We start from the raw sequence: 50689 nt of genomic DNA on the forward strand, positions 1-50689 counted from the left end.
GTCACCTCAGGCAACCAGAGCCTGACGATTACTAAAGATACCTCTGGGGCCTCATCTGCCATTACTAACTGGGTGAATGCCTATAACGATCTACAGGATCAGTTTTCCAATCTGACCAAATATACTGCGGTAGATGTGGGTTCTGATGCACAGGACACCAGCAACGGTGCGCTGGTGGGTGACAGCACGCTGCGCACCATCCAGTCACAGCTGAAAAGCCTGTTAACCAACGCCGCCAGTACCTCAACCTACAAATCGCTGTCACAGATTGGTATCACCAGCAACCCCTCTACAGGTGAACTGTCGGTGGACTCCACCACGCTCGACAGCGCACTGAGTTCTAACGCTGACGGGGTGAAAGCGATGATTATCGGCGATGGCAAAACCACCGGTATTTCAACCACTATCGCCAGCAGCCTGACCGGCTGGTTATCAAGCACCGGCATTTTGCAGGCCGCGACGGATGGTGTCAGTAAAACGCTGAACAATCTGACAGATCAGTACAACACTCAGAGTACCCGTATTGACGCGATGGTTGCACGCTACAAAACCCAGTTTACCGCGCTGGACGTCCTGATGAGTAAACTCAACAGCACCAGTAGCTATCTGACTACGCAGTTCGATACGTCAAGCAGTACTTCAAGTAGTTCATCCTCATAAGGAGACAACATGTATAGCGCACGCGGCACCAAAGCCTATGCAAAAATTGGGGTGGAAAGCGCGGTGATGAGCGCCAGCCCTGACCAACTGGTCACTTTACTGTTTGACGGGGCGCTCAGCGCCCTCGTACGTGCCCGGTTATTTTTGCTCGATGGCAATATCGCAGGCAAAGGAGAGTCGCTCTCCAAAGCCATCAATATTATTGAAAATGGTCTTAAAAAAGGTCTGGATGAAAACAGCGGCGACACGCTTGCTGATAATCTGGCCGCCTTGTATCGCTACATGGTGCAACGTCTGTTGCAGGCAAATCTGCACAATGACAGCGAAGCGATTCAGGAAGTCGAAACGTTGCTACGCAACATTGCCGACGCCTGGAAAGAAGTTTCAGGAACCACAGCTCTTCAGGATGCCGTTTAAATGAATATTGCGCCGCACATGCTCACGATTTACCAACAGCTGTTAGTACTTAGTCAGACGATGCTGCGTCTTGCCAGCGAAGGTAGCTGGGAAGAATTGATCGAAATGGAAGTCGTCTATGTCAGTGCGGTGGAAAAACTGGCGGAATGCACCAGGCAAACCCCCGTTCCGATACACGTTCAGGATCAGTTACGTCCTGTTCTGCAGCATATTCTGGATAATGAAGCTGAAGTGAAAAACCTGCTGCAAGCACGGATGACCGAACTCTCATCACTGATTGGTCAGGCAAGTCGGCAGAAATCCGTTAATAAAGCCTATACCCGGGTGCAGGGAGTGGTACTGTTTCCACAAGAACCGGGCGGCATCTGACAGATACCGTGGTATGAATCTTACCCATTACGTCCGACGGGCCAGCACAAGATAAAATATCCGCGCCGGTCCGCGCTTTTTTTACCGCCTGCATCATACTTCAGTCATCCCTGTTGATAACCGGAGTACGCCAATGCAAAACCCCACGCTGTTGCAATTCTTCCACTGGTATTACCCCGATGGCTGCAAACTCTGGCCTGAAGCCGCGGAACGTGCAACATGGCTGGCCGAAACCGGTATCACCGATGTCTGGCTTCCGCCCGCATACAAAGGTGAATCAGGTGGCTATTCGGTTGGCTATGACACCTATGATCTCTTTGACCTTGGCGAATTCGAGCAGAAAGGCTCGCGTGCCACCAAATATGGCGATAAAGAGCAGCTGCTTGCTGCGGTCAACGCGCTGCGCGCTGCTGGCGTTGGCGTCATCATGGATGTGGTGCTCAATCATAAAATGGGCGCTGACGAAAAAGAAAATGTGCAGGTGAATCGCGTCAATCCAGATGATCGCGAAGAAATTGCTCCCGAGGTGATCGACGCAGAAGCCTGGACCCGCTTTACCTTTCCGGTGCGCGCCGGTGCGTACTCAAAGTTTGTCTGGGATTTTAAATGCTTCAGCGGCGTTGACCATATAGAAAATCCTGATGAAAACGGCGTATTTAAAATCGTCAACGACTACACCGGCGAAGGCTGGAACGATCAGGTAGATGATGAACTGGGCAACTTCGACTATCTGATGGGAGCCAATATTGATTTCCGTAATCATGCGGTGACCGAAGAGCTGAAGTACTGGGCGCGCTGGATGCTGGAACAGATGCCCTGCACCGGTTTCCGCCTTGACGCGGTTAAGCACATTCCCGCCTGGTTCTATAAAGAGTGGATCGATCATATTCAGCAGGTGGCAGAGCAGCCGCTGTTTATTGTGGCGGAATACTGGTCCCATGAGGTCGATAAGTTGCAACAGTATATTGACCAGGTGGACGGTAAGACCATGCTGTTCGACGCACCGTTGCAGATGAAATTCCACAACGCCTCACGCGAGGGAGCAGATTATGACCTCAGCACAATTTTCAACGATACCCTGGTCGGGGCCGATCCCTGGCATGCGGTGACGCTCGTCGCCAACCATGACACTCAGCCACTACAGTCGCTGGAAGCACCGGTAGACCCCTGGTTCAAACCGCTGGCCTACGCGCTGATCCTGTTACGTGAACAGGGTGTACCGGCCGTGTTTTATCCCGATCTGTTTGGTGCCAGCTATGAAGATAAAGGTAACGACGGTGAAAATTATCAGATTGAAATGCCAGTTATCCCGGAGCTGGAGGCATTGATCCGCGCCCGTCAGCTGTACGCGCACGGCGTGCAGACGGAATGGTTCGATCATGCCAACTGCGTGGCCTTCGCCCGCCGCGGCACGGAGGAATATCCCGGCTGTGTGGTGATTATGTCCAATGGTGATGAGGGTGAAAAAAGCCTGCCGCTGGGAGAGGAATTTGCCGGTAAACGCTGGCGTGATTATCTCGGACACCGTGAAGAAACCGTGTGCGCGGATGAGGAAGGCAACGCCATCTTTCACTGTAATGCCGGCAGCGTCAGCGTGTGGGTGACAGAGGCGTAACGCAAAAGCCGTGCAGATCTTTGCTGCACGGCTTTACGCCGGTATCAAAACTTACTGTTTTTCAGCGTTGATTTATGGTGTGATTTGCCCCCGGTGGACGCCGCGTTGGCAGGTGACGCCACCGGCCTGTCGCCCAGATGCTTCAGCGCGTCCTGGCATTCCGCAGTGGGCTGGTTAACCTTTTGCATCACCAGTTTGTCGTAATACAGCGTTGCGCCTTCCGACTCCAGCGTCATTACCCGCGACTCATTATTCACATTGACCCAATCACCGCTGAACTGCGTGATTTTACCTGGCTTGGCGATCACCCGCTGCCACTGACGGCAATCCAGCGTGTCTCCGCTGGCATTGATTATCAGGCTGGCCACCGCCTCCTTACTCACCAGGCCTTTCTGTGGCCCGACCGTCTGCCAGTTTCCCTCCAGACTGGCGGGCGGCGGCGTTTTCACAGCGCTCTGGTAATTGGGTATCCGGGCACAGCCAGACAGAGCCACCGCAACGGCGGCAGCTAACATCCACTTTTTCATTTTCCGTTCCTGACTCGTCGACCAGGCGCTAACTTATAATGTCTTCAGAGCCACCGCAAGCAAGATGGTGGTACGGCCGCTTTTCACTTTGGCCTGGCTGGGGGTAAACTGACGGGTATCTTTCTGTGCAGGACCCGTTATGAAAACTATCGAAGCCTATTACGCCATCGCGAAACGTCTTTTCCTTGAGGCGCATCCTGAAATAAAAGCCGCCATCGCCGACCTGAGCGAGGAGGATGCAGCAACATCAGGTATGAGTCTGCCACAGTTGCAGGCAATGCAGACCGATCGCGCCTACTGCGCATTTACCCGTGAGAAAAAGCTGGATGGCATGCTGTTCGCCATTCAGCTGGCGGAACCTGATAAAGCGGTAGCGGCACAGGCCATTGAGACTTATTTACACCAACACGCTGCCGCCCTGGGAATGAGCTGGGAAGCGTTCTGCATCAAAAACGAACTCTAGACCACCCTGCTTCTGATTTGCCCCGGTCACCGCTGAAAACAGGCGGTGACGTACCTGCCATCACATCAGCGACAGATAACATCACAGAGCATTGCTTTATGTCATTTGGTCACGTATGTTAAGAAATTATTAATTTGTATCCCTGTACTGAGCCGTTAATCTGGCTGCCTTGCGCCGTTCAGAGTTAACTAACCACCCCCTTTATTTGCCCTGAAAGAACTCTGAGCAGCTAAATGCAACAACATAGATATAAGTTCGTTCAGGTAATATTGTTTTTTTTCCTGTCATTCGCCTTAACCATCCTGGGACACCTCTGTTACTCTGATAACTGTACCAGTCTTTTCTGGCCTGCTAACGCTGTACTCACCGGATTATTGATCCGTTTTCCACAGCTGGACTATCGGCTTATTTTACCGGCGATTTATCCCGGGCTGGTTGTGGGAAACATCCTTAACGGCGTCCCGTTACTGTCTTCCATACAATACGATGTCGCCAATATGGCTTTTATTGTTACGGCATACGCGGTGTTGCTGTCGACACATCTGACCCAGCCTTACCCGCGTCGCCTGCGCGCCTTAATCAGGGTTTTTCCTGCATCGTTGATTGCGGCAGCGGTCTGCGCTGGCATCGGCAGTAATATCAGCCAGGTGCCCCTTCACAGCGATCTCACCAGGATTTGGCTTATCTGGTTCTGCGAACAGCTTTCAACCGCTATTATGCTGCTACCGTTGGTCATCACCCTGCCACGCCGCCATGAACTGCCCCAGCTGTTTCACGATCTGAAAACTTCGCCGCTCTTACCGCTGGTGTTGTTGGTTATATGCACGGTGACAGGTATGCGAATTGGCGGAAGCAGTAACCTGTTGTTCCCGTTGCCCGCGCTGATGTGGTGTGCCATCAGCTATCCGATCTTCTTTACCTGTTTGCTGACGATGATCACAGGCATAAGTGAAATCGTGCTGGTTGCCAGTACTCTGCTGAATATTCAGGAAACGGATGGCATTTTCCGTATTGAGAGTCTTGCTCCTGTCCGGCTTGGGATGGCGGCGATGGCCATCAGTCCGCTGATTGTGGCACTGAGCACCACCGCAAACAAAAAGCTGGTAGCCCGGATCACCCGGCGTGCAGATTATGATTTCCTCACCGGGGCGCTGACCCGCAGTGGGCTGTCATCCCGGCTTGATGCGATAATGGCCCGCAGTGACAGACAGGGCGTGTTCTGTGGCGCCGTATTCATTATTGATATCGACCACTTCAAAAAAATCAATGATAACTGGGGCCATGCCGCCGGAGATTATGTCCTGGCGAAAACCGTAGAGCGTATCCGTCAGTCTCTGCAACCTGGTGCGATCATCAGCCGGATGGGCGGTGAAGAGTTCCTGGTGCTGATGAACGGTATTTCAAGACCACGCGCTTATCTGATCGCAGAGCGCCTGCGACTCAATATCGAGAAGCATTCACTGGCCCTTAACGGAGAAGATCTGAGTGTCACCATCAGTATTGGCACCAGCATGCTGAACAATACGCATGACGGCAGCCTGGATGCCTCGATCAACGAGGCGGATGAACAGCTTTACATTGCCAAAAGCAGCGGCAGAAACCGTGTCAGCCCTGAATTTGTGTTTTAAACCCTGCTAATCTGATACGCCCCGCCATCATGCCTTGTGTTGGCGGGCCATACCTGCTGACGAACAACTGCCGCTAATTTGCTCTGCATCAAGAAAAACGGAATGGCAACCTGATTCAAAAAGCGGTTGAGTATTTGTTTACCGTTCCCTCGTTATATTCACTTCAGAAAATAAAGCAGTGCCGGACCACTTTCTTTCAATGAGGTTTAATATCCCATGACTAACAGATTATCTGTACAGGAAAGCAATATCAGATTATATAGTAAAACACCCCGTAAAAACGTCAGACAACTGGCCTGGATAACCGTATTGACCTTCTCAGGCTGCGTGTGGTTTTTTGCGGCAACGGTACTGTTTTTATATTACTGCAACGGCTGAAAACGATCCCGCCGCATAATATAATGCCGAATGTCGTCAGGTCAGCCTTCCCTAATTTAAGCCGTTACTTGTTCTGATATGCTGTTACGCTGAGTGAAGCTGGTTTACTTTAACGGAGTAAGTTTTAATTAAATGTATTTAGTTACTGATTAATGTTATCAATCAGATTTATTCAAGACAGTTATATTCAGCGTGTTATTTGAATTTCCAAAACGGAGAGATATTTTCATCAGCCTTGCCGGGTCTGCAGATATTTTTCAGCCATTTTCTGTTGTGCTAACAGTGAAACTACCGGTTTCTGTCGCTGCCCTCACCTACAGAGACGTGGGCATACAGACAACAAACCCGCTATCCTCGGCGGACAGGACATTTTCAGCCAGCGGTTAACTCAACCGGCACGTTCATCAGATAACCAGACGCCGTTTTGTCAGTATGACAACCTTACCGATACCCTGTTGATCAACCGATGGCGGGTTCTGTTACCCCTACGACCTTAACGGTGCTAACCGGATATAACACCAGTGTACTTCACGAAGCGACTACTTATCTTGCAATCGTGTTAACCATGCCGGGAAGAGTATGCTGCTGTCTTTTTTTTACGCTATCGAGAAAATCCTCATCTGTACCATCTGAATATCTGGCACTGAGCAAAAGTTCTTCTGGCCTTTATTAAACAAAGCCATCAGCCTGCCAGGGACAACCTTGTCCGATAATTTGTACCATGTATTTATCGTGACCAGATTACTAACATAACGTTATCAAAAAACTTAACATACACATTCAGGTAATATCATCACAACATCGGCTCCACGTGCTGTTTTCGTTTGCCTCTGACATTGAAAAAATGCTATAAAACGCCATTGCTCAAACAGGATCCATGGCCATGCCCAGAGTTAAGTCCCTTTCAAAAAAACTGGCTGTAAAACTTTATCTGGATACTCACTTCACTGTCAGTTCGCTTGCTGAAACTTTCAGAACTAAACGTAAGTCCAACCTCATACATGAAAACAGACAGCCGGCAGAACTGGTTGTTGTTATGGCATTGTACGAGAAGGGTTTGTTACGTAAAGACGTTGAAAAATTTCTCACTGCATTGAAGAAAAAGGGAGCAATGATTATTGCTGCCAATACCTCTGCACTGGCTAAAGCGGAAACAGAAAGGGTATCTCATCTTATTGATGTCTACATTGAAAGAGATAATCTTGGCCGTGATTTTGGCAGCTATAAAGAATGTTTCGACTATTTTTATCAAAATAAAATAAATCAACACTGCAAACGTCTGATCATCTGCAACGACAGCGTATTTTACAGTACTGATGGTCTGGATGTTTTTATTGAAGAAATGGTTAAAACCGAAAAAAATGTACTGGGTGCAACTGAAAACCATGATATCGAAAGGCATCTCGGCTCTTTTTTTATCAGTGTCTCAGAAAAAGTTGTAAACAGTAAAAAGTTTATTGATTACTGGTCAAATTATAAGAAAACCAACGTTCGACCAAAAATAATAAAAAATGGTGAATTAGGTCTATCCAGAGTGCTTAAATCGCTTAGCTGTGGCGACGATGATTTTGTTTCACTTTACAACGCTCATAGTATTGAAAAGCAGACAACAAACATTCGCGATATTATCAAATTAATCAGTCTGATGAGAGATGGCGATGCTTTCTCTGGCTCATCGATAAGCCTTCAGGACAGGTTCTGCGAAAATATAGTGATTGATTCCTATTTCAAAAAATATATGAAAGGGATCCTGATTCTTAAACATAAAAATTATTACCTTAATGAAGATTACTATAACGACGAAATGGATAACGGTTCTCATTTCATCAGCTTTCTGGAATGGCTGGATCATTTAGCCGTACCGGGGTCAGAGCCGAGCAAAGATTTGGTTACTGCGTTAAAAAGCGTTTGCATTGAGTTAATTGTCCAGGGTTCGCAGATACATCTTAATGGACTGGTTTTCAGGAAAATGGGACTGCCTATTATAAAACTTGATCTGTTGTACAGATGCGCTTACAGCATGTTTGACATCATCAGGCTTAGTGAATTGATATCGGATGGGCAGGAAGCTGAAGAGTTCAAAAAGATTATCTTTGCAAGACCAGCCGGAAAGAACTTCCATTTTGGTTTTAAAAAACTCGCATTCAAACACGGTTATATTTAGCTGGTAGCAGCAAAACGCTGGTATCATCATGCGTTTTGCTTTTTAGCCATTCGCCACTGCAATTGAGATCGGCATCAAAACGATCGCCGATTACACCACTTATCGTCTTCCCCGCCATTGACCGTCACCCGCTTTAGCCACCGCCGTTAATCAGCGTCATCACCTTACCTTATTTGGACTTAACCCTGTTACAGCGGCAGGCTGCTACGCCATTGCCAGACCTCACCGTTTGTGATGCCACCTTCTCTCTTCAGAATGCTGTCTGACAGTGAATACCCCTGCCTCAGGGTAAGACAGAGGTGGGCGAATCCAACAATCGGGCCACTTATGAATGTATTTAATGTTCTGTATGTTAAATCTGTCTTAAGTTGATATAGTTACGTTACTCTCGTTTTTTTCAACTTTGTTATTGAGCCAAATTATGCCTGATAAACTGTGCACGAACACCACTGAAGAGACCATTGCTTCAGCGTCTGATCCCTTTGTTGATAAACTACACCAGCTAAGACCAGACATCCCTGCCTCTGATATCAAAAATATGATCCTTAACAGAGAGAAATATTATGCGAAAAACATTGATGTGGCTGAGTCAGGAATGTGTGCCGTTACACATTTCTTCGATTATGGTTTGAAAGAAGGTCGTGGGTTTTCAGTGCCTGAATTACGCCACAAGAAAACATATCCTGACAACCCTTACAGTACAACGATGATTCATTCAGGTTTTCCGAAGACCAGTGGGACAAATCTATATCGGGGGACATTTCCCTATGAGAACAAGAAAAATGTAATATTTAACCATATTGACCGCACACTAAAAGAAACCATAGTAAATATATTTTCTTCAGGCGCGATTATTTTAATTCGCCCCAATTACGATCCTGTTACCATATATATTATGATGCTGTGCAACAGATTAGGGGTGAAGGTTACGCTGGATATTGATGATTTGATGCTCCCGGAATATGTCAGTTTCCAGGGTGCGGTCAGATCAAGAGACTTTGATGAACTGGATTTAAAAAAAATACTGGACAGGGATTCCTCGTTACTTCTGCTTGCGGACAAAATACTCTGCTCAACGCCCGAACTTGTTGAGATATACAGCAAGTCCCACAGCAATGTTTCATTGCTAAGAAATAAACTTCCTGTCAGATTTTCTGCAAAATACCAGAATAAAAACACTGATAATACAGCACCTCTCAGGCTTCTGTATCTTTCAGGAACTAAAACACATGTCATGGATTTTAGCGTAATATCTGGTGTATTAATGAACCTCGCCCAGTCCCGCAGGAATAATATTGAAATTACGTTTCTTGGTACGATTGGAAACTATGCCAGAGCCTTTAAGGCGGTTGGTGCAACGGTAAATGAAAGCGGAGTGGTTGGTTTTGAAAAAATGCTGGAAATAATATCCCGACATGATGTTGTGTTAGTGCCTCTTGAAGAGACGGTTTTCAACAATTCGAAATCTAATATTAAATTCATTGAGGCTGCCGCAGCGCATGTCCCGGTGATAGCATCACCCGTTCGTGAATTCAGTCAATATATTGTGCATGGGGTGAATGGATGGCTTTGCAGGACAGCGGATGAATGGCACGATCTTATCTCAGAACTTATTGACAACAGGCACCTGTTGGCTGAAGCAGGCAAACAGGCTTTTCTGACCTTCAGAGCGGAGTTATCTTATGAATAATAATCAATACCCCGTGTTCAGCTTAATCATCCCACCGTCATTAACCGATGAGGTAACCCCCGAAATATTGCGGTGTTTTTTTTCCGATGTTTACCATCGTGCCAGAATGCAAAAGGAAGCATTATTCATCATCGCCAGGGGAAATAAAGGTGATGCAGTGGACTATATTGACTGCGCCCTTGAGTTGAGGCCTGACAATGTTTTAATTTATGGCTTAGAAGATGATATCTGGTTTTATGGCGTTGAAAGTCTGAACGATTTGGCAGCAATATCAGCGGCCACACTCAGGTTGCAGAAACAGACAATATTGCCGGCCGGTGCTTCCTGAAACGGATGTCATTACCCCGGTTCGGCAGGATATTGTCCTGGTGCAAGCGCCATCGTTGCCCTCTGCCAAAACGTCAATACCATTGATAAAACCCACCACGGTTTTATCGCCACATATAGGGCAAGAGCGGCATCACCGCCTCAGGTCTGGCGGAGAACCGTATCACTCCATATAAGCAGCGCTGTTTTCGTAGCAGCTGATCCCGATAGTATCGCCTGACAGCCGGAACACGGTGGTTACCGGATGGTTTACCCGGTTTACGATTGCTGGATGACGGAAAATGATGAGGCGTGGCCAAACATCATCATGGCCGAACTGAATGACGTTGCCCCCCCCTGGCGCAGGAAAAAACGCATAACGTGGATAGCGAGCTCAGGCCGCGGGAATTTCAGATTCATGTCGCAAATAACAGGCGCATCAGATCAACAGCGCGCCTACAGTCTGCTTGAATTACCAGATGCCATAAATGCTAATATAATGATATCGTTGAATAATTACAGATTATCGAATATGCATTCAGACTGTTCAGATTAAAAGGTAGTCAGTGAATTTTGCATAGAAACACAATAAAATATTTTTAGCGTGTTTATATAACAAGGAGAGACAAGCCGTGTTTGATCCGTCCACGCGCCGGTTTTTTGTACCTGCCATTAAGAGCCGGGCGTTGCCGGCCATGTGATGTCAGCTGTCATTGAGGTGTCAACACGCTTCAACAGAACGAGGTATTTCTTCCATTCCGTCAATTTAGCCGCTTCGTCATCTGTTGCAATATCGAGATCGACCGCATCCTGTCGTCACTCAATTTCAGCCCTGGCGCTATTCATTAACGCTGTTTTGTTGAGAAGCGAGCGATATCAGTTGCTTTTTGCTAAGAGCAGCCCGTTCGAACCAGACAGGACAACCATCAGCAGCATCCAGCCTCTGCTCTTACAATGGTGTCTGCTTGCGGTATCTGGCTGTTTATTCATCTGTCGCTAATACATTACGTTTCATCATTATATCTGCCATCATCTTTCCAGGCTTCAGAAATAAGGTAAGCAGTGATGGAAAAAAGAAGCCCTACCAGTCCAGGCATACTTATGCATGCTGGTCACTGTCAGCTGGTGCCAGGCCAGACCATGTTCCCAGTCAGACAGGGCACGCTGATGCACAAATAGTGTACCGGATATGGCACCTGGATGGAGGAGAACTGCACCCAGCAACTGACGTTGATGAACGCCAAATTAAACGAGTTTGTGCTACAGGCGTGCTACGACAAGGAGGCTATGCAGTTATATTTTATTTATTCAATAGGTTAACAAACTAGACCTGCATATTCATAATGTCGGTGTAGGCACTGACCAGCTTGTTACGCACCTGGATACCCATCTGCATCGACACGGATGATTTCTGCATATCCACCATCACGTCATTCAAATTGACACCTGTTTTGCCCATTTCGAAATCCTGCGCCTGAGTGCGCGCCTCATTCTGTGTGTCACTGATTTTATTCAGCGCCGCCTTCAGCTCATCGGCAAAGTCAGCCTGGCTGCTTGCGTCAGTGCTCTTGCCACTGGCCTGAGCAGCGGCGGTTTGCAGCTGCTGCATCACACTCTCAATACCCTGAATTGCCATCGTCTTCTCCGGTTGTTTTACAACGGTTATTTTCACTGCTGCAAAACTTAACACAGAGTCAACCGGACAAAGCCCCTAAATGAGAGCAAAAATTATGGCTTATCCACCCATCGAATTTCCTGTTTAAGAAAATAATGGCAGGTATCAGAAGTGAAAATTTTTTGTAAGTCGCCCAGGGAGTCAGTTTTGTTACGACACTACACGAAACAGTCCGGTCAACTGTCAGGCAGGAAAGAGTCATGAATGCAACTGTCACGCAGGATCAACCAGAGAAAAAAGGCCTGAACGACCTTTTCGCTCGCCTTCGCGCTAATCCTCGTATCCCGATGATCATTGCAGCGGCGGCGGCGATTGCTATCGTCATCGCCCTGGTATTGTGGGCAAGACAGCCAGACTACCGTGTGCTGTACAGCAACCTCAGCGATGAGGACGGCGGCGCGGTTATTACGCAACTGACCCAGATGAACATTCCCTACCAGTTTGACGAAAAGAGCGGCGCCATTACCGTACCCGCAGAAAAAGTCTACGAACTGCGCCTGCGCCTCGCCCAACAGGGGCTGCCAAAAGGTGGCGCGGTGGGCTTTGAACTGCTGGATCAGGAGAAGTTTGGTATCAGTCAGTTCAGTGAACAGGTGAATTATCAGCGTGCTCTGGAAGGTGAACTTTCACGTACCATCGAAACGTTAGGACCGGTAAAAAACGTTCGTGTACATCTCGCCATGCCGAAACCAACCCTGTTTGTACGCGAGCAGAAATCACCTACCGCTTCGGTCACGCTGAACCTGCAACCCGGCCGTGCCCTTGACCTGGGCCAGGTCAGTGCCATCGTGCACATGGTGTCCAGCAGCGTTGCCGGTTTGCCACCTGGAAATGTGACCATCGTTGACCAGGCCGGTCACCTGCTAACCCAGTCCGATAATGCCGGCCGCGACCTGAATGATGCACAGCTGAAATACGCTAACGATGTGGAAAGCCGCTATCAGCAACGTATTGAGGCGATCCTCAATCCCATCGTTGGCAACGGTAACGTTCATGCCCAGGTGACCGCACAGATCGACTTTAACAGCCGTGAACAGACTGACGAAAAATATCAGCCTAACAGCGATCCTGCGAATCAGGCTATCCGTTCACGTCAGACCAATAACAACGAACAGATTGGCGGCCAGTCTCAGGGTGGTGTTCCCGGAGCGCTCTCCAACCAGCCGGCACCGGCTAACAGTGCGCCCGTCACTACGCCAAATAACAACAATAACAATCAGGCGAATGGTAACACGGCGAATAACAACGCTAACCAGAATAACAATACCAAGAGCAATGTCCCGTCCAATACCAGTAACGCCAATACCACCAACTATGAAGTCGACCGCACCATTCTTCATACCAAAATGAATGTGGGAGAAGTCCAGCGTCTGTCGGTTGCCGTCGTGGTTAACTATAAAGCGGACGCGGCCGGAAAACCGATTGCACTGAGCGATGCCCAGATTAAACAGATTGAGAACCTGACACGCGAAGCAATGGGCTTTTCTGATAAACGCGGTGACAGCCTTAACGTGGTCAACTCGCCGTTTAACGACACAGCCGAAACCGGTGGCGACCTGCCTTTCTGGCAGCAGCAGTCGTTTATTGATGAGCTGATGCAGGCCGGACGCTGGCTGTTGGTGCTGATTGTCGCCTGGGTACTTTACCGCAAGCTGGTTCGTCCACAGCTGCGTCGTAAAGCAGAGCAGGATAAAGCGATCGCGGAAGCAATGACACTCTCCCAGCAGAGTCGTGACACAGAAAATGATGCGGTTTCCGTCAAGCTGTCAAAAGATGAGCAAGATCAGGAACGTAAATCTCAGCACCGCATGAGTGCTGAGGTAATGAGTCAACGTATTCGTGAGATGTCGGAAAACGACCCACGCGTGGTGGCTCTGGTCATTCGCCAGTGGATGAAGGATGAATAATGAGTATGAATGGTACTGAAAAAAGCGCCATCCTGATGATGACGATTGGCGAAGACCGCGCCGCGGAGGTATTCAAACACCTCAACACCCGTGAAGTGCAGCACCTGAGTGCTGCCATTTCTAATATGCGACAGGTTTCCCATAAGCAGCTGACTGAAGTGCTGCGTGAATTTGAAGTCGACGCCGAGCAGTTTGCCGCCCTGAGCGTCAATTCCAATGATTATCTCCGCAGCGTGCTGGTGAAAGCGCTGGGTGAAGAGCGCGCCTCCAGCCTGCTGGAAGACATTCTCGAAACCCGCGAAACCACCAGTGGCATGGAGACGCTGAACTTTATGGAACCGCAGGCAGCGGCCGATCTGATCCGCGACGAACATCCGCAGATCATCGCCACCATCCTGGTTCATCTCAAGCGTGCTCAGGCGGCGGATATTCTGGCTCAATTCGACGAGCGTCTGCGTCACGATGTCATGCTGCGTATTGCCACCTTCGGCGGCGTACAGCCTGCCGCGCTGGCAGAACTGACCGAGGTGCTCAACGGCCTGCTCGATGGTCAGAACCTCAAAAGGGCGAAGATGGGCGGCGTGAGAACCGCAGCGGAAATCATCAACCTGATGAAAACTCAGCAGGAAGAAGCGGTTATCGAAGCAGTACGCGAGTTCGACGGCGAACTGGCACAGAAAATTATCGACGAGATGTTCCTGTTCGAAAACCTGGTGGATGTCGACGACCGCAGTATTCAGCGTCTGTTGCAGGAAGTGGAGTCCGAATCGCTGCTGGTCGCCCTCAAAGGATCCGAGCAGCCGCTACGCGAGAAGTTCCTGCGCAACATGTCGCAGCGTGCGGCAGATATTCTGCGCGACGACCTCGCAAACCGTGGGCCAATGCGTATGTCTGCGGTAGAAAACGAGCAGAAAGCCATTCTGTTGATCGTCCGCCGTCTGGCCGAAAGCGGCGAGATGGTGATTGGCGGCGGCGAGGAACAGTATGTCTGATAATGCATCAATGCCCTGGCAACGCTGGCTGCCCAATGATCTGGGGCAGCTGAATAAGCCGCTGATCGAAATACCGGTCGAGCCAGATGAAGTGCCAGACGATCACATCAACCAGCAGCAGTTTGAGCTGGAACAGTTGCAGACGCAGGTGCGTAATGAAGCACAGGGCCTGGGCTATGCAGAAGGACAGCAGAAAGGATACGGTGAAGGTCAGAAAGCGGGTTATGAGGCCGGATTTCAGCAGGGGCTGGAAGATGCGCAACAGCAGCAGGCCCCCTTGCAGGCGCGGATGCAGCAGCTGGTTTCTGAATTTAACCAAACCCTGGAAGCGCTTGACAGCGTGATCGCCGCCCGCCTGATGCAAATGGCGCTGGAAGTCGCCCGCCAGATCATAGGCCAGGCACCGCACGTTGATGGCACCGCCCTGCTCCGGCAGATTCAGGGGATGATTCAGCAGGAGCCGATGTTCAGTGGTAAGCCTACGCTGCGCGTCCATCCCGACGATCTGCCCCGTGTTGAGCAAAACCTGGGGGCGACGCTCAGCCTGCATAACTGGCGGCTGGTTGCCGACAGCACTATCCATCCGGGTGGCTGTAAAGTCAGTGCAGAAGATGGCGATCTGGATGCCAGTATTGCCACCCGCTGGCATGAGCTTTGCCGCCTGGCGGCACCGGGAGAACTGTAATGACCACCCGCCTTTCACGCTGGCTGGGCGCGCTTGACGCCTTCGAACGCCGTCTTGGTCAGTTGCCGGAAGCGCGCCGCTATGGCCGACTGACGCGTGCGACCGGTCTGGTGCTGGAAGCAACCGGTCTGCAACTGCCGCTCGGTGCTACCTGTGTTATCGAACGTGCCGACGCCAACGGTGTTACCGAAGTGGAAAGTGAAGTGGTGGGCTTTAATGGTCAGAAACTGTTTCTGATGCCCCTGGAAGAAGTTGAAGGGATTTTACCCGGCGCACGCGTCTACGCGCGCGTCGTGGGTGACAATCAACAAAGTGGTAAACAGCTGATGCTTGGCCCGGAGTTGCTGGGTCGCGTACTGGATGGCAGCGGTCGCCCGCTGGACGGTCTGCCCTCACCGGAGACCGGCTATCGGGCACCACTGATTACCCCACCCTTCAATCCGCTACAGCGCACGCCCATCACCGATGTACTTGATACCGGCGTCAGGGCCATCAACGCTCTGCTGACCGTCGGGCGAGGCCAGCGTATGGGGCTGTTTGCCGGTTCCGGCGTTGGTAAAAGTGTGCTGCTGGGAATGATGGCCCGCTACACTAAAGCTGATGTCATTGTGGTCGGTCTGATCGGTGAACGTGGACGTGAAGTAAAAGACTTTATTGAAAATATTCTTGGCAGTGAAGGCCGTGCTCGCGCGGTGGTGATCGCAGCACCTGCCGATGTCTCGCCGCTGCTGCGTATGCAGGGTGCCGCTTACGCCACCCGTATTGCGGAAGATTTCCGCGATCGCGGTCAGCATGTGTTGCTTATTATGGATTCACTGACCCGCTACGCGATGGCACAACGTGAAATTGCACTGGCAATCGGTGAGCCACCGGCGACCAAAGGCTATCCACCGTCGGTTTTTGCCAAACTGCCCGCGCTGGTGGAACGTGCCGGAAACGGCATTGATGGTGGCGGTTCCATCACCGCCTTTTATACCGTTCTCACCGAGGGCGATGACCAGCAGGACCCGATTGCCGACTCCGCGCGCGCGATCCTCGATGGTCATATTGTGCTCTCGCGCCGTCTGGCTGAGTCGGGCCATTATCCGGCCATTGATATTGAAGCTTCGATCAGTCGCGTAATGGCACATCTGATCGATGAAAAACATTATGCACGGGTGCGCCAGTTCAAGCAGCTGCTGTCAAGCTATCAGCGCAACCGCGATCTGGTCAGCGTCGGAGCCTATGCCGCAGGCAGCGATCCGATGCTGGATAAAGCGATCAAGCTCTACCCTGAACTGGAGACTTTCCTGCAACAGGGCATGTTTGAACGCAGTACCTTCGATGATGCCTGCCTGCATTTACAGGCCATTTTCGGTTAACCGTGGGAGTTGAGCATGAGTAAGCAAGCCTCACCCATCACGACACTGTGCGATCTGGCACAGAAAGATTTGGACAAAGCCGCCCTTCAACTGGGGGAAGCCCGCAGGGCACAAAAGCAGGCTGACGAGCAACTGTCTATGCTGCTCAACTACCAGGATGAGTACCGCAAAACCCTCAATAACAATATGTCAGAGGGAATAAACAGTACCCGCTGGCACAATTATCATCAGTTTATTGCCACGCTGGAAACCGCCATTGAGCAGCACCGCCAGCAGCTGTCGCACTGGGACAGCCGGGTAGAGAAAGCGCTCAGTTACTGGCGTGATAAACAGAAGCGGCTGCACGCCTACGAAACATTACAGGCACGTGCGCTGGCGAACGAATTATTACAGGAAAACCGTCTCGATCAGAAACGGATGGATGAATTTGCCCAACGGGCATCATTGAGGAAAGGCGAATGAACACGTTGCCCATTGTTGTCAATGCCACCAAAGTCACCACCACTACCACAGCCTCATCAGGTTCTGCGGTGACGGCTGGCGACGCCACCACCGACGTAAGCCTGGGAGAAACCACCCAGGACACGGGTGCGCAGGGCTTTCTGAGCCTGTTGGGAAGTAAATTAATGACCCTCGCCAAACAGGCGAAGACCGCGGTACCCACTACGGCTACTGACAGCAACACCACAAACGTTTCCGACAGCAGCCAGTCAGCCAAAGCAAAGCTCAATAAACTGCTTAGCGCTCTGAACCAGCCGGAAACCACCTCCGGGCTGTTAGCGTCAGCGAAACTAACGGTAGCCAGCAAAACGGATAAAACCGACACGGACATCAGCACAGAAAATGCCACGGCGACCACCTCCACACTTAGCAACGGTGATATGCAGGCATTGCAGGCGCTGTTTGCCATGTTACCGCCGACGCAGCAGCAGGTAACCGCCCAGGTGAACAGCAGCACTGCCGCGCAAAGTGATGACAGCATCAAAAGTGACAAGCAGGCGACGCTGGCATCCCTGTTGTCGGGCAATGACACCGCCAGCACAACGGTTGACGAAGATACCGTTACGGTAAAAGGCAACGATAAGAGCGACAGGTTTTCTGCAGCCTCTTCACTGACCAATAATACGGCTACCGGTTCCGCCAAAAATACCCCTGACACCAGCCAGCTGGACACCGCATTCCAGCAGGTGCTGAATCACGTCACTAAGGACAGCGAAAAAGAGAATTTAAGTTCGCCCGCCTCATCGACGATAACCAGTAATGTAACCAGTGCCGCTTCAGCAGCCTTGACGCCCGTCACCACCACCACGGTAACCGCCCCCGCCACCTCTCAGCTGAGTGCACAGTTGGGTAGCCCGGAATGGCAACAGGCGTTGAGCCAACAGATTGTGATGTTCAGCCGTAACGGACAGCAGACCGCTGAACTTCATCTACATCCACAGGATCTGGGTAGCATCCAGATCAGCCTTAAACTGGATAACGACCAGGCACAACTGAGCATGGTTTCCGGCCACAGCGAGGTCCGCGCTGCGCTTGAAGCCGCTCTTCCTCAGCTTCGCACTGCACTGGCCGAGAGCGGTATAAACCTGGGTCAAAGTAATGTGAGTAGCGACGCGTTTCAGCAAGGACAGAGCTTCAGCGGTCAGCAGGAGCAACAGCGCAATAACAGTGGCGGTAACACATTCAGTCTTACAGCAGAAAACGACAGTGACGTAACCGCTATCTCCGTGCCGACCAGCTTGCAGGCGCGTGCAGGCGGCAACAGCGCTGTTGATATTTTCGCCTGACGGCAACAAACGCAAAAGCTAACGGCAAAACCCGCGCTTTTTCTGCCAATTGCTTCGTGCAGGACACGGGATAATCTGCACATAACGCCGTAGGAGAGCGGATTACGTTGTATCGCTCCCTTCGAAAATAATCACAGGAAGTTATAGCTCATATGACCGATAAGAAAGCCAAAAGCGGCAAACGTAAGCTCCTGATTCCGTTAATACTACTGGCTTTAGTGGTGGTTGGCGGCGTGGGTGGCTATTTCGTCTGGCGCATGATGAAGGCTCCCGCTGACACCACTCAGGCAGCCAAACCTGAGCCACCCCCAGCGCCGGTCTTCTTCGCCCTGGATACGTTCACTGTTAATCTGATTAACCCGGATAACGATCCAGACCGCGTGTTGTATGTCGGTTTCACCCTGCGCCTTCCCGACGAAGATACCCGTCGCCGGATGAATGATTACCTGCCCGAAGTCCGCAGCCGTTTACTGCTGCTGCTGTCGCGGCAGAACGCGTCTGCGCTGGGTAATGAGCAGGGCAAACAGGAACTGGTGAATCAGATTAAAGCCGTGCTGGCTCCCCCGCTGGTTCCCGGCCAACCTCAGCAAAAAGTGAATGATGTCCTGTTCACTGCCTTTATTCTGAGGTAAGAAAATGGGCGACAGCATTCTTTCACAGGCAGAAATTGATGCACTGCTTAATGGCGACAGCGACAGCGCGGCAGAAGAAAGTGTCAGCAAGAGCGGCGACAATGATATTCGCCCCTATGATCCCAATACGCAGCGCCGTATGGTGCGTGAGCGTTTACAGGCGCTGGAGATCATTAACGAACGCTTTGCACGTTCTTACCGGATGGCGCTGTTTAATCTGCTGCGCCGTAGCCCGGATATTACCGTCGGTGCGATTAAGATTCAGCCTTACCATGAGTTTGCCCGCAATCTACCGGTGCCAACCAACCTGAACCTTATTCATCTCAAGCCCCTGCGCGGTACGGCACTGATGGTGTTTTCACCCAGCCTGGTTTTTATTGCCGTCGACAACCTGTTCGGCGGAGATGGTCGTTTTCCGACCAAAGTGGAAGGACGTGAATTTACTGCAACCGAACAGCGGGTGATCCGCAGAATGCTCAAGCTGGCTCTCGAGGGTTACAGCGAAGCGTGGAAACCGATTTATCCGCTTGACGTGGAGTATGTGCGTTCTGAAATGCAGGTTAAGTTCACCAATATCACCACCTCACCGAATGATATCGTGATCACCACACCGTTCCAGGTAGAAATCGGCAACCTGATTGGCGAGTTCAATATCTGCATCCCGTTCAGCATGATTGAACCGCTGCGTGAAACCCTGGTTAATCCGCCACTGGAGAACTCACGGCAGGAAGATCATCACTGGCGTGAAACCCTGGTTAAACAGGTTCAGCATTCTGAGTTGGAGCTGATTGCTAATTTTGCCGATGTGTCGATGCGCATTTCACGCCTGCTGGCGCTGAAACCGGGCGACGTGTTACCAATTGACAAGCCGGAACGCATCATCGCCCATGTTGATGGCGTGCCGGTATTAACCAGCCAGTACGGCACCCTGAATGGGCAATACGCACTGCGCGTGGAACATCTGATAAACCCGATTTTGAATTCGATGAATGAGGAACAGCCCGATGAGTGACACCAAGAAGCCGTCCGAAGACGACATCTCCGCGGACGACCTGTGGGCTGACGCACTGAATGAACAGTCCAGCAGCGCACCAACTGAAGGGGTGTTTAAATCGCTGGAAAGTAATGAAATCGCCGGTTCATTACAGGACATCGACCTGATTATGGATATTCCGGTCAAACTGACCGTTGAGCTGGGCCGCACCAAAATGACCATCAAAGAGCTGCTGCGCCTGACCCAGGGATCAGTGGTAGCCCTTGACGGGCTGGCCGGGGAGCCGCTGGATATTCTGATTAACGGTTATCTTATTGCTCAGGGTGAAGTGGTGGTGGTGGCCGACAAATACGGTGTACGTATTACCGACATCATCACCCCGTCAGAACGTATGCGCCGTCTGAGCCGTTAATATGAATAATACCACCAGCCAGAGTCAGCAACCCACCGTAACAGGACAGCCTGCTATATCCCCTGCGTCAACGCTGACGCAGGTCAGTAGCGTGCTGGCAATTATTATTCTGTTTATTATCGCCTGTGCCTGGCTAGCGAGACGCCTTGGATTTACCCCTAAACGCGGCCGCGCGGGCCAGAGTTTGTCGGTCAGCGCCAGTTGTCAGATTGGCCAGCGTGAACGTGTGGTGATTGTTAATGTCGAAGACGCCCGGTTGGTACTGGGCGTTACCGGTCAGCATATCTCTTTGCTGCATACTCTGCCGCCAGCACCGGCAGAGGAAAATCCCGGCGCGCCAACAGCCCCGGCAGATTTTCGCCAGGCTTTCCAGCAACTCCTTAAACGCCCCGGAAAGCCAGAATGAAACGCGCTTTTATCCTGCCCGGTCTGCTTCTTTTGCTGGCACCCACCGTTCATGCTCAGTTGCCGGGTCTTATCAGCCATCCAATGGCGAACGGTGGACAGAGCTGGTCGTTACCGGTACAGACGCTGGTGTTTATCACCTCGCTGACCTTTCTGCCCGCTATTTTGCTGATGATGACCAGTTTTACCCGCATCATTATCGTGTTTGGCCTGCTGCGCAACGCGCTTGGTACGCCCTCCGCCCCACCAAACCAGGTCTTGCTTGGTCTTGCGCTGTTTCTGACTTTTTTCATCATGGGACCGGTGTTCGACAAAATTTATCAGGATGCCTATCTGCCCTTTAGCCAGGACAGGATCAGCATGGAAGTGGCGATAGATAAAGGTGCACAGCCGTTACGGGAGTTCATGCTACGCCAGACCCGTGAAGCCGATCTGGCGCTGTTTGCCCGCCTGGCCAACAGCCCACCCTTGCAGGGACCGGAAGCCGTTTCAATGCGTATTCTGCTACCTGCCTATGTCACCAGCGAGCTGAAAACGGCCTTTCAGATTGGCTTCACGGTGTTTATTCCGTTTCTGATTATTGACCTCGTGGTGGCCAGCGTATTGATGGCGCTGGGAATGATGATGGTCCCACCAGCCACTATCTCACTGCCTTTTAAACTGATGTTATTTGTACTGGTGGACGGCTGGCAGTTACTGATTGGATCGCTGGCACAAAGTTTCTATTCATAAAAGAAAGCGTAACAACGCCTGAAAATTACCCTTTTTGCCCGGAGTCGCTTATGACACCTGAATCGGTTATGGTCATTGGTCACGATGCAATGCAGGTTGCCCTGGCGCTGGCAGCCCCGTTGCTGTTGGCGGCGCTGGTCAGCGGCCTGCTGATAAGTCTGTTACAGGCAGCCACCCAGATCAACGAACAAACGCTGTCATTTATTCCCAAAATTCTTGCCGTGGTGGCAACCATTGTGGTCGCCGGACCGTGGATGTTGAACCTCATTCTCGACTATATGCGCACGCTGTTTAGCAACCTGCCGAATATGATTGGCTGATGTTAAACCTAGACAGTAGCCAAATGTTGATGTGGGTGGGCCAACTGTTCTGGCCACTGGCCCGCATTATGGCGTTGATTATGACCGCCCCGTTACTGAGCGAGAAATCCATCAGTAAAAAGGTCAAAATTGGTCTGGGCCTGATGATCACCTATGTATTACTTCCCTCGCTGCCGCCGGTAAGGGTTACGCTGTTTTCCGCCGATGGCTTCTGGTTATTGCTGCAACAAATACTCATTGGTGTGGCAATTGGTTTCACCATGCAGTTTGCTTTCGCCGCCGTACGTACTGCCGGAGAGGTGATTGGTTTGCAGATGGGACTCTCCTTTGCCACCTTTTTCGATCCTGCCAGCCGGTTGAATATGCCTGTGCTGGCACGGTTTCTTGATATTCTCGCCATGTTGCTGTTTCTCACCTTCAACGGGCATCTTTGGCTGATCTCAATGGTGGCGGACAGTTTTCATACGCTGCCGATTGGCGGCGATCCGGTTAATGGCAACGCTTATCTGGCCCTGACTAAAGCAGCAGGCATGATTTTCCTTAATGGACTGCGATTAGCGTTACCGCTGATAACTCTGCTCCTCACCCTTAACCTGGCCCTGGGTTTGTTAAACCGTGTTACACCTCAGCTATCTGTTTTTGCTATTGGCTTTCCCATTACCTTATCGTTCGGCATCATATTTATAAGTCTGGTAATGCCGCTACTGGCACCATTTTGTGAACATCTCTTCAGTGAAGTATTTGATTTACTCGCGAGTATTCTCAGCGAACTTCCTTCCAAATAAATTAATCAATTCTCTTTCACACAGTAAGTTATTCTTAAGCAAAAAGAATGTTTACTAGCATTTTTCGAACCACTTTTATAAGAATCATCTTAAGGATATTCTGATAAACACCCCCTAAACATGAAAAATATTCTTATTGAATCGTGATTAGCGTATTTTAATTAAGGAAATGGACGGGATGTTACGTAGAGGTTGATATCGCAAATGGCCATAACACCATGTTTTTAATGAAAATTTAAATGTTAGCGGTCTTCTTCTGTGACAAAATGCTTGATAAAGCATGATAAGTTTCCTTAAATCAGCATTCATTTATCTAATGAATGTTTTTTAGGAATCATCCTATCAGAATTCTCTGTATTTTACGGGATAGTGGTTTGGCTCACAAAAAGCACCGGAGCTGTTGCACGCAAAATCTGTCGGGAATCGGGTCAGAGGGATGAAATTTCAGCGTGATATCTGATGATTTTGTTTCTCAAATTTAAGTGCTATATCTCGCGTAGACGAGAAAGCCAAAGTTTGGGGTTAAGTTTTACTGAATTCAGCAGTATCAGAACTATATGAAATAAGAATGCTTACTTTAGTCACACTACAATCGCATAATTTATTGTTAATTCAGACGGATACAATTTGGTGAGGAGCGTGATAATGCCAACAATTATAATGGACACATGTAGCTATACACGATTGGGGTTGACAGATTATTTGGCAGTAAAAGGGATCAAAAAGAAAAGTATAATATCCGTTACTGATATCGATCAGCTCCAAACCAGATGCCAGCAAATCCAGCCTGGCGTGGTTTTTATTAACGAAAATTGTTTCATTCATGAAGCAGATGCCAGTCAGCGCATAAGGTCGATCATTATGCATAATCCTGACACCTTATTTTTTATCTTTATGGCGATTTCAAATATCCATTTTGAGGAATATCTTTACGTTCGCAAGAACCTGATTATCACCTCAAAATCGATAAAACCTGCCACACTCGATAACCTGCTGCATTCTTACTTTCAGAAGAGAATTAATGCATCAACCCGCTATTCTTCCGGGCTGGATGTGCATCCACTTACATTAAGCCAGACTGAATCCAACATGCTGAAAATGTGGATGTCAGGCCACGATACTATTCAGATATCGGACAAAATGAAAATCAAGGCCAAGACCGTCTCCTCCCATAAGGGAAATATCAAGCGTAAAATAAAAACACACAATAAACAGGTTATTTATCATGTAGTTCGTCTTACAGATAATGTAACCAGCGGCATTTATGTAAATGTAAGGTGATTTCCCAGGGATGATAACAGCCGGTTGTCTCCGGCTATTATTCTGTCCTCTGACGACAGCCGCCTACAAAACGCCCGGTCAGGTTTTTTGCTGATTTTGCCAGACAGCTCTCACTTTTCTGTTAAGCCTTTCCTCTGATATGCCGATGCTCTTTTGCATAACCGAAACTTCGCTTCGTTTCCCTGAAAGAGAGCTAAAGGACATGAAACCATTGCATTCCCATGCAGAAACATCCCGGATAAATTTCTGGCAGCACCTGCGGCTTGTACCACTTTTTAGCACAATCCTTGGTGCTATTCTGCTGTTGTTTGCGCTGAGTATTGGCTCTGCCAGCTATTTCCTGTTGCAGAGTAATCACTCTTTAAATGACCTCACTGAAGAAATTCAGATACGCATGGCGCTCACTAACAGTTCCAGTCAGCTTCGTAGCGCACGCCTTAACATCATTCATGCCGTTTCAGCCGCACGTATCGGTGAAATGGAGTCTTTCGACGACAATCTGAAGAAAACGGATAAACGTATTCAGTTGGCCAGGGACAATTTTGCTATCTACCTGAATCGCCGGGTAAAAACAGCTGACGATGTTACGCTGGATAACGAGCTGAAAAACCGTTTTGACAGCTATATCACTCAGGGTCTTCTGCCGATGGTGAAAAACGCCAGAGACGGCAGTTTTGAAGGCGTTATTTCTCGGGAAACAGATTTCAGCCGCAAGCTGGATGACGCTTATAGTGACCTGTTGCAGAAAGCCATTGCCATCCGTGTACAACGCGCTGAAACCATTAACGGCGTCGCACAGACGCAGACCCGCCACAATGTGATAATGATGGCCAGTGCCTTTGCTGCCGCCCTGGTGCTGACCCTGACCGCCTTTATTTTCCTTCGCCGGGTTGTTATCAGCCCACTCCATCAGGTCGTCGAGCGGATTGGGCATATCGCTCGCGGCGACCTGACCGCACCGGCCGGCAACTGGGGACGCAGTGAAATAGGCGTCCTGAGCAACAATGTGCAGGATATGCAGCAGGCACTGATTAAAACGGTCAGCACGGTGCGCCAGAGCGCGGTAGCGATTCATCAGGATTCCGGTGAAATATCTGCCGGAAACGCTAACCTGTCCTCACGCACTGAACAGCAGGCTTCCGCACTGGAACAAACGGCCGCAAGCATGGAGCAGCTCACCGCCACAGTGAAACAGAACGCAGAAAATGCCCATCATGCCAGCCAGCTGGCAGCCGATGCATCTGGTAAGGCCCGCGAGGGAGGTGAAATTGTCAGCGACGTCATCACCACCATGAATAATATCTCTGGCAGTTCGAAGAAAATCGCTGAAATTACCACGGTGATCAACAGCATCGCCTTTCAGACCAACATCCTGGCGCTGAACGCGGCGGTGGAAGCAGCACGTGCCGGTGAACAGGGCCGTGGTTTCGCCGTGGTAGCCAGTGAGGTTCGCAATCTTGCGCAGCGTAGCGCCGGAGCAGCGAAAGAGATTGAAGCGCTGATTACTGCATCGGTAGATTTAATCAGTCAGGGATCATCTCAGGTTGGCCATGCGGGCGGTACCATGACTGATATCGTTGAGGCGGTTCGTCGCGTGACCGATATTATGGCTGAGATCGCCGCCGCCTCTGACGAGCAAAGTAAGGGGATACAACAGGCGAGCCTTGCGGTCACTGAAATGGACAACGTTACCCAGCAAAATGCCGCGCTGGTGGAAGAGGCTGCGGCTGCGGCTGCCTCACTGGAAGCACAGGCTTCGCGCTTAACTCAGGCAGTGGCGACTTTCCAGCTCAGCGACAACATGCCCGCAAGAACAGAATCGCCAATTGCCAACCTGCCAAAACTGTCGGCACCTCTCGCGGCCTCACGCCCGGCGCTGGCCAACAGCGACAACTGGGAAACCTTTTAACTTCACTGAAGTACAAAGCGGCAGCGCGGACCGTTTGCAACATTTTTCACGGCAGGTCTGAAACAGAACGGGGCAGATTATCTGCCCCGTTCTGTTTGTTACACCGCCATGCACTATCAGGAACCGTTGACTGGCTCAACGAAGATACCTTCTTCATCAGCCGTTTCATTAAAGAACCAGATCCCGGATGGATAATCCTCAAGCGACACCAGCAACATGGTTCCCTCGCTGAAATGTTCCACAGCCAGTAAGGTGCCTGATCTGCGGGGACCACCATCAGTTTTGACCGTTACCCTGTCGTTGACTTTCATTCGCTGCCGCCCTGTCAGTGTAGTGATAAATGGCTTACCGCCGTGCAATAACCCATACTGCATGCACAATCCCGGGAACGTAGCCGCAAAGCGTTAACAGAATATTCAGCCAGAAAGCGCCAGCAAAGCCGACCTGCATAAAGACGCCAAGTGGCGGCAGTATTATCGCAATAATAATGCGGATAAAATCCATGTCCCCTCCAGGTATGGTTGCAGAAATAATCACAATGCATTGATAAGTATAATGGTATTGAATAAAAGTTGCGTTATCCTGGGTGTAAAGCTTCGTATAAAAGATGAGGTGATAATCTTTTCAATTATTTAACACTTTCCAGCGAGACTTCTGACATTATAGCAACATACACTCTCTTTACTGCACCAACCCCAAAGGCGCAGTCAACCTAAAAAGTAACAAGGATTTTTGCCCGCGCAGCGCGGGCTTTTTTTTTGCTCTTCTGCCCCGCCATCCTCACTCCATACATTCTCACTGATGACAGCCACGTCAGATAAACTGTTCGCCTGTCTGTTCAGCGCTTTTACAACAGATAAAAAAACCCGACCAAAGGCCGGGTATGAAAAGGTATTCATATAAGTTCGTTACACAGGAAATTCGCTAACCAGGTGAGATTACTCTCTTTTACGCTTAAGGCAAATCGTTAAACCACCAAAAAATTGTACAAAAAAACAAATACTGTACAATAAAATAAGACATCAGGGCTTGCCGGACGCGGGATTCAGTGATTTTCTTTCTTTGTCACGCGTGTTTTATTTTTAAGAATAGTCCTGGGAACCGGGTGCCATCCTTGCCCACTGAGCCTGTAACCTGCCATCCAAAACCCGCCAGCGGGGCTATACTCAAACCTGTCCAGCATTTTTAAACCGAACAGGAGAGCGAGGATGCCGACGTTTGAGGACCCATTGATGATTGTCACGGACCTGGATGGCTCGCTTCTGGATCATCATACCTACAGTTTCGACGCTGCCAGACCCTGGCTTGAAAGGCTTCTGCCAGCGAAAATCCCCATTATTATCTGCTCCAGTAAGACATCAGCAGAGATCCTGCCGTTACAGCAATCACTGGGTATTCAGGGTACCCCTTTTATTGCAGAAAATGGTGCGGTGCTGAATTGCAACAAACAGGCTGAAGATCCCGGTACACCGGTTAAGCTCTACGGGCATATTTGCCATACGCTACACAATTTACGCCGTCTCCACGGCTTTAAATTTATCGGGTTTTCAGATGTGACAGAGCGTGAAGTGGCAGAATGGACAGGCCTTACGCCACAGGATGCCGCCATGGCCAGAATGCGTGAAGGCTCAGAAAGCATTATATGGCGTGATACCGACGAAAAGTTTACCGCCTTCCAGCAGGCACTGGGGGAAGCACAGTTGATGCTGGTTCAGGGTGGCCGCTTCTGGCATGTAATGGAACATGGGCGCGGTAAAGAGAAAGCACTGAAGGCGCTACTGGCGCAGTATCTTCATCCAGAAGGGAAACGTTTCAGTACCATTGGTCTCGGTGATGGTCCAAATGACGCTCCGATGCTGGACGAGGTTGATTTCGCTGTGGTTATCAAAGGCTACAGTAAAAAACCTGTCGAACTGATGCGCGAAGACAGACAGAACATTTATTACAGCGCGGAGTATGGTCCGCAGGGCTGGAGTGAGGGTCTGGCGCATTTTATCCACAGTTAATGGCACCGTCGCCGTTAAGGTTGCGTATTTGAGAGGAAAACAATGAGTGATTTTTTCCAGAACGGCGTAATTACCAATTTTCATAACCTGACCGCACGCAGCGTGGATGCACTGGAGAAGGATCTGGTGCAGTTTTCTGCTAAACGAAAAATGGCGCTGATGCTGCCGTCGCTGTTTTCGGAACTGGAAGGCCCGGCACTGAGCAACATAGTTGATGAACTGGCCAAAGTCCCCTACCTTGAAGAAATTGTTATCGGTCTGGATCGCGCTGACCGCGATCAGTTTCTACATGCACGGGACTTTTTTTCCCGTTTGCCACAGCGGCACCGCATTTTGTGGAATGACGGCCCAAGGTTAAAAAGCATCGATGCCGAGCTGGACAAAGAGGGGCTTTCTCCGACTCAACCCGGCAAAGGCCGTAATGTCTGGTTCTGTACCGGTTACACACTGGCATCCGATCGCTCTGCCTGCGTTGCGCTTCACGACTGCGATATTGTTACCTATGAGCGCGGAATGCTGGCGCGCCTGCTTTATCCGCTGGCTAACCCGTCGTTTCAGTATGAATTCTGCAAAGGGTTTTATGCGCGCGTGGCTGATAACAAACTGAATGGCCGTGTCGGGCGGCTGTTGGTCGGTCCCCTTCTGCGTTCGTTGCAAAAGGTCTACGGCCATTCAGAGTACCTCGACTACCTCAGCAGCTTCCGCTATCCGCTGTCCGGGGAATTTGCCATGCGTACCCATGTGCTAAATGGCATTAAAATTCCCGGCGACTGGGGGCTGGAAATTGGTGTACTTTCAGAGATTTATCGCAATTACACCACCAGACAGAGCTGCCAGGTAGAGATCGCAGACAATTACGATCACAAACACCAGCCTTTGTCAGAGGAAGATGGCACAGGTGGCCTGCGCCGGATGAGCAACGATATAGTGCAATCGCTGTTACGCAAAATGGCCACGATGGGGATGAATATCACCAGTGATTCTTTTCGGGTACTGAAAGCGACCTACTACCGTAATGCGCTGGATATGATGGAAATTTACAATCACGAAGCGACCATGAATGGACTGAAATTCGATCAGCACGCGGAAGAAGCCGCCGTCGAAATGTTTACCCAGTCGATTCTGGAGGCAGGACAGGCCTTTACTGAACGGCCTAATGATAAACCCTTTATTCCCAGCTGGAGCCGTGTCCAGTCAGCATTCCCGGACATCCTGCAACGTATTTATCAGGCGGTGGAAGAAGATAACGCCGGTAAGGTTTAACGCCTCCGGCGAATATTGCTGAGATATTTTGCTGCCAGATGACCGCAATGCGCAACAATGGGGCTTCAGGAAGAGTGGCTCGCCAACTGCGGCGAATGACTGCAAAGTTGCAGCAGTTCATCCTCCCTGAACGCTTCACGTCTGACAGCATAACCGTCGTACCAGCGGCACTCAACCATACCGCTGGCGGTTCCGGTAACGATCATTGCCGGACCGCCTTCTATAAGCTGTACTTCCTCGCTAACCACAATCATACCTTATCTCCTGTTCGGGGTTGACCAGACAATCAAATCGGTGAAATTTAGGTATAGCAGCTGAAATTGATTTATTCAGTTAATAAAAAGTAAAATATTAGTTATTGCATATAAAATAATAACCAAAGAACAGAAACAGAAAAGCATCTGTTTGATTCTAATGAAGATACTGGCCGCTTTCAGCCAGCGAAGCCCTACGCTGATGCACGGCGTTAATGAATTTTTTCTGAAGCAATGCTGTAGTATTTTTTGTAAACAGATCGCATGCTGACAGCATTTAACTCAGCTGCCTGTAATACAAATTATGCACTGAGGGTGATTACGCTGGCTTTATTATCACTTCGCGTTATTAAATTTCATCCGTGTCACGATAAGCAGTGCAGATGCCACAGGTTGTTTACATTTTTGCTGATGAAGGCCGGCAGCGGCGGGGGATCAAACAGCAACATTGATGGCAACCTGCACGGGGAAAGCAAAACAGCTTCAGGCAGGTACGATGCTGTCCGCCCGCGTTTATCTTAAATGGTGCGTCACCAAAGGCAGAAAAAATCGCCCCGACATCCTCTTATCAACGGGATGCCGGGGCGATGACTGGGCTTACTGAGTATGAGTTGCTGAACACTTCCGGTCGTTACTCAGATTTTGCATCCTTCGCAATCGGCTTCATCGCCTGAATCTGCAGGAATTTCACTGGCTTTTTTTTCCGCGTTTGCTTCAGCCTGTTCCAGCTCGGCGTCAATATCAAATTCAAAAATATCGTCTTTCATTATCTCATCCTGTCGCTTTAATATAATCTGTCTGGCCAGCCGTAAATGGCACAGCACGAAAACAGCGTCGTGCTAATACATTTCGGCCACTGCCGTCGGTGCAGCCGCCTTTGCCGGGCCAGCCTTTATTCTGATTTTCCACGTCCCCTGGCAATCACGTTGACCAGCAGCACCACCATCATTCCCACCACCATGCCCAGCACCATGCCGGACAGGTTGCTTATCAGCGCACCGGTCAGTCCATTGTCATGCCCACTTAACTGGCTGATGCTGTGATGCAGCAACGGAATGCCGTGGGCAATAATTCCGCCCCCTACCAGAAACATTGCCAGCGTACCCACAACCGACAATACTTTCATCAATAACGGGGCGGCTGCCAGCAGAACGCCGCCGATAGCTTTTGCCAGACCAGAGGATTTTTGCTGTAACCACAGCCCAAGGTCATCTGTTTTTACAATGCAGGCGACAATACCGTAGACGCCAACGGTCACGAGGATGGCGATCCCGGAGAGGATGATTATCTGGTTCAACAGCGGAGCCTCGGAAACAACGCCCAAAGTGATGGCAACAATTTCCGCCGAAAGGATAAAATCGGTACGAACAGCGCCTTTGACTTTCTTTTTTTCAAAGGCCGCCGCCTGCTCACTACCGACGTTACGCAACCGCTGCTCCCGCGCCTCATCGGTTTTCTCTGACTTATCTTTTTGCAGGCTGTGAACCACTTTCTCCATACCTTCATAGCAGAGATAGGCTCCGCCAATCATCAACAACGGCGTGATCGCCCATGACGCCAGCGCGCTGATCGCCAGAGCCAGCGGCACCAGAATTAGTTTGTTAAGAAAGGAACCTTTCGCCACGCTCCACACTACGGGCAACTCGCGGTTAGCTTTCACCCCGCTGACCTGCTGTGCGTTCAGCGAAAGATCATCACCCAGCACACCAGCTGTTTTCTTTGCTGCCACTTTCCCCATCACTGAAATATCATCAAGCAGCGTGGCAATATCATCGAGCAAGGTGAGTAAACTACTTCCTGCCAAAATCGTTTTCCTTCAGGTTAGTCATGCTGACAACAGGGACAAATCTGCATCTCTGCCACCGCCATATCCGCAATGCCGTCACATTGCCACTCCACTCTCACTGGCTGCCCTTCCGCTTCATGATGATGCAGATATTTGCTTACCGGGCTTTCGGTCATACCAGAGATCGCTTCTGTTGCCACCAGCGTATCGCCAACAAAAATACGTGCGGTAGCCTCGGTGCCAACCATGCGTTCACCGCTGATTTTATACAGTCGCCTTACCGTAAGTTTGATACTGGCCATTGCTTACCCGGACAGGAAGGTGGAAGAAAAGGTGATCTAAGCAATTATGTACTGAATATGCAAATTATGTGGCAATCAGCGTAAATTCTCGGCAAGCGATTGTCCGCTCTGGCACAGGTGGGCCACCCATGCATGTTATTACAGCCGTTGTCGTATCCCCTCAGCGTCGATTTCGCCATTGCCCTCCCCGGCACAAATCCACTCCTCCAGTCTCGTGCTGATATCAACCTGCTCAAGACGCGTTTTACCCCGCAGTGCGCATTCCCACACCACCAGGACCTTCCAACCCGCCGCGCTCAGTGCCGCGATGTCACGCCTGTCCCGCGCAACATTGCCGTCAATTTTATTCATCCAGAAATCAGTGCGGGTCGCGGGAACTTTAAACAGGTGACAGTGATGATGATGCCAGAAACAGCCATGAACGAAGATGACAGTCTGATACTGTGCCAGTACAAAGTCTGGTCTTCCCGGCAACGTTTTATCCTGCACGTCATAGCTGAGTCCCAGTTCCACCAGTAACTCCGCCAGGCGGTTTTCAATGGCAGTGTCACGGGTGCGAATTGCACGCATATTTTTACTGCGAACGGCAGAAGTGTGTATATCAGCCATAGCATCACCCTTTTTTGGCTCAGTCGCGCTTGCGAGCTTTGCAAACCACACTGATTGACTCAGCAACACGCAAGCCTGCCTGAACATACCTTGCTGATTGACGGTGCGTCGCTCCCGGTCAGTTCCGGTCTGGCTGACACAATGCGGCGGCGGCATGGCGCGCCTGCACCGCCTGTTCAATCCACGGCAGCAACAGTTTTGCCACGGCGGTAAAAACAGGCACCACCACCGAGTTACCAAACTGGCGATACGCCTGGGTATCAGAAACCGGAATGCGGAACGGTTTCCCGTTCGGTGTTTCGAAGCCCATTAACCTTGCACACTCGCCTGGCGTCAACCGACGGGGCCGTCGCTGCAGGTTAAGGGGGTTATCAAAATCAGTTTCACCCAGCGCCCGATCCCATCCTCTGTCAATCAGGATCTCGGATCCATCCTTGTAATAACGAGCCGACAGCGTGCGTACCACACCGTTTTCTTTCCGGGGATCGACCAGCCCGTATCCAAAGCCATTGCCTTTTGCCTGATGCTTCTTCGCATAGTTATAGAGATACTTCCACAGCGTCGGCGTAAGGATATACTTATCTTCCACCGTTTGTTCCAGCAAATCACGCAGAAGCGTGCGCTGCTGAGGGTAAAGGCTGGCGAGCGCCTTCAGACTGAACGTCGGCAGGTGCAGATCGCGGCGAAAACCCACCAGCACAATGCGTTCCCGGTGCTGGGGCAGGAAATGTTTACCATCGACAATCTTTGGATCGGGGGTGCCGTTATCTCCGGCATCGGCAACTTCATAACCCAGTTCATCCAGCGTGTCCATAATGATACGGAAGGTTTTTCCCCGATCGTGACTCTTGAGGTTTTTCACGTTTTCCAGCACAAAAATCGCCGGTTTTTTGGCGGTGATAATTCGCGCCACATCAAAAAACAACGTCCCCTGCGCTTCACATTCAAAGCCATGGGCACGGCCCAATGCGTTCTTTTTTGACACGCCCGCCAGGGAAAATGGCTGACAGGGAAAACCGGCCAGCAATACATCATGATCGGGAATGGCGCGATCAATATGCTGATAGGCCTGTTGTTCACTGATAGCGGGATCGCCGCTCAAGGTGACATCGCGGATATCCTGATTGAAAACATGAGAGTCTGGACAGCAATACCAGTTGGCCTTATAGGTTTTTTGCGAATACCGGTTCCATTCACTGGTAAATACGCACTGCCCTCCAATCGCGTCAAAACCACTGCGAATACCGCCAATACCGGCAAACAGATCGATAAAACGAAAAGCATAACGTGGGTGATGGGCAGGCGGAGATGGCAACAACCCTTGCAGCAGGCTCACTTCATGCTCACTTAACGGTTTTGCCGCAGAGCCCTCTTTTTGCCAGCGGTTCAAGGCTTCACGCGTCCATTTTTGCACGCTGCCCGCAGTCAGCATCGCAGCAACCGCTTTGGCATCATAAATTTCCAGTACCTGTGCCATCAGACGTAGATGCCGATCGGAAGGCGTACCCTGCTGATGAATCTCTTTTGCTGGCGGCACGGTAATGCGGTTAAACTCGCTCATAATCATCCGGTTATCAGAAATAGACCGGCGTAGTCTATCACTTCATCTCTGGCGCGCCAGGCGTTCCTCTCACGGGATTGCAAAGCGGCAGATGACGCCTGGCGTGACTTCTGTTGCTTTGCATCCTACACTGTCGCAGTTTTTACTGACTATATGGAGTCTGACGCCATGAGCGAGATCTCACGTCCGCTGCTCACCCTGCCCGACAATGCTGATAAATTACTGATGCACTCCTGCTGTGCGCCCTGTTCCGGCGAAGTAATGGAGGCTATTCAGGCTTCCGGTATTCAGTACACCATCTTTTTCTATAATCCAAATATTCATCCGCAGAAAGAGTATCTGCTGCGTAAAGAAGAAAACATCCGTTTTGCGGAAAAGCACAACGTGCCCTTTGTCGATGCCGATTATGACACCGACAACTGGTTCGAACGTGCCAAAGGGATGGAATGGGAACCGGAGCGCGGCATACGTTGCACCATGTGCTTTGATATGCGCTTTGAACGCACCGCGCTCTATGCTCACGAACATGGTTTCCCGGTGATCACCAGCTGCCTTGGCATCTCCCGCTGGAAGAATATGCAGCAAATTAACGAGTGCGGCATTCGCGCCACGGCACCTTATCCGGGACTGACCTATTGGGATTTCAACTGGCGGAAAAACGGCGGTTCAGCCCGGATGATTGAGATCAGCAAACGAGAGCGGTTTTATCAGCAGGAATATTGTGGTTGTGTCTATTCTCTGCGTGATTCCAACCTGCACCGCAAAAGCCAGGGACGCCCGTTAATCAAATTGGGGCAGCTCTACTATGGCGATGAGCAAAAATAAACCTCTGATTGCAGCATCTGATTTGGCTCAGTGACGGATCGACTGCTGTTTTTACCTTATATCCCCATCGTATCGCACTATTCAGGTGGGGTTTTGATGATGTGTTCTGGCTATGTAACCGTCGAAACAAAGCCTCAGCAAATTTACAGCTTCTGTCGCATTAATAACGACAGCACAGTAGAATCGTGCTGACTGTTTTTCAGGCAGCCAACGGATAAAATGGTTCCTCTGGTGACAATCCATCCTTTTGCGGAAGTTGATATTGCTCTTTGCGTATCATATGAACCTGCTCAATAGCCACAAGGACAGTCTGTCTGCGACGCAATGATTTTAATTCCTGCATTCCCCTTAAAGGCGGTTGAAGCAACAAAGCAGCCGTCCCCATACCGTATCTGCGCTACATTCTGTAATTATGGTGTTTCGCCATTGATAATTTCGTTCAGAACCCTTCCTTTTATTTTAACTTCGGGAAGGCGTAAATAATCTAACCAATTGAAATTATTCGAATCTTCGGGCTTATTATACGCATCGAGCGTCTTCTTAAAAAATGAAGTTGTAGATTCAACCCGTCAACGCAACCCCTTTTCAATTATCTCTTTCGTTGTTTTGAATTTCAGTGTCTTTCTCGGTATGTTGTTTAGCTGAGCTGCAACCTGATCAAGCTCCTGTTGATTATATTGGGCAAAACACGTCTTTTTGGGAAAGTACTGTCGAATTAACCATTAGTGCTGTCGTTTGTTCCCCGTTGCAGAGGCTCAGAGGATCGCAAAAGTAAACTTTCACTCCTGTGTTACTGGTAAATTCCAGATGCCAGGTCAGTTCCATTCCTCTGTCCCATGTCAGTGATTGCCGGAGTTCAGGCGGCAAGCTCAGGAATTTATCCGTCAGCGCCTGATTCACCGACGCCGCATCTTTCCCCTTTAATCTGAGAATGAACGTATAGCGTGATTTCCGATTTACAATCGTGGCGGTATGAGAATTCTTTGTTCCTGAGACTAAATTCCCCTCCCAGTGCCCAAAGAGCGCCTGTTGTCGATATATCTGCAACGTTCATGAATTGGCGTTCGATTCACAATATTGATTATTCCTCTTTCTCCTTTACGGGTATGGTGTCTGCCGTGTCGACGGCTGTGCGAACGGCGCAAATGCTTAACATTCAGGTGGGTGTGCTGCACGTTTTAATCCAGCAGGCTTGGTGTGGTCTTTTAGCCATTCGGTTAGCCAGGTTATTAGCATCAACCGCTTTGTAATAGCGCCTCGCTGAACGTCCCGTGAGATTGTCGAAGGGGCACGATTCAGTGCTGTAGCGATCGCACAAATGCTCATTTTGGCTGACAGACCAGCTCGTATTGCCTCACCCTCAAACAGCGTCAGATGAGCAACAGCCCGCTTTCGACCACTGGTTTTTATCCCCCCGAATCTCTCAGCATGGTAAAAATTGTTCCAGGTTTTGAATCCAGAATTTTGGCTATCTCACTAAAGCCGATCCCGCTCTTCCACCGGTCAAAAAAACACTTTTTCCTGTGCTGTAAATGTGCGCCTTATCCAATGATCCTCGGCAACCGCATGTTTCACATGGTTGTTGCATTGCCCAATTGAATCTACAGTCATGTCCATAAACTTATCAAAATAAGTCAAACCATAATTAATAATTAGGGTCACAGAAGACATACTTTACCCTCCTCAAGGGAGGAGCTGAGTGTCACTGCGATAGCAGAAAAAGGGGGATCGGTAAATTCACACGCTACCGTCACCTGAAATACCGGCAGGATATAAAGGGCAAAAATAATGATGACACTTAATCTCGCAAACGAGGCAACAGAACCTCTGTTTTCCGATATTGTTATGAAAACTCAGGGCGATATTACCCCCCCAGGAGAAAATATTGTCCTTTACGAGCGGGATAACCAACTTAACGGACAAGGTAGTTTTTTCAGTGTCCATGCCATAAAAGTAAAACGAACTTATTCCAGGATCATCATTGCGCAAAAGTTCCTGTGGAGACACGTTATCCACCCTGGTAAAAAGGTGCTGTATACGAATTTTCCCGTCGCTTGCACGGGAGGCTGCTAATAGTATTGCGAAGATGATTATGCACGTAAAAGACGGAAAAACGTGGCTGGAGACAACCATTGTTAATTATTCGTCTGCCAACCAAAACATACTTTTTGTCTGTAAAAGCGACAGAAGCTGTAACACATACCGTTCACTGGTTGCGGCGGTATGAGTATGACCTTGCGGGTAATAAACCGGATGCGCCGTTTTTCGCAATGCGGCAGAGCGCTGTTATCAGAAAAACAAATCACCCGGAGGACTATTTTTTCCCTGCTGAAGTCATGCTGGCAATATTTCTCCAGAAGTACAGGCCGCTGAATACACCGGAAATACATGATACCGTGCCTTGATGGATATTATCAGCAACCGGGGCTGTGCATTGAAGAAGAAAGACTTAACCGATTTGATTTAAGTTGAAATAGTAAGAGGTGGCGAGCGGTTTTGTGTTTCTGTCACGGCTTACGGTGAAGCCGTTCTGTAGCGGACGAATGCAAAAGGTGTTCGTGGGTGGCAAATGTTATTCGGAAACAGGGGTAAGCGTCCCTGAAAACCGTCGGACGCAACCAAAAAGAAGATTGCGGCCTTAGGTACTGGCTGTGCGAATGGATGGAAGCCGATCTCCAGCAGGAGCGGTAGGGGTCGGTGCATGTCGAGAATGCGCCCTGACTCATTTACATTTTATGCGTATTATAAAAAGACCCGTTTAACACCTCTTCGTCCAGAGCAGAGTGATCCCCTTTTAGCTCAGCGCACAGCTTCGCCATATACGTCACCAGAAAACCGGCATTGTATTCTGCAAGTCGCCGCCCTTCAGCAGTCTGCATGGTTTGCGGTAATTTCAGCAATTTTTCCTGAAAATGGTCCAACGCCCATTCTGCATCGTTTAATGGGCGCTTGCGCCCCAGCGGATCATCGCTGTTAAACAGGGAACGTCCCAGTGCGCCAGAAACATAAAATACCCGCGCCAGACCAATCGCTCCCAGAGACTCAAGGCGATCGGCATCCTGTACGATTTTAGCTTCCGTTGTTTCAGCTGGTATGCCCGCGCTGTAACTGTGAGCATGTACCGCATGCACTACAGCATCATGCTTTTCTATCGGAAAGTCAGGGAACACGTCCAACAGGACGCGGCGCGTTTCCACCGCGGCTTTGGCAGAAGCCAGATGTCTTTCAGGATGGTTTTTGGGCAGGTTGACAATGTCATGGAAATAACAGCCGGTGAGCACGACAAGCTCATCCGCAGGCATGCTTTTCAGAATTTGCTGCGCGCTGTGCCACACACGGCGAAGGTGCGAGATATCATGCGCTTTGTCATCCTGCGGCCAGTTCTCAAGCAACCAGTCTTCAAAACGTGTTTGCCAGTGAATAAGTGTCATGTACTACTCCTTATTATAAAAACTACCTGAAATTTCAGCGGATAACAGCAAGCCCACTCTGTTGCAGAAGACGGGCCAAGAGGTCGAAACGAGATCCACCCAATGCTTATAGCGTTAATTTTAACGAAATCACAACATATTTATTATTTTAATAACCTGCTGACGCGTGAAAACTATTTGACTAATCTGGGAGTAAACGCTTAAAAGGAATAAAACACCTATCACAGTAGGTTGTCTGCATTTTGTTGCGTCTTAAGTTAGAATTAATTTTATTGCGGTAGTGGAGAGGATTTTGCTCATGGACTAATATTAAGAGGTTTAATGATTTGTTATAGATGTAAATTATTGTAAGCAAAATTATGTTAAATCTTTTCCTGTTTTTTAACAGGAATTCCTGATAACCACCGTAAATATTGTGTCATTTATTACCTGAATTTATAGGGTAATTGTCACTTCTGAGAAATGTAAAATCATATGCATTTATAAAAACTTTTGGTGTTCTCAACCGGGCTGCCACCCGGATTATTTTATATTGTTTTTTCTGCAGTTTTTCCCATCAGGCGTAATGGCAATAGCCAATTTTCAGGCCGCACGCACGGAAAAAACATTGTGTAAACTCTGCCATGCTCATGATGACAGGCGGGATAGTCGTTGTGGAACAGGCTCTTAAGACTGTGCATTATTTCCATAAGTAACAGAGGTTTTAGCATGAAAGAACGCCCGATTTTGTTTAGCAGTCAGCGGGTGCGAGCGTTGCTCTCAGGAAAACAAAGCCAAACCCGGCGCATTATGAAGTCACAGCTGCTAGGTCCTGGTTATGATAACCACGAAGGTTGTTATGGTATCGATGTAGTGAATAATCAGTTACAGGGTCGACGTGTAATCGGCATGGGAAATCTGAGTGACCGCTGCCCTTATGGTCAGCCTGGCGATCGTCTGTGGGTCAGAGAAACCTGGCGTGGACCGGTGATCGATCAACAGGATATAGCGGAATACGAGCACACTCCCGATCGGTTTAAATCAGCGGACTACTGTCAGTATCGTGCTGACACCGGCCAGTTTTTCACTGGCGAAGATGAGCACAAATTTTTTGGCTGGCAGGCGGGTATACATATGCCTCGCTGGGCCAGCCGGATCACTTTGCAAATAAAGAATATCCGTCTGGAAAGAATTCAGGATATCAGCAAAGAGGATGTGATGGCAGAAGGTGTACAAACCGACTCGCACTTCCTGAATGATTTTTTTTCCTCACACAGCAAAGTGCCCTGTGCCAAGGATACCTATCGCCAACATTGGGCCAGGCAATACGGTGATAAGAGTTGGGAAGTGAATCCATGGGTCTGGGTAATTGAGTTCACACGCGTGTAGAACCTCTGTTTTGCTTTACCATAAGCAATAAAAGCTCTTTGCCACAGCTGGGCATGCCTGCAAAACGCATTTTCGGGCGGCGGATATCCGCCCGAAAATGCTTCGCTCTGTCTGTGGTTTTTTTACCCTCACCCCAGAGGGCTGTCTGTCTTCTGCGCCCGCTGGCATTGGCGATGAGTGACAATATCCTCATTGGCAAAATGCTGGGCGGGTTATTCATTAAATAACGCTCAGTTGCTCACTATTCATGCGGAATGATTCAAACATAGCCATTTGAATATTATAGTATTTTAAAGTTGACAGTACTCAACTCTGCCGTTAATATTCTCCCCGTTGAAAAAATTCCTCTGTAGTTCAGTCGGTAGAACGGCGGACTGTTAATCCGTATGTCACTGGTTCGAGTCCAGTCAGAGGAGCCAATTTAAGGAAAGCAGACGTTCACTGACGTCTGCTTTCTGCATTTCTATCAGTTGGTTACCCCCTTCTTCAGGTTCACCCTCGTTCACTAAAAACCACTCGAAGTGAAGTGGTCAACAAAAATTGGCCACGGCTTTAGCGTTTTTCCACAACAATCGTTCTGATTCATTTGACGCCAGAGCACCATTATATTGATGAGGTCTGAGCTGGCTGTAATATCCCGTTATATAATTCGTTATCGCTGCGCTGGCTTCGCTAAAATTAGCGTATCCATTATCCGGCACCCACTCCGTTTTCAGGCTTCTAAAAAACGTTCCATTGGACTGTTTCCCAGCAATTTTCGCGGCGAGTCAGGCTTTGCTTTATCTGATATTTCCTTCGTAACAGTCTGAAATTCCTGCTGGTATAGTGGCTACCTGAATCCGAGTGGTACAGCAAATTAGTGGGCTTTCCTCGCGCTTCCCAGACCATGGACAGCGCTTTCGCTGTCAGTACTGAGTCAGGAAAAAATGACATCGCCCAGCCAACCGGTTTGCGGGAGAACAGATCAGGCACAACGACTAAATAAGCCCGGCGTTTGCCCGTCCACATATAAGTCACATCACCGCACCAAACCTGATTAGGCTCTGTTACTGCAAACTGACGTTCCAGATAATTGGGGATCTCTGCGTGTTCCTTAGACGCGTTTTTATATTGATGGCCAGGCTACTGACAGCTGATGAAAGTAAGTTCTTTCATCAACTTTGTTGTCCACCAGCGGCTCAGCTTTACGCCTTTGGTGGTGACCATCGCGGCAATATTGCGTGCACCTGCAAAGTCATTACTTTCGCGACAGCTTTCACGAATAAGACTGAGTAATGCCACGCGTGTGACATCAGGCTTCTTTGGCTGCCGCCAGTATTTATAGCTGCTGCGATGAACCTCAAACACGTTGCACAACTGGAAACGGCACCCTGAGTTTCTCAACTAATGAGAACGGCTCAGGGAGTCTGACATCAAGAGCGCGGTAGCCTTTTTTAATATATCTCTCTCCATTTCAACGCGTTGAAGTCTCTTTTTCAACTCGCGTATTTCAATCTGCTCAGGTGACCAAATTTAGTGTGCCACTACAGGTTGTCCCGTCTCCCACCTGTAATACCCATTTACCACAGTCCGGGTCATCGCTTTTTGTGGCGATACAAACAACCCCCGTAGAGGTTTTATCCCCGTGTAGTGCCCAGCCACTGGCGTTACTGACACTGGCTCTGTAACCCATCAGACAACCTCTTCAACAAGAAAATCATCCGGCACAGGTAAATCTTTGTGAATTGTTATTATTCCAGCTTTTTGCGGCGTACTGATGATCTCATCACCATTACTCAGGCGACTTCCAACCAGTGCAATGCTGCGACCACTGGCAAAATGGCCCGCCTGACCCGCACCACTGTTTATTTTTGCCTTACTCCCGTCAGGGTAAACCACCTCATCCTGAGTCTGTACGACCTGTAGTCTTTTACCCGAAGCGACCTCAATCTCAATACCTGTCGTTGCTGTTTTAACTATGCTGCCATCACGGGTGAGAATTCCTTCAACGGCAAGACGGCAGATAGCAATAACGTGGTGATGACGCCTGAAATCTTCGTGCACAGCAACGGGCGCACATGCATCATCATTCATCACGGCCCGTCGTTGTGCCGTAAACGCTGATTGATTCATTGTTACCAGCAGTTCGGGGGGGAGTTCATTGATATATTGAGGTTCCATTCTCTTTCCCTGTCATTTAAAGGTTTTGGCATCGCAAGGATACCTGGCCATAAATTTGACTTTAAAAGTGAAGTTCCCGTTACCTTGCTCAGGATCAAAAAAGTAGTTTTTCTCAGAAAATATGAAAAAACACTTTTTTGAAAACAACTGTCTGATGAGCTGACGCTCATGTGCCGGCGCACGACTTCGCCCTGATGCAGTGGAATTGTTCATCCCGTTTACGCCGGATCACAACAAAAAGCACGTTCTCACACAGTAGCGCCGTGGTGACTGGTCTACATTATCACGCCGCTAACAGCGGCCTGCCCCTGTTGAAAATGGATTTATCCATAAAAAATACGGCGACAGCCGTCATAAGGTTACAGGAAAAGCATCTGAACAAAGTATTGCACAGCGCGTCATTACCATAAGCGCCGCACCCTCGACGATCCACAGTTTGAATCAAATTATGTTGACGATCCGATCGGTGCCAAAAGCGGACTAAATTCACACGCATAACACGTTGATCAGGCGTGCAGTTCGCCAGCGTCCCTTTGCGTATGAACCCTGACAGAATCATATTATTTGTCTGTCAGCCCGCAATCCCTTCAAGGGTGACCGACGCCCCACCGCAGACAATAACCAGTACATTATCAGCAGGGTTAACCCTGATTTTTCTGTCGTAGAGGATTGACAGCGATACACCGCATGCAGGTTCAGTGAGCACGCGATGGTCATCAAGAAAGCGCCGGCAGGCACTCAGCGCTTCCGCGTCAGAAACCAGCATACTTCTGACATCCAGTTTGCTGGCCACCTCAAACGCTTTTTTGCACACCTGATTTGCGGCCAGCGTCGTAGCTATGCCGCTGACCTTATCAAGACGCACAAGCTTACCGGCTTCAAGCGAGGCGTTGAGAGAAGCCGTCCCATGAGTTTCAACGGCGTAAAGCGGGATATCGCTCAGCTGATGTTTTTCCAGCCCCTGAGCTATGCCGGACAGCATGCTGCCGCCGCCGACGGACAGAATAACCGCATCAGGTCGTACGCCTTCGCTGATAACTTCATCCACGATTGTGCTGATGCCTTGCCACAACAGTGGATTATCGAAGGGATGCACACAGATGATTTTATCCGTCGCCAGTGACAGGGCGAAATCGTTCGCCTCACTCCACACTTTGCCATGCACAATCAACCTGGCGCCTTCCTGTTCAATAAGCTGTTTTGCTCTGACTGACGTGGTTTCCGGCACAACCACAGTTACCGGCAACCCCAGTTTGCGACCACTGTGTGCCACCGCGATACCTGCATTACCTCCCGATGAACTGATAAATGCCATTGCTCCCTTTTCTGCGTAATAGCAGCAAATATGCCCTGCACTTCTGAGCTTAAACGACCCGGTCGGCTGAGATGATTCCATTTTAAGCCATACGTTACACCCGCAATGCTGACTTAATGGCAGTGAGTGTATAAGTGGGGTACGGATAGCTATTTCCATGATTTTGCTCCTTATTATTCTCCCCGGTAACAGGGTGGCAGACCAAAAGAAAGATGTATTATAAGGGGTAAAAGCATAAAGGCGTGGATACAACGGCTTATAAAAAGCTTGGTTACAGTTGGGCACAGACAGGTTAACTGTGCTTCTGCTTTTTGCCCAGAGATGACCCAACCTCCGCACAATGCAGCTTATTCACATTCGGCCTCGCCGTGCACAATTTTTACTGGCCGTGTCACTGATATTTGATGACCAGGAACAGCCAACCCGCCTTTGAATAGCAGCTAAAGTAATGGCAGGCATTATCGTATCCGACATTTCAGGGCTGAGAGCCGGACACTTTTTGGACCGCGCGATGCTTATTTAAAAAGATGCGGTGTAATAAATCCAGCGGTTGTTAGCTGTGCCCGTTACCCCGATAGCGTTTTATGGTGCGATATACGCTCTGGCGAAACGACTATTCTCCCTACATATAAGCCTGCATACCCCCCTGTTAAAGTTTTAAGAATCAGCAAGCGGTTATTATCAATAACCACGATACGATGCTTCACGTTTTTTATCTTCACACCTGACGAGCTCTGATAAGACATCTGTAGCGCGGAAGAAAATTTTTGGCTGTTTTTTTTAATTTTTACACCATTAAAATTTAAGCGACTATATTGGGTGATCAACAAATTGTATTTTCAATCCAAAGATCTACTCCACCTGCAATAAATGTAATTGCGCTCACCTTTTTTACTGACTCTGGAAACTGGCTGTTTGTAATACCGCCACAGATCCATACCCGACAGGAAAGGTTCTTTCCAGAAATTCGTGCATTCGTATTATTTGTTCTGCGTCAGATTGATTCTGCTGCTTGTTGCGACAGGGAGAATGACCGGATGATTTGGAAAGAAAAACCAGGGACCACGGGCACAGCGCGTTATGGCAATGTTAGTGAATCTGTAGCCGTTCAGGCACTCAGTTTTCCATGGTTTGTCTGACGTCTGAAACTCTGCCGTTTTTGTACTGATGGCATTTGTCGAGGCAAAGGTTGAACTGGCCCGGGAAATCAATGGCTGTTGCTTTCATAGTCAGGTGGCGGTCAGTGTCTTTGATCTGCTGAGCGTGCCCTGTATGTTGTTCTTCGTCGTCATTATCGAACAGGATCCTGCTCATCTGCCATGCGCCGATCGTTCTTACCTGCCAACGCCCTACATGATAAGGATACGGTAGTTAATCAACTCCTAATGGTTCCATGGCCAACACGAACAGCATCAGGCACAGATCCCGGTATGCCCCGGAATCTGTGCCATTGCGGTTTTGATGGATTCTGCCATCTCTTCATCAGTACCATTGTCAAAGCAACGTCCAGCAGTACGCTTGTTGGCAGAGGGTCCTTCATCATTTCAGAGATTGCTTTTTCTGAACAGTCCACATTGTTACGTTAAGTGTTATCGCCGCCCCGGTAGTACATGTCATAACTCGCCACGGGTTTAACAGATGCTTCAGAGTCGCTTAAGATGGCCTAAAATAGCTGCCTATAAGCAGTAGGCGTTATCCAGAAGATCTTAAAATCGAAGCGGTCAGGAGGCTATCGATCGCGGCCATTCTGTTTCCAGCGTAACAACGCGTCCTGATATCCCCCCACGGCTTTAAGCCTGAATACAGCACTACAGCCCGGACTCTTCCACCAGGATAGCCCGGTCAGATGCAAAGGCTCAGATCCGCCTGTTCCACAAGGAGCTGAAGCGGGTTAATGACAAAAGTGGCATATTAAAAAACGTTGTATATTTAATCTGTCAATGCAACATACCTGGCAATAATCTTTTCAGATGTTTCGAATGTCAGTATCTTTTCCGCCCCGTTATTGAGTTCGGCTGCAACCCGATCCTGCTCCTGCTGGATATGTTGGACAGGGCATATCTTTTCAGGAAGGAATTGCCTGATTTCGGCAGGCAAGCGGAGGCGTTTTGCCGTGAGAGCCCGATTCACAGAGACAGCATCTTTTCCCTTCATGCACGTCTGGTTTTTTTACAGGCTGTGGTTCAAAGGCGTTTTCTCTGTCGCGTGACGTACTGATTTCAGTCTCGTCATCGTCGCACGGTCACCTTGTTAACGGGCAGTATTACGGGTGTTGGCGCTTTTTGGGGCATGTTTTTCGTGTCAGATGTGGTCTGTCAACGCGGCATTGCGATGTTCTTTTTGTCATTCAGAACGCTTCCCCCTATTTTCCAATGAGCTGATATAATCCCCATTTGGCATCAGCTTACTGGCTTAAAAAACTGGATTTGTTACCACTACTGGCTATCTTTGTCGCAGGGAATTAACGACAATTCGACCCAAGAGTGACAGCCAGCGGCGTACAGGCCAGTCTGATGACCGTCATCCCCCTCAAGTTAGCGGCTTATTGACTCTTTTTCGGGCATTAACATGAATGAAAAATTATCCACACGCATTGTCTTTTTTATCGCGGGTATAGTGACAGCAACCTGGGCGGTCATTGTTCCCTTTGCAAAGATGAATACCGGCGTCAATGAAGCCTTGCTGGGTACACTGTTACTCTGTCTGGGCTTTGGGGCCATTATCGCCATGCCGTTAACCGGTCCCCTGACTTCACGATGGGGCTGTCGAAGCGTTATCGCCGTTGCGATCGGCATTATCATCATCTCCGTTCCCTTTCTGGCAGTTATCACCAGCCCCGTACTGCTGGCACTCAGCCTGTTGGTTTTTGGTGTGGGCGTCGGCATCACTGACTGTGCGATGAATATTCAGGCAATACTGGTTGAAAAATCATCGGAAAAACCTGTGATGTCGGGATTTCACGGCATGTTCAGCGTGGGCGGCATCGCAGGTGCCGGAATGATGACAGGATTCATGAGCAGTGGACTCAATGTTGTTACCGCAACACTCATTGTCATCTGCCTCGTTTTGCTGCTGCTGGTGCTCAGTTATAAAGGTCTACTGCCTTATGCAAACCCGACGGAGGGACCTGCATTTGCCATACCAAAGGGGACCGTGCTGGTTGTTGGCCTGGTTTGTTTCATTTTTTTTATGGCAGAAGGCACCGTGCTGGACTGGAGTGCGCTGTATCTGGTAGAAAGCCGCCATCTTCCTGATACGCTGGGGGGCCTTGGATTTGCTGCCTTTGCCACCGCAATGACCGCAGGCAGGCTCAGTGGCGACTGGATCGTGGCGAAATATGGCGCGCTGCAAGTGGTGATGGCAGGAAGTATAACGGCGGTGGCGGGTTTCATCATGGTGATTAACAGCCATATGCTCTCCGTGGTGCTCGCGGGCTATCTGTTAATCGGCCTCGGCTGTGCCAATGTGGTGCCAGTGATGTTTACGCAGATTGGTAAGCAAACCAGCATGCCTCAGATGGTGGCTGTCCCTGCCGTCACTACCTTAGGCTACGTTGGTGTGTTAGCGGGTCCTGCGTTAATTGGCTATATCGCCCACCACAGTACCATTGCCGATGGCTTTATTTTTGTGACCGGGCTGATTATGCTTGCCGCATTTCTGTCATTTCGCATCAGAAACCTGCTTAAATCGGCTGCGCGGAGCTGACAAGGCGTTGCCCGATGGTGGCAGCAATATACCAGTGCTTATCACGCTCAAGTGATGCCGGGCAGGACGCCGCTGCCCGGCATAGCCTCTGTCAACGGAGCATCTGTTGCCGTGCGTCAGTAAGATCCGGCGCCCCAGCATTTAAAACAGATTTGCTCCGCCACGCCATCACCATAGCAAGTGTGACATTGCCCATGATGATTATCTTCTGTCGGCTCACGTCCTGTTCCCGCACAATTTTCACATTCATACTCTGCAATGCCCTCGCCGCGACAAATCGGGCAAACCACTGAGTCACACATGGTATATCTCCTGGTTCGTTCCCTTCATCAGCAGTCTTTTACTGGCAACTTTTTTGCGTAATTGCAGGCAGAATAAACGATTCCACACCCGGTACTGATTGAACGGCAGGCTGACAGCGAGGCGATAGATAACCCTGTGCGCCATCCATTTTGTTGCCCTTGCCCGGTAATAACTTTCCAGTGTTTCACTGCGTAGTTGCGGCCCGTCTGGCAGACTGGTTACCGCAGAAAAAAAAGAGCAGAGATATTTTAATAATTCCGGCGGAAATAATGTAATTTGCTGTCGCACCGCATCAAACAGTACTTTTTCATCAGTAACATCCGGGGTTTTTCCAACAAATTTTTCCAGTTCCTGCCATAAACTCCAGACTTTACTGGTCGCTCCACGGTCTATTCTTTTAATCTGAATTTTATGTTTACTGTGGAAAAGTAAAATGCCAGCCATCACGTTCTGTTCAAAGGGTAGCTGAAGGCGACGAAAGGTCTGGATAACGTTTCCGGCCGGGCGGTCCAAGGCATGTAGCATCAGGCAAACCCTGACCGTTTTACATAACCTGTTGGGGACATTGACATCGCTGATAACACCACCAACGCCCTCAATCCCGCCTCGCCTGGCAGAGTAAGACAAAAGATCATCAAAATGTTCAGCAACAAAGGCGTTAAGGGGCCCTGGCACCGATTGTGAGGCGTTGATGTGATGACTGGCATGATTAATACATTCGTGCAGGCAGGCATTTTTCGCCACAGCAGAAAACATCGCCTTACCGGGATCGGTTTCAGACTCATTGACCCCCTCCAACACCTTATTTTTCACCTGTTCAGCCAGTTGAATTAATTCCTCCACCGCCGTCGACAACCCCGCATCCAGCAAGGTTGCAGGCAGTGTGTAATCATTTCTGGTTCTGGGGACGGTTCGCATAAATTCAGCGACAAAATAATCCAGTTCAGCAGTCATCTCTTCAGCTTCGCTGTATTCGCTGTTTTGACTGTTCAGGAACTGCGTAAACGCAAGATAGAAATCCAGCTTCTCATTACCATTGAGCGAACCGGCGGGCAGTCCTTCCACCACCTGGTGCCGTCCGGCATCAAAGTAATCCCACGCACTGAGTGAATCCTTAACCAGTGATTTTTCTATTTCCAGATCGATAAAATTCTGATGCCAGAATTTATATTTCTGATTCATCAGGTGGATGGCGGTCAGCAACGCATAAAATTCAGGACAATGGCGCGCCCCGGCATAGTGCTGCTGAAAGAGCTGTCTGTTGATAATACCGTAGAGCTTTTTCAGCGCGTATTTTGTCGCAACGGGTTCGTCTGCCGTATAGTGACGAATGAAATCAGACCAGTTGGTATCAGTCTGCGGACTGTGCGCCAGCCTCACCAGTTCAGCAAGGGGGGGTAAGGTAAATTTAGCGATCATCGTGCTTCCTTATGGGATTAACGGGGGGTATATCTGTTCCCCATAATAAGAATTACCTGCCCTGCTAACAGGATGTTCCCTTATATATTGCATCGGCTGCTGCCATACTGACTGACAACCTCTGTTACTGCCTGTTGTCATAGCTGGTGAGATTTTTGTCGGCAGGCGCTTATCTTCACTTTCAGTTAACATATCTTCTGGAAAATTATAATGAGGAAAATAAAATGAATCAGCCTGCAAATTTATCGGTAGCGGAAGCGCTGGACCAGCTGGAGTCCCTCTATGAAGCGTCGGTTAACGCGCTGCGTGCAGCCATCAATAACTATATCCAGGACGGTACCTTGCCGGATGAAGCAACGCGTGCTGAAGGTCTGTTCGTTTATCCGGCGCTGCGGGTCAGTTGGCAGGGTGATGCAGTCAGCCATAAAACCTCCCGGGCTTTTGGTCGTTTTACCCGGCCGGGTGACTATACTTCCACGGTGACCCGGCCCGGCCTGTTCCGCCACTATCTGAACGAACAGTTAGAGATTCTGAGCAGTGAATATCCAATCAGACTGGAGGTACATCCCTCCGGGCAGGAAATTCCCTTTCCCTATGTGATTGACGGTGCCAATCTTGGGCTGGAGCGAAGCATGAGCACCGGGCTGGCAAAGCATTTTCCGACACCAGAGCTGGCGCAAATCGGTGATGAAAACGCTGACGGTATTTTCCAGCCAGGCGAAGCGTTTCCGCTTTCACACTTTGATGCACTGCGCACGGATTTCTCACTGGCCAGGCTGCGTCATTACACCGGCACGCCAGTTGAACATTTTCAGTCTTATGTGCTGTTCACTAACTACACGCGCTATGTCGATGAATTTGTCCGCTGGAGTTGCGAACAGATTGCCGACCCCACATCGCCCTATGAGGCCCTTTCCTGTGCAGGCAGTATTTACGTTAATGCTGACACGCCGGATCCCATGGAAGCTATCTCCGGTCTGGCGTGGAAAAACCACCAAATGCCCGCATGGCACCTGATCGCCAAAAATGGTCAGGGGATTACACTGATTAATATTGGCGTTGGTCCATCAAACGCCAAAACCATCTGCGATCACCTTGCCGTACTGCGCCCGCACAGCTGGCTGATGATTGGTCACTGTGGCGGGCTGCGTGAAAGCCAGAGCATTGGTGACTACGTTCTGGCTCACGCCTATCTGCGTGACGACCATGTGCTGGATGCGGTTCTGCCACCGGATATTCCTGTTCCCAGTATTGCGGAAGTTCAGCGGGCACTGTTTGATGCCACCCGCCAGATAAGCGGTATGCCCGGCGAGGAAGTCAAGCAGCGCCTGCGCACCGGAACGGTAGTCACCACAGATGACCGGAACTGGGAACTGCGCTACTCCGCTTCAGCGCTGCGTTTTAACCTCAGCCGCGCGGTGGCAGTAGATATGGAAAGTGCCACCATCGCCGCACAGGGTTATCGTTTTCGGGTGCCGTACGGCACCTTGCTGTGTGTTTCCGATAAACCGCTACATGGTGAGATCAAGCTGCCAGGCCAGGCAAATCGTTTCTACGAGGGGGCTATTTCAGAACATCTGCAAATCGGCATCTGTGCTATTAATCTGCTGCGCGCCGAAGGCGACAGGCTGCATTCACGCAAGCTACGCAGCTTTGATGAGCCACCGTTTCGCTAAAATGCGGGGCGTCTGCCCCATGACTCACCAAAATGACAACGTTGCTTCTGCCTGCTTCGGCGCAAATCTGCCGACGTGGTGTCAGAAGCAGCCCCGACGTTTTTTTTCATAACGCCATAACGTTAAAAGTGCTTAAAACCCGGCCCGGAACGACGCAGGGCGCTTTATCAGTAACGTTACCGTTATCGTCGGAGCGGACAGGCTGATGTAACACAATCTGAATGCTGATTTATTCAACAATCAGTCGGGGTCGGTGAAAACAGGCTTTGACATCCTGAGGTACTCTGGATATCATGCGCCCCGTTCAAGCGATTCCTCTGTAGTTCAGTCGGTAGAACGGCGGACTGTTAATCCGTATGTCACTGGTTCGAGTCCAGTCAGAGGAGCCATATTAAAGAAAGCAGACGTTCCATGACGTCTGCTTTTTGCATTTCAGTCAGTTGGTTATCTCTCTTCGGTCGTTCATCCTCGTTCACTAAAAACCACTCAAAGCCATACCCTTTTGCGGGCAAATAACGCGCTTTAAAGCGAGGATAACTCTATTTCAGATGTCCCCACCTGATATTTGAAAATCCAAATCTTCTTGGAAAAAGTTTTTATCTAAGATTTTCT

Annotated in this window: 50 protein-coding genes, 2 tRNA genes and 3 pseudogenes (1 of these 55 cut by a window edge); 34 read left to right on the top strand and 21 right to left on the bottom strand. The window is 49.6% G+C overall.

All coding sequences use genetic code 11. From position 1 onward, the window contains the following. The 4 genes from fliD to amyA form a co-directional block, all read left to right on the top strand. Nucleotides 1-660: the end of a flagellar filament capping protein FliD gene (fliD, locus tag EB241_RS05860; RefSeq protein WP_124232272.1), read on the top strand. 756 nt of this gene lie to the left of the window's left edge; only the last 660 of its 1416 coding nucleotides appear in the window; the start codon falls outside the window, past its left edge; its stop codon occupies nt 658-660. Between the two features lie 9 nt (nt 661-669). Next, on the top strand, nt 670-1077 hold the full coding sequence (gene fliS, locus EB241_RS05865; protein WP_124232273.1) for a flagellar export chaperone FliS: 408 nt from the start codon (nt 670-672) through the stop codon (nt 1075-1077). Further along, nucleotides 1078-1446: a flagella biosynthesis regulatory protein FliT gene (fliT, locus tag EB241_RS05870; RefSeq protein WP_124232274.1), complete on the top strand. Its 369-nt coding sequence runs from the start codon at nt 1078-1080 to the stop codon at nt 1444-1446. A 133-nt stretch (nt 1447-1579) separates the two neighbouring features. Beyond that, the gene (gene amyA, locus EB241_RS05875; protein WP_124232275.1) at nt 1580-3061 is read left to right on the top strand and encodes an alpha-amylase; all 1482 of its coding nucleotides are present in this window, start codon (nt 1580-1582) and stop codon (nt 3059-3061) included. 44 nt (nt 3062-3105) lie between these two features. Here the strand turns inward: amyA and yedD are convergent, their stop codons facing one another. Continuing rightward, nucleotides 3106-3588 carry a lipoprotein YedD gene (gene yedD / locus EB241_RS05880; RefSeq protein ID WP_124232276.1) on the bottom strand — a complete coding sequence of 161 codons (483 nt, stop codon included), beginning with the start codon at nt 3586-3588 and terminating at the stop codon, nt 3106-3108. 139 nt (nt 3589-3727) lie between these two features. On the opposite strand from yedD, the gene EB241_RS05885 reads away from it, so the two are divergent. The 3 genes from EB241_RS05885 to EB241_RS05895 all read left to right on the top strand — a co-directional run bounded on the left by EB241_RS05885 (nt 3728) and on the right by EB241_RS05895 (nt 8221). Next, entirely contained in the window at nt 3728-4051 is a 324-nt protein-coding gene (locus EB241_RS05885) for a DUF6388 family protein (protein ID WP_124232277.1), read from the top strand. A gap of 233 nt (nt 4052-4284) precedes the next feature. Then, nucleotides 4285-5679: a GGDEF domain-containing protein gene (locus EB241_RS05890; protein WP_124232278.1), complete on the top strand. Its 1395-nt coding sequence runs from the start codon at nt 4285-4287 to the stop codon at nt 5677-5679. Nucleotides 5680-6934: 1255 nt separating this feature from the next. Continuing rightward, nucleotides 6935-8221, top strand: coding sequence for a rhamnan synthesis F family protein (locus EB241_RS05895; protein ID WP_124232279.1), 1287 nt, complete (start codon nt 6935-6937; stop codon nt 8219-8221). Here the strand turns inward: EB241_RS05895 and EB241_RS20860 are convergent. Further along, a complete protein-coding gene (locus EB241_RS20860) occupies nt 8202-8339 on the bottom strand; it encodes a hypothetical protein (protein ID WP_158612384.1) in 138 nt (45 codons plus the stop codon). The genes EB241_RS05895 and EB241_RS20860 overlap by 20 nt on opposite strands. Nucleotides 8340-8642: 303 nt before the next feature. On the opposite strand from EB241_RS20860, the gene EB241_RS05900 reads away from it, so the two are divergent. Together EB241_RS05900 and EB241_RS05905 are read left to right on the top strand one after the other, a co-directional pair. After that, nucleotides 8643-9911, top strand: a complete 1269-nt coding sequence (locus EB241_RS05900; RefSeq protein WP_124232280.1) for a glycosyltransferase — start codon at nt 8643-8645, stop codon at nt 9909-9911. Beyond that, entirely contained in the window at nt 9904-10239 is a 336-nt protein-coding gene (locus EB241_RS05905) for a hypothetical protein (protein WP_124232281.1), read from the top strand. Before EB241_RS05900 ends, EB241_RS05905 begins: the two co-directional genes overlap by 8 nt. Nucleotides 10240-10889: 650 nt before the next feature. Here the strand turns inward: EB241_RS05905 and EB241_RS05910 are convergent. Beyond that, nucleotides 10890-11018 (bottom strand): annotated as a pseudogene (locus tag EB241_RS05910) (tail fiber assembly protein); the annotation flags it as partial. A gap of 523 nt (nt 11019-11541) precedes the next feature. Next, nucleotides 11542-11853: a flagellar hook-basal body complex protein FliE gene (gene fliE / locus EB241_RS05920; RefSeq protein ID WP_124232282.1), complete on the bottom strand. Its 312-nt coding sequence runs from the start codon at nt 11851-11853 to the stop codon at nt 11542-11544. A gap of 239 nt (nt 11854-12092) precedes the next feature. On the opposite strand from fliE, the gene fliF reads away from it, so the two are divergent. The 15 genes from fliF to EB241_RS05995 all read left to right on the top strand — a co-directional run bounded on the left by fliF (nt 12093) and on the right by EB241_RS05995 (nt 26094). Then, nucleotides 12093-13799 (top strand): flagellar basal-body MS-ring/collar protein FliF, encoded by a 1707-nt coding sequence (fliF, locus tag EB241_RS05925; RefSeq protein ID WP_124232283.1) that lies wholly within the window; start codon nt 12093-12095, stop codon nt 13797-13799. Further along, on the top strand, nt 13799-14791 hold the full coding sequence (fliG, locus tag EB241_RS05930; protein ID WP_124232284.1) for a flagellar motor switch protein FliG: 993 nt from the start codon (nt 13799-13801) through the stop codon (nt 14789-14791). Before fliF ends, fliG begins: the two co-directional genes overlap by 1 nt. Then, nucleotides 14784-15476: a flagellar assembly protein FliH gene (gene fliH, locus EB241_RS05935; RefSeq protein ID WP_124232285.1), complete on the top strand. Its 693-nt coding sequence runs from the start codon at nt 14784-14786 to the stop codon at nt 15474-15476. Before fliG ends, fliH begins: the two co-directional genes overlap by 8 nt. Continuing rightward, entirely contained in the window at nt 15476-16837 is a 1362-nt protein-coding gene (gene fliI, locus EB241_RS05940; RefSeq protein ID WP_124232286.1) for a flagellar protein export ATPase FliI, read from the top strand. Before fliH ends, fliI begins: the two co-directional genes overlap by 1 nt. Before the next feature lie 15 nt (nt 16838-16852). Then, on the top strand, nt 16853-17299 hold the full coding sequence (gene fliJ, locus EB241_RS05945) for a flagellar export protein FliJ (protein ID WP_124232287.1): 447 nt from the start codon (nt 16853-16855) through the stop codon (nt 17297-17299). Continuing rightward, complete coding sequence (locus tag EB241_RS05950; RefSeq protein WP_124232288.1) at nt 17296-18624, top strand: flagellar hook-length control protein FliK; 1329 nt, start codon at nt 17296-17298, stop codon at nt 18622-18624. Before fliJ ends, EB241_RS05950 begins: the two co-directional genes overlap by 4 nt. Before the next feature lie 152 nt (nt 18625-18776). Next, on the top strand, nt 18777-19256 hold the full coding sequence (gene fliL / locus EB241_RS05955) for a flagellar basal body-associated protein FliL (protein WP_124232289.1): 480 nt from the start codon (nt 18777-18779) through the stop codon (nt 19254-19256). A 4-nt stretch (nt 19257-19260) separates the two neighbouring features. Continuing rightward, the gene (gene fliM / locus EB241_RS05960; protein WP_124232290.1) at nt 19261-20268 is read left to right on the top strand and encodes a flagellar motor switch protein FliM; all 1008 of its coding nucleotides are present in this window, start codon (nt 19261-19263) and stop codon (nt 20266-20268) included. Continuing rightward, the gene (gene fliN / locus EB241_RS05965) at nt 20261-20662 is read left to right on the top strand and encodes a flagellar motor switch protein FliN (protein WP_124232291.1); all 402 of its coding nucleotides are present in this window, start codon (nt 20261-20263) and stop codon (nt 20660-20662) included. The genes fliM and fliN overlap by 8 nt, the downstream gene beginning before the upstream one ends. Before the next feature lies 1 nt (nt 20663). Continuing rightward, nucleotides 20664-21068, top strand: a complete 405-nt coding sequence (gene fliO / locus EB241_RS05970; protein WP_124232292.1) for a flagellar biosynthetic protein FliO — start codon at nt 20664-20666, stop codon at nt 21066-21068. Next, nucleotides 21065-21799: a flagellar type III secretion system pore protein FliP gene (gene fliP, locus EB241_RS05975; protein ID WP_124232293.1), complete on the top strand. Its 735-nt coding sequence runs from the start codon at nt 21065-21067 to the stop codon at nt 21797-21799. Before fliO ends, fliP begins: the two co-directional genes overlap by 4 nt. A 50-nt stretch (nt 21800-21849) precedes the next feature. Beyond that, nucleotides 21850-22119, top strand: a complete 270-nt coding sequence (gene fliQ / locus EB241_RS05980; RefSeq protein ID WP_124232294.1) for a flagellar biosynthesis protein FliQ — start codon at nt 21850-21852, stop codon at nt 22117-22119. Further along, the gene (gene fliR / locus EB241_RS05985) at nt 22119-22904 is read left to right on the top strand and encodes a flagellar biosynthetic protein FliR (RefSeq protein WP_124232295.1); all 786 of its coding nucleotides are present in this window, start codon (nt 22119-22121) and stop codon (nt 22902-22904) included. Before fliQ ends, fliR begins: the two co-directional genes overlap by 1 nt. 645 nt (nt 22905-23549) lie before the next feature. Next, entirely contained in the window at nt 23550-24185 is a 636-nt protein-coding gene (gene rcsA, locus EB241_RS05990; protein WP_124232296.1) for a transcriptional regulator RcsA, read from the top strand. Between the two features lie 202 nt (nt 24186-24387). Further along, nucleotides 24388-26094, top strand: coding sequence for a methyl-accepting chemotaxis protein (locus EB241_RS05995; protein ID WP_124232297.1), 1707 nt, complete (start codon nt 24388-24390; stop codon nt 26092-26094). A gap of 116 nt (nt 26095-26210) precedes the next feature. On the opposite strand, the gene dsrB is transcribed toward EB241_RS05995, so the two are convergent. Beyond that, the gene (gene dsrB / locus EB241_RS06000) at nt 26211-26405 is read right to left on the bottom strand and encodes a protein DsrB (RefSeq protein WP_199737316.1); all 195 of its coding nucleotides are present in this window, start codon (nt 26403-26405) and stop codon (nt 26211-26213) included. Between the two features lie 34 nt (nt 26406-26439). After that, the gene (locus tag EB241_RS06005) at nt 26440-26598 is read right to left on the bottom strand and encodes a YqaE/Pmp3 family membrane protein (protein WP_124232299.1); all 159 of its coding nucleotides are present in this window, start codon (nt 26596-26598) and stop codon (nt 26440-26442) included. Nucleotides 26599-27302: 704 nt separating this feature from the next. On the opposite strand from EB241_RS06005, the gene EB241_RS06010 reads away from it, so the two are divergent. Both EB241_RS06010 and EB241_RS06015 read left to right on the top strand, forming a co-directional pair. Continuing rightward, a complete protein-coding gene (locus EB241_RS06010; RefSeq protein WP_124232300.1) occupies nt 27303-28100 on the top strand; it encodes a mannosyl-3-phosphoglycerate phosphatase-related protein in 798 nt (265 codons plus the stop codon). 42 nt (nt 28101-28142) lie between these two features. Further along, nucleotides 28143-29363 (top strand): glycosyltransferase family protein, encoded by a 1221-nt coding sequence (locus EB241_RS06015; protein WP_124232301.1) that lies wholly within the window; start codon nt 28143-28145, stop codon nt 29361-29363. A 65-nt stretch (nt 29364-29428) separates the two neighbouring features. On the opposite strand, the gene EB241_RS06020 is transcribed toward EB241_RS06015, so the two are convergent. The 6 genes from EB241_RS06020 to EB241_RS06040 form a co-directional block, all read right to left on the bottom strand. Further along, nucleotides 29429-29617, bottom strand: a complete 189-nt coding sequence (locus tag EB241_RS06020; RefSeq protein ID WP_124232302.1) for a YodC family protein — start codon at nt 29615-29617, stop codon at nt 29429-29431. Nucleotides 29618-30252: 635 nt separating this feature from the next. Further along, a complete protein-coding gene (locus EB241_RS21765; RefSeq protein WP_267431742.1) occupies nt 30253-30384 on the bottom strand; it encodes a hypothetical protein in 132 nt (43 codons plus the stop codon). A gap of 125 nt (nt 30385-30509) precedes the next feature. Next, nucleotides 30510-31421 carry a DUF808 family protein gene (locus EB241_RS06025; RefSeq protein WP_124232303.1) on the bottom strand — a complete coding sequence of 304 codons (912 nt, stop codon included), beginning with the start codon at nt 31419-31421 and terminating at the stop codon, nt 30510-30512. A 17-nt stretch (nt 31422-31438) separates the two neighbouring features. Continuing rightward, on the bottom strand, nt 31439-31705 hold the full coding sequence (locus EB241_RS06030) for a hypothetical protein (RefSeq protein WP_124232304.1): 267 nt from the start codon (nt 31703-31705) through the stop codon (nt 31439-31441). A 138-nt stretch (nt 31706-31843) separates the two neighbouring features. After that, a complete protein-coding gene (locus tag EB241_RS06035) occupies nt 31844-32314 on the bottom strand; it encodes a very short patch repair endonuclease (protein WP_124232305.1) in 471 nt (156 codons plus the stop codon). Nucleotides 32315-32432: 118 nt separating this feature from the next. Continuing rightward, nucleotides 32433-33875, bottom strand: coding sequence for a DNA cytosine methyltransferase (locus EB241_RS06040; RefSeq protein WP_124232306.1), 1443 nt, complete (start codon nt 33873-33875; stop codon nt 32433-32435). 168 nt (nt 33876-34043) lie between these two features. Between EB241_RS06040 and EB241_RS06045 the strand changes: the two genes are divergently transcribed. Beyond that, nucleotides 34044-34700: an epoxyqueuosine reductase QueH gene (locus EB241_RS06045; RefSeq protein ID WP_124232307.1), complete on the top strand. Its 657-nt coding sequence runs from the start codon at nt 34044-34046 to the stop codon at nt 34698-34700. A 569-nt stretch (nt 34701-35269) separates the two neighbouring features. Here EB241_RS06045 and EB241_RS06050 read toward each other — a convergent pair. Next, nucleotides 35270-36245: pseudogene (locus EB241_RS06050) on the bottom strand (IS30 family transposase). Between the two features lie 243 nt (nt 36246-36488). Here EB241_RS06050 and EB241_RS06055 point away from each other — a divergent pair. Further along, nucleotides 36489-36773 carry a hypothetical protein gene (locus EB241_RS06055; RefSeq protein ID WP_124232308.1) on the top strand — a complete coding sequence of 95 codons (285 nt, stop codon included), beginning with the start codon at nt 36489-36491 and terminating at the stop codon, nt 36771-36773. 653 nt (nt 36774-37426) lie between these two features. Here the strand turns inward: EB241_RS06055 and EB241_RS06060 are convergent. Then, complete coding sequence (locus EB241_RS06060; RefSeq protein WP_124232309.1) at nt 37427-38131, bottom strand: phosphohydrolase; 705 nt, start codon at nt 38129-38131, stop codon at nt 37427-37429. 708 nt (nt 38132-38839) lie between these two features. On the opposite strand from EB241_RS06060, the gene EB241_RS06065 reads away from it, so the two are divergent. Both EB241_RS06065 and EB241_RS06070 read left to right on the top strand, forming a co-directional pair. Continuing rightward, nucleotides 38840-39499, top strand: coding sequence for a hypothetical protein (locus tag EB241_RS06065; protein ID WP_124232310.1), 660 nt, complete (start codon nt 38840-38842; stop codon nt 39497-39499). Between the two features lie 343 nt (nt 39500-39842). Beyond that, nucleotides 39843-39918 (top strand) — tRNA-Asn (locus tag EB241_RS06070). Nucleotides 39919-40029: 111 nt separating this feature from the next. On the opposite strand, the pseudogene EB241_RS21340 reads toward EB241_RS06070, so the two are convergent. From EB241_RS21340 to EB241_RS06095, 4 genes and pseudogenes are all read right to left on the bottom strand, one after another. Further along, nucleotides 40030-41005, bottom strand: a pseudogene (locus EB241_RS21340) (IS3 family transposase); the annotation flags it as partial. Then, complete coding sequence (locus EB241_RS20865; RefSeq protein ID WP_158612386.1) at nt 40998-41171, bottom strand: PAAR domain-containing protein; 174 nt, start codon at nt 41169-41171, stop codon at nt 40998-41000. The pseudogene EB241_RS21340 and the gene EB241_RS20865, both read right to left, overlap by 8 nt. Then, complete coding sequence (locus EB241_RS06090) at nt 41171-41659, bottom strand: hypothetical protein (protein ID WP_124232313.1); 489 nt, start codon at nt 41657-41659, stop codon at nt 41171-41173. Before EB241_RS06090 ends, EB241_RS20865 begins: the two co-directional genes overlap by 1 nt. Before the next feature lie 571 nt (nt 41660-42230). Beyond that, nucleotides 42231-43133, bottom strand: a complete 903-nt coding sequence (locus EB241_RS06095) for a pyridoxal-phosphate dependent enzyme (RefSeq protein ID WP_124232314.1) — start codon at nt 43131-43133, stop codon at nt 42231-42233. A gap of 656 nt (nt 43134-43789) precedes the next feature. Here EB241_RS06095 and EB241_RS06100 point away from each other — a divergent pair. Further along, on the top strand, nt 43790-44113 hold the full coding sequence (locus tag EB241_RS06100; protein ID WP_124232315.1) for a hypothetical protein: 324 nt from the start codon (nt 43790-43792) through the stop codon (nt 44111-44113). A gap of 790 nt (nt 44114-44903) precedes the next feature. On the opposite strand, the gene EB241_RS06105 is transcribed toward EB241_RS06100, so the two are convergent. Beyond that, complete coding sequence (locus EB241_RS06105; RefSeq protein WP_124232316.1) at nt 44904-45128, bottom strand: hypothetical protein; 225 nt, start codon at nt 45126-45128, stop codon at nt 44904-44906. 414 nt (nt 45129-45542) lie between these two features. Between EB241_RS06105 and EB241_RS06110 the strand changes: the two genes are divergently transcribed. Beyond that, nucleotides 45543-46679, top strand: coding sequence for an MFS transporter (locus tag EB241_RS06110; protein WP_124232317.1), 1137 nt, complete (start codon nt 45543-45545; stop codon nt 46677-46679). A 91-nt stretch (nt 46680-46770) separates the two neighbouring features. On the opposite strand, the gene EB241_RS06115 is transcribed toward EB241_RS06110, so the two are convergent. Then, nucleotides 46771-46977, bottom strand: coding sequence for a hypothetical protein (locus tag EB241_RS06115; RefSeq protein ID WP_124232318.1), 207 nt, complete (start codon nt 46975-46977; stop codon nt 46771-46773). Beyond that, nucleotides 46974-48401 (bottom strand): hypothetical protein, encoded by a 1428-nt coding sequence (locus tag EB241_RS06120; RefSeq protein ID WP_124232319.1) that lies wholly within the window; start codon nt 48399-48401, stop codon nt 46974-46976. Before EB241_RS06120 ends, EB241_RS06115 begins: the two co-directional genes overlap by 4 nt. 224 nt (nt 48402-48625) lie before the next feature. On the opposite strand from EB241_RS06120, the gene EB241_RS06125 reads away from it, so the two are divergent. Next, nucleotides 48626-50077 (top strand): AMP nucleosidase, encoded by a 1452-nt coding sequence (locus EB241_RS06125; protein ID WP_124232320.1) that lies wholly within the window; start codon nt 48626-48628, stop codon nt 50075-50077. A 313-nt stretch (nt 50078-50390) separates the two neighbouring features. Further along, nucleotides 50391-50466, top strand: a tRNA-Asn gene (locus tag EB241_RS06130). The last annotated feature ends 223 nt before the right edge of the window (nt 50467-50689 follow it).

The sequence above is a fragment of the Erwinia psidii genome, from assembly GCF_003846135.1.
In the GTDB taxonomy this organism is placed as follows: Bacteria; Pseudomonadota; Gammaproteobacteria; order Enterobacterales; family Enterobacteriaceae; genus Erwinia; species Erwinia psidii.

Bases quoted from the DNA above. Each gene is read 5' to 3' on its own strand.
- fliS (WP_124232273.1), top strand. From the start codon at position 670: ATGTATAGCGCACGCGGCACCAAAGCCTATGCAAAAATTGGGGTGGAA.
- fliT (WP_124232274.1), top strand. From the start codon at position 1,078: ATGAATATTGCGCCGCACATGCTCACGATTTACCAACAGCTGTTAGTA.
- amyA (WP_124232275.1), top strand. From the start codon at position 1,580: ATGCAAAACCCCACGCTGTTGCAATTCTTCCACTGGTATTACCCCGAT.
- yedD (WP_124232276.1), bottom strand. From the start codon at position 3,588: ATGAAAAAGTGGATGTTAGCTGCCGCCGTTGCGGTGGCTCTGTCTGGC.
- EB241_RS05885 (WP_124232277.1), top strand. From the start codon at position 3,728: ATGAAAACTATCGAAGCCTATTACGCCATCGCGAAACGTCTTTTCCTT.
- EB241_RS05890 (WP_124232278.1), top strand. From the start codon at position 4,285: ATGCAACAACATAGATATAAGTTCGTTCAGGTAATATTGTTTTTTTTC.
- EB241_RS05895 (WP_124232279.1), top strand. From the start codon at position 6,935: ATGGCCATGCCCAGAGTTAAGTCCCTTTCAAAAAAACTGGCTGTAAAA.
- EB241_RS20860 (WP_158612384.1), bottom strand. From the start codon at position 8,339: ATGGCGGGGAAGACGATAAGTGGTGTAATCGGCGATCGTTTTGATGCC.
- EB241_RS05900 (WP_124232280.1), top strand. From the start codon at position 8,643: ATGCCTGATAAACTGTGCACGAACACCACTGAAGAGACCATTGCTTCA.
- EB241_RS05905 (WP_124232281.1), top strand. From the start codon at position 9,904: ATGAATAATAATCAATACCCCGTGTTCAGCTTAATCATCCCACCGTCA.
- fliE (WP_124232282.1), bottom strand. From the start codon at position 11,853: ATGGCAATTCAGGGTATTGAGAGTGTGATGCAGCAGCTGCAAACCGCC.
- fliF (WP_124232283.1), top strand. From the start codon at position 12,093: ATGAATGCAACTGTCACGCAGGATCAACCAGAGAAAAAAGGCCTGAAC.
- fliG (WP_124232284.1), top strand. From the start codon at position 13,799: ATGAGTATGAATGGTACTGAAAAAAGCGCCATCCTGATGATGACGATT.
- fliH (WP_124232285.1), top strand. From the start codon at position 14,784: ATGTCTGATAATGCATCAATGCCCTGGCAACGCTGGCTGCCCAATGAT.
- fliI (WP_124232286.1), top strand. From the start codon at position 15,476: ATGACCACCCGCCTTTCACGCTGGCTGGGCGCGCTTGACGCCTTCGAA.
- fliJ (WP_124232287.1), top strand. From the start codon at position 16,853: ATGAGTAAGCAAGCCTCACCCATCACGACACTGTGCGATCTGGCACAG.
- EB241_RS05950 (WP_124232288.1), top strand. From the start codon at position 17,296: ATGAACACGTTGCCCATTGTTGTCAATGCCACCAAAGTCACCACCACT.
- fliL (WP_124232289.1), top strand. From the start codon at position 18,777: ATGACCGATAAGAAAGCCAAAAGCGGCAAACGTAAGCTCCTGATTCCG.
- fliM (WP_124232290.1), top strand. From the start codon at position 19,261: ATGGGCGACAGCATTCTTTCACAGGCAGAAATTGATGCACTGCTTAAT.
- fliN (WP_124232291.1), top strand. From the start codon at position 20,261: ATGAGTGACACCAAGAAGCCGTCCGAAGACGACATCTCCGCGGACGAC.
- fliO (WP_124232292.1), top strand. From the start codon at position 20,664: ATGAATAATACCACCAGCCAGAGTCAGCAACCCACCGTAACAGGACAG.
- fliP (WP_124232293.1), top strand. From the start codon at position 21,065: ATGAAACGCGCTTTTATCCTGCCCGGTCTGCTTCTTTTGCTGGCACCC.
- fliQ (WP_124232294.1), top strand. From the start codon at position 21,850: ATGACACCTGAATCGGTTATGGTCATTGGTCACGATGCAATGCAGGTT.
- fliR (WP_124232295.1), top strand. From the start codon at position 22,119: ATGTTAAACCTAGACAGTAGCCAAATGTTGATGTGGGTGGGCCAACTG.
- rcsA (WP_124232296.1), top strand. From the start codon at position 23,550: ATGCCAACAATTATAATGGACACATGTAGCTATACACGATTGGGGTTG.
- EB241_RS05995 (WP_124232297.1), top strand. From the start codon at position 24,388: ATGAAACCATTGCATTCCCATGCAGAAACATCCCGGATAAATTTCTGG.
- dsrB (WP_199737316.1), bottom strand. From the start codon at position 26,405: ATGAAAGTCAACGACAGGGTAACGGTCAAAACTGATGGTGGTCCCCGC.
- EB241_RS06005 (WP_124232299.1), bottom strand. From the start codon at position 26,598: ATGGATTTTATCCGCATTATTATTGCGATAATACTGCCGCCACTTGGC.
- EB241_RS06010 (WP_124232300.1), top strand. From the start codon at position 27,303: ATGCCGACGTTTGAGGACCCATTGATGATTGTCACGGACCTGGATGGC.
- EB241_RS06015 (WP_124232301.1), top strand. From the start codon at position 28,143: ATGAGTGATTTTTTCCAGAACGGCGTAATTACCAATTTTCATAACCTG.
- EB241_RS06020 (WP_124232302.1), bottom strand. From the start codon at position 29,617: ATGATTGTGGTTAGCGAGGAAGTACAGCTTATAGAAGGCGGTCCGGCA.
- EB241_RS21765 (WP_267431742.1), bottom strand. From the start codon at position 30,384: ATGAAAGACGATATTTTTGAATTTGATATTGACGCCGAGCTGGAACAG.
- EB241_RS06030 (WP_124232304.1), bottom strand. From the start codon at position 31,705: ATGGCCAGTATCAAACTTACGGTAAGGCGACTGTATAAAATCAGCGGT.
- EB241_RS06035 (WP_124232305.1), bottom strand. From the start codon at position 32,314: ATGGCTGATATACACACTTCTGCCGTTCGCAGTAAAAATATGCGTGCA.
- EB241_RS06040 (WP_124232306.1), bottom strand. From the start codon at position 33,875: ATGAGCGAGTTTAACCGCATTACCGTGCCGCCAGCAAAAGAGATTCAT.
- EB241_RS06045 (WP_124232307.1), top strand. From the start codon at position 34,044: ATGAGCGAGATCTCACGTCCGCTGCTCACCCTGCCCGACAATGCTGAT.
- EB241_RS06055 (WP_124232308.1), top strand. From the start codon at position 36,489: ATGATGACACTTAATCTCGCAAACGAGGCAACAGAACCTCTGTTTTCC.
- EB241_RS06060 (WP_124232309.1), bottom strand. From the start codon at position 38,131: ATGACACTTATTCACTGGCAAACACGTTTTGAAGACTGGTTGCTTGAG.
- EB241_RS06065 (WP_124232310.1), top strand. From the start codon at position 38,840: ATGAAAGAACGCCCGATTTTGTTTAGCAGTCAGCGGGTGCGAGCGTTG.
- EB241_RS20865 (WP_158612386.1), bottom strand. From the start codon at position 41,171: ATGGGTTACAGAGCCAGTGTCAGTAACGCCAGTGGCTGGGCACTACAC.
- EB241_RS06090 (WP_124232313.1), bottom strand. From the start codon at position 41,659: ATGGAACCTCAATATATCAATGAACTCCCCCCCGAACTGCTGGTAACA.
- EB241_RS06095 (WP_124232314.1), bottom strand. From the start codon at position 43,133: ATGGAAATAGCTATCCGTACCCCACTTATACACTCACTGCCATTAAGT.
- EB241_RS06105 (WP_124232316.1), bottom strand. From the start codon at position 45,128: ATGAAGGGAAAAGATGCTGTCTCTGTGAATCGGGCTCTCACGGCAAAA.
- EB241_RS06110 (WP_124232317.1), top strand. From the start codon at position 45,543: ATGAATGAAAAATTATCCACACGCATTGTCTTTTTTATCGCGGGTATA.
- EB241_RS06120 (WP_124232319.1), bottom strand. From the start codon at position 48,401: ATGATCGCTAAATTTACCTTACCCCCCCTTGCTGAACTGGTGAGGCTG.
- EB241_RS06125 (WP_124232320.1), top strand. From the start codon at position 48,626: ATGAATCAGCCTGCAAATTTATCGGTAGCGGAAGCGCTGGACCAGCTG.